Source organism: Sporolactobacillus shoreicorticis (assembly GCF_024125445.1).
In the GTDB taxonomy this organism is placed as follows: Bacteria; Bacillota; Bacilli; order Bacillales; family Sporolactobacillaceae; genus Sporolactobacillus; species Sporolactobacillus shoreicorticis.
In genome coordinates, this window is the sequence record NZ_JAMXWM010000002.1 from 171,575 (window position 1) to 229,245 (window position 57,671).

Consider the following 57,671-nt stretch of genomic DNA (forward strand, 5'->3'; position numbering starts at 1 on the left):
GATCAATCCACAGGCCAAAAGGAGAACAATGAGCATCAAATACTTTTGTTTTATTGCGGGAAATGTAAACTTCAGACCACGCGTTATGATCCATGTACATAAACACACGTTTGGAACTAGGGTCCAAACGAAGAAAACGGTGGCGAGTTTTTCAGCATGATTAAAAAAAGGAATCTGAAGGGTCTTAAGAAGGGACATCAGCGGCCAAATCGTATTTTCCAGTGCACCTTTTGTAGCGAATGCGGTTCCGACAATCGTTAAATTAAGGTATAGAATCAAAGTAGTTAAAATACCAATGAACGCCCATTTTTTTGCTTTTTCAGGTTGACTCAGGAAAGGATAGTAATAGATGATCAGCTCAAATCCAAGATATAAATTGGCTCCGGAGTAGGAAGATCTGATCACCGAGATTAGTGAATGATCGAATAAGGGCAACATATTTGAAAAACGAAGATAAGGAACTGTAAAGTTAAGTATTTGAAAAAATGGAATCATATAGATAAAACTAAGCAGCGCAAGCCCTCCAATATTACGAATACCACCCATGACGACATAGCCTATGATGAAACAGATGATTATTGAGAATTCAAGTACCGGCAGATTGGGGAAGAGCCACACTTGGAAAATTTCGGAATAGATACGGATTAAACGAACCAAATAGACCATTACTTGCCCCACCATAATAAAATTAAGTAGCGTTCCCGCCCATTTTCCAAATAATCGCTGATGAAGCGAAAAAATATCCGCTCTTCCGTAAATACATTCATTCTCAAGCAAACGAAAGATAAGCCACAGAATCACTAAAGTTGACAAACCACTAATCATGATGCCGATCCAGGCATCTTGCCCACTTTGTTCGGTAAGGGGATTGGGCAGGATCAAGAAATCCGCTCCGAGCTGCAGTGAAAGGGGGATGAAGAAAGCACTTAATGGACTCAACTGAAATGCTTTGTTTATTTTACTATTCATCGTTTATCTCCGTTCTTAATCATCCAATTCAGAGTGTTTCGGTCCAACTTTCTCATGAGCACGCTGGTTATTGAATCGTTTCGAATCACTAGGACGAAGAAAAAGTGGGCGCATGTTTTGAAAGTTGAGTGGAAGACGAATAAATGCATCTTTTAAGTCACTGATCCGTGTCGGATAAATCGGTTCTATATAAGGGCGACCCAAGGAAGTTAATCGTGTTAAGTGGTTAACAAAAATCAGAAAGCATAGTGAGATCCCCAATAAACCGAGAATCTGCGCGGATAGAATAAACGGAAAACGAATAAAGCGGATGGTTGCCGCCATTCGGTAGTTAGGCGTTATGAATGCGGAAAGAGCGGATAACGCAATAATAATCAGTAGAAAATTGCTGACAATACCGGCCTGAACGGAAGCTGTGCCGACAACTATACCGCCAACAATGCCAATGGTCTGCCCTACTTTTGTCGGAAGCCGCGCCACCGCTTCACGCAGCAGCTCGATCATGATTTCCAGAACTAATACTTCAGATAAAGGCGCATAGGGAATAGTAGTCCGTGAAGTAAATAAACTTGGGATTAAGTTATCGGGAATCAGTTGGTAATGATAGGTTAAAATGGCTACATAGACTGATGAAGAGATCACAGAAAAAGCGACCGCAAAAAGTCTTAATAAACGATAAGCGGTCGCGATCGGCCATACCAAGAAGTAATCATCAAATGCGACAAAAAACTCGATAATGGATGCTGGAAGAATGAGGGCGTTTGGTGAGCCATCGACGATCACTGCAATTTTTCCTTCGTATAAAGCTCCCGCAACACGATCCGGTCTTTCCGTATCAATAAACTGAGGAAAAATTGAATTATTATTATCGCTAATCATTAAGGCAAGCATTGTTGAATCAATCATACTTGTGATTTCTAAGTCATGGATTCTCTGTTTCACTGTTTGAATATTATCTTTGTTTGCGATCCCATCGATATATATAACGCAAATCCTTGTTTTTGATATTTTTCCGATACGCATGTCTTCAAACATAAATTGGGGAATTGGAATGCGCTTTCGAATTAAATTAATATTCAGATCGGCAGATTCCACAAATGCTTCACGCGGACCTAAGACACTTGTCTCATTCTCTGATTTTTCAATTTCTCTTCCCTTAATTTTCACTGAAGGAATAATTAAGCAATCCGGCTTTTTTTCGGATTCTTGAATAATGGTGTATCCATCCAGGAGCCTTGATTGAATTAAGGATAAATCTTTCGTTCGGATCACTTTTTCGGTAGGGATTTGATCCTGAACTTCCGTTAAATTATGGGTTTGATCGCTATACAGATAGGGGAAAACATCTCGATGAAGGTACTCTACATCAACGAGTGTCTGAATGAAGGAGATCCAGCATGTAAAGTCTTTGCCTTTATGTTCAAAATGAATAAAATCCGGAACCTTCTCTAATTTTTTAAAAAGATCTGTGACTGAATCTATCTGTATGGCATGATCTGTTCTTTTTTTTCTAAAAAACAAAATGAGCACATCCTCTTTATGAATCATCATTTGTTTTTTCGGTCAATTTAGCCTTTTTTTGCTCATCTTTTCGTTGATCAACGGCAATAATGATCAATGGAATAACGCCTGGAAAAATTATTAACGCATGTGTCAGAATAACGGAGACGGTTTCCAGCCTAAAATGCACCGAAAAAAGAAAAAAGAACAAGATAAGGAAATAGCAACCGTATAAAATGATGCCGATCATATAGGATGCCCCCTCATTTAATCATTTTGTCCCAAAAAAGACTGCGTTAACCTTGTAAAAATCAAATTTTTATTTGGATTGTCATTAAAGTAATTGAATGGAAAGATGAATGCATGCCGAGGATTTGGGTAAGAGGAGTTGATCTGAAAAAAAGAAAAGCCAACGATCCAAGAAAAATAGACCGTGGCTTATGAGGGCTTTCAATGATAAAAAATAGTTTGGTTAAAAGGGGGGGAATCATTCATTTGTCAAAATGTGAAAAGGTCATTTACACTGGATATCATTTGCATCATCAAAATGATAAACGGTGTCCGCCTGATACTTTTTGCCGGGTCTAAGAATGATGTTGCCAAATCCTTGATGGTGGATCGCATCCGGCATCATCTGCGCTTCAAGCGTTACGCCTTGGTGCGGTTGCATCGGTTTGCCGACCATTGTCATATCACTTGAAAATCCGTTTCCGGTATAAACAACAACAGCATTATTTGTTGTCGTCATAGTCACCCGTCTTCCGCTGGTCGGGTCTTCAAGTACGGCTGATGGTTTTTCATTCATGTCCAGTAAAAACGGATGATCATAACCGTCTACCAGTTTATTTTGCGGATAGTCCGAATAGATCCCCTTTTTAATCGGCGCACCGTGAGTAAAATCAAAAGGAGTACCATGAACGTCAATGAGCTCCCCGGTTGGAAGACCATCTTGTCTAATTTCACCAAATTGATGGCTGTTAATGGTCAGAATATGATCCTCGATTTTTTTTGTGAAATCTCCGCTTAAATTAAAATAGACATGGTTCGTTGGATTAAAAAGTGTCGGTTTATCCGTCGTTGCTTCGTAGTGAAGCCGCCATTGGTTCTCGTTGTTCAGGCTGTATGTGACAGTCGCCTTAAGATTGCCGGGGAAACCATTGGTACCATCCGGACTAAGTAGATCGAATTTGACACCGATGTGATCATCGTTAATGAATACCCAACTGTTCCAAATCTGACTCTCAAAGCTTTGAGGACCGCCATGATTGGTATTCTCCCCATTATTCAATGGGAGTTGATAGTCATGTCCGTCAATTGAAAAGCTACCCTTTGCAATTCGCCCCGCGACACGCCCGACGGTCGCGCCAAAATAGGCATCCTGATTTAAATAGTGATCAAACTGATCATAGCCCAGAACAATGCTGGCTCGTTCTCCATGTCTGTCGGGTACTTCAATGCGATTAAGGGTTGCCCCGTAATTCATCACGCTTAGCCTCATACCATGATCATTGATCAAGTTATATTGCAGCACTGTCTGTCCTTGATAGACACCAAATTCATTTTTTGAGATCTCCATAGCAAGCAGCAAGCCTCCTTATATGGATTCAACGAAACGTTTAAAAGCCGTTTGCCCTTCTTTGGAACGTTTATAGACGCCTGCGTCCTCAAGTACACGTTCAAATACCTTTCCGACTTCCCGATGAATCAGAGCGTCGATCGTTTCTGTATTTAACATGGGATGCCGGCCTTTTATGTGATCCGCCCACGGTTTATGATAAGTTTTCATCTCATTTTTTTCACCCAACAAATAGCGAGCAACTTCTTTTAGCTCCGCTTTTAATCGTGGCGGCAGAATGGCAAGCCCCATAACTTCAATCAGACCAATATTCTCTTTTTTTATGTGATGCAGGTCTTTGTGCGGATGGAAAATACCCTCCGGAAATTCAGTGGATGTTTGATTGTCACGCAAGACCAGATCAAGTTCATATAAAGCATCGCGTTTTCTTGCGATGGGTGTAATCGTATGATGCGGTTTACCGTTACTTTCAGCAAGAAGGTTGACAGAAGCATCGGAATAGTGACGCCAGCGATCTAAGATTTTTGTCGCCAGCCGGATCAGCTGATCTTTATTCGCACTAGTCAAACGGATCACCGACATCGGCCATTTAACAATTCCGCCTCTGACTTCATCAAAATGATCAAATGCAAACGAGAATTCGATCGGCGCTTTAGCCATTGGAAAGTCATGGCTTCCCCCCTGATAATGCTCGTGTGCCAAAATGGATCCTCCGACAATCGGAAGGTCAGCATTACTTCCGACAAAATAATGAGGAAATTTATCTATAATGGAAAGCAGACGATAAAAAGTATTCCGGTTGATCGTCATCGGTTCATGCTTCGCCGACAGAAAGATGCAATGTTCGTTAAAATAGGCATAGGGCGAATATTGAAAGCCCCAGTCCTCGTGATTACTTAATTGAAGGCGGATAATTCGGTGATTGCTTCGAGCCGGATAATTTACTCGGCCGAGGTATCCTTCATTTTCCATACATAGTTGACATAGCGGATAGCCCGAGTTCGGCGCCGACTTCTCCAAAGCGATTTGTTTCGGATCCTTTTCCGGCTTGGATAAATTAATGGTAATCTCCAGGTCACCGTAGTCGGTGGCCGACGTAAAATAGATGTTTCTTTGAATGGACTTTGTCTTAATATAGTCGTTCGCTTTGCTTAGTTGATAAAAATAATCGGTCGCTGCTTTCGGTCCGTCATGATCGTATCGTCTCCAGAATCGTCGATTGACGGTTGATGGAGCGGGGGTGATGAAGTTCATGAGTTGAGCGCCAAGCATATCACGGACGCCAAAATTCGACTCGATTTTATGATTTTGTACTCCATGTTCAACCAATTCATCCTTCAGCTTAAGCATGTCATCGGAGCCATTGGGTTGATATGCATGCTGGTCTTGATCTTCTCCCACAAGAGCCAGAACCTGATTGATTAAGTAGCGTCGATCCATTGATTCATAGTCGCTGTTTTCAATAATTTGGTTGACAAATTGATTCACTAAGCTGTTTTCTTTCATGGAGTTCTCCTTTATGCTTTCCGATCTTGATAGCCATATGGATGCTTCACATGCCAGTTCCAGGCGGTTTGGATGATGTCATGAATATCGTCATAGTTCGGCTGCCAGTGAAGCGTTTTTCGAGCTTTATCACTGGCGGCGATCAATGTTGTCGGGTCACCTGCTCTTCGCGGAGCAATCTGTGCCGGTATTTCTTTCTTTGTTGTTTGGCGGGCAGCCTCTAAGATTTGCTTAACGGAAAATCCGGTTGCTGATCCGAGATTGAAGGCGTCGCTCTTGCCACCGTTCTTTAAGTATTCAACGGCCAGAATGTGTGCGTCTGCCAAGTCGATCACGTGCACGTAATCACGAACGTTTGTGCCGTCCGGCGTGTCATAGTCATCACCAAAGATTTTCAATTCCGGGCGCTGACCGAGTGCGACTTGCAGAACGACCGGAATCAGATGGGTTTCCGGATTATGATCTTCGCCGATGCTTCCGTCCGGTTTCGCGCCGGCAACGTTAAAATAGCGGAGGGCAACAAAGTGAATGCTGTGCGCCTGATCGGCCCAGCGCATCATTTTTTCCATTGCCAGTTTACTTTCGCCGTACGGATTTGTCGGCACCTGAGCATCGGTTTCATAGATCGGGATCTGCTCCGGTTCCCCGTAAGTAGCGGCTGTGGAAGAGAAGACAATGCGCGTGACATGAAAGTCATTCATCGCTTTAAGCAGGCTGATCATGCCGCCGATGTTGTTATCAAAATATTTTAATGGTTTTTCCATTGATTCACCGACAAGGGAATTTGCGGCAAAATGAATTACACCGTCAATTTTTTCATTATCGAATACGTTGTTAAGGAAATCCTGATCGCGAATGTCTCCTTCATAGAAAACCGCCTTTTCATGAACAGCCGCGCGATGCCCGGTTGACAAATTATCAATAACCACAACTGAATAGCCTTTTTCGATCAGACGATCAACGGTATGTGAGCCGATATAACCTGCCCCGCCAACTACGAGAATAGACATAGATTTAAACCTCCGAAACTGTTAGATTTTTTGCACCGTCCGCAATTTCCGCAATATAAAAAGAAGGTGCGTAGCCAATCGTTTGTTCATAAATCCGGCCGACATTTTTCTGAAACTGATCTGTCTGCTTTTTTTGCACGATCGCAATGGCGCATCCGCCGAATCCGGCGCCGGTCATTCTGGCACCGAGCACGCCGGGCTGCCGCCATGCGGCTTCAACTAAGGTATCCAGCTCCCTGCCGGTGACTTCATAATCATATTTCAGTGACACATGCGATGCGTTGACCAGCCTTCCGAATGTATCCAGATCACCGTTGGTCAGAGCCTCCCGTGCTTTCAGTGTGCGCTGGTTTTCGGAAACCGCGTGGCGTGCGCGTTTCAGCAGGTTTTCTTTGCTTATTAAATAGGCGTATTCATCAAAATGGTTGTTGTCAAGGTCGCCTAATGAATGGATGTCGAGCTTGACTTGCAATTCTTTCAACGCTTCTTCGCACTCGCCACGACGTTCATTATACTTCGAATCTGCCAATTCACGTCGTTTATTGGTGTTCATAATAATAATCACATGATCACTGAGCTCGACTGGAACCAAATTATACGTTAACGTATTTGTATCAAGAAGAATTGCACGGTCAGCTTTGCCCATTCCTACAGCAAATTGATCCATAATGCCTGAATTCACACCAATAAATTTGTTCTCAACCTCTTTTCCGATTTTAACGAGATCAAGCCGATCAATATCAAGATTAAATAAATCTTCCAGGATCACGCCAGTTAACAATTCGATGGATGCTGAAGAAGAAAGCCCGGCGCCGTTCGGAATATTGCCAAAGAAATAGATGTTCATTCCATGATCAATCCGGTATCCTCGTTCTTTTAGAAAATGAATGACGCCTTTCGGATAATTCGTCCACTGGTCCTTTGATGCATAGGACAGATCATTGACATCAAAGGAAATCGTTCCTAATTCACTAAAATTCTCTGAATATAGTTTTACCTTCGTATCATTGCGTTTACTTGCCAGCCCATATGTCCCGAGAGTAATCGCACAAGGAAAGACATGACCGCCATTATAATCGGTGTGTTCGCCGATCAAGTTAATACGTCCGGGTGCAAAATAGCTCGTGGGCGCAGAGGATTCATTGCCAAATACTTTCTTATACCCCTCAATTAATTTAGTTAAATTCATACAAAAACCACCTTTTAATTTACTAAAATATCTACTTAAATAGTAATGTAACTTTTTAATATATGCAATCCCTTTCATCATGTTTTCAAAAGAAATTTGCTGAAAATAGAAGATGATTGGCTAGTGGTAATATGTCAAATCCCTAAAGGCGAGAAATTGGAAGCTTTTCATGATTTTTATCCCAAAGTGTTTAAAAAAGTGTATATAAAACCTGCCTCACCTCAAATAACAACAATTCCCATTTACTTGAACATGGAAAAGAGTTTGAAAGGATATGACAAACTGACTCTGCCTCGCGATTTTCTTTTGGATGGTTCGGGTGGTGTATACAATTGGTTGATGCTGAGCAGCGAATACACTAACCGTACCAATTTTCTTGCGGTTAAGACGAGCGCGCGTTTATATTGATGTCAAGTAATTTCTTTGTACTTTTGCTGGTAAAATGTCGATAGTCCGAGCCGTATTCTCCGGACCGAAATATTGGCTACAAACGAGCCTGACGTATTTAGCCAAGGCATGATGACTGTTAAACCGCTCGACATCACCAATTTCAGCGAGTAGACCGACTGCGAACCCACTAGCCAATTTCTTTGACGCACGTGAGCACAAGCCTTTGAGGGATGCCCTGTATCAGGCGACTGGTTTCTTTGTCATTAAGAAACATTATTTTAGATAACCCTGAGTTCTGAGTTAGTAGATTGTTAATTATTTTTTAGTGAAGAAAGCATCGAGCCTATTGATTTCAAAGACAAGTTTAGTAATAACTTCTTTTACAATATCCTACATTATAGGTGATCTAATGATTAAATAGAAATATAAGGAAAAATAGTTTGAAAGCAAAATTAATTTATAGAAAGCATTTAAATTAATTTTTGGGAAATAAGGAACTAGTTGATATGCCCAAATATTTCATGTCAGATCACAAAATAGTTTCCCTGAATTTTCATATCACAACCTATTGCTTGATAGTTAATATAGTTTTATGGATTATTTGGTACTTAATAGTTCTTCTAAACGGTTGAATCACATTCCTTGTACTTCTCTTTGAGCTCCTGTTCAATTTAAAAAAACTGATGAGACAATAAGCGGGTCCTTTTTTAGCGATAACTGCAGATTCCTTGGCCGATTTGGATGAAGCGCTTAATGTCTCGCTGAATTTCCTTCGGGCACAGCGACTAACATCCGGCAAGAGTCACACTTTTGAGTTACTAATATTCCGGATGGCCCCGCCATCTGCGAATAAACATTTAAATATTACAAAAATTTAATCAGATGCTTAGCAGCGCATGTTGTTTGGAATTATAAAGAATGATTACCGGTCTTTCACGCCTTGTCCAATAGAGCCAAAGATAAGACCTCGGTGAAGCAGGATCGTCCCGGTTCTTTCAATTTCATCTGTGTACAAAAGGTCAGGGGCAACCAGGGGAATTTACACCCAATCGTAGAGGTGGAACCAATGTTCAGTTTTATGAAGCATTCAATTGGTCGGTGTTTCTCAGGTAAATCATAATCAATCACTTTAACGGGGATATTTCCCAGCTTCTCCTGCTATTGCCCCTTAGCTTTTCTTGTGTTTATAGGTAATCAACGGTCGGTTCAAAAAGGTTAAGATCTGATTCACTTTCATTGAATAATTAAAGTATTAACTGTTGCGGATGCGTCTTTTCGCTCGAAGCATCGAATTGGCGTTTTTGCTGAGACAGAATTGTTCTTGGAACCCTTTCAGTTTGAGTGCAGTTTGGCATTTTGTTTCTTCAGCACATCACTTTCTCACGCAATACTTCAATTGTGAGTGTGTTTGAATCCGTTCGGTTTTCCATTTTTTATTATAATCGAAGACGCGCACCCCTGTCTCTCATTTCTTTAAAAATTTGAGAGGGGTGCGCGCAATGATTTCTTTGTGTGTTTGACGCTGCTGAATAGACAGACCATCCGAGGACCAGCTGAGTCGATGTTGTTTGATGAATAGAAAAGGACTTAAGCTATTGGCCTTCGGTCATTGAAAGTTCCTTTTTCTAAACGTTTGTAGCTAGCTCTACTCGTGTCATGGATCATCCTCCTGATCAATTGATAGAGATAGCATCGTATGATTGAGTTATCATGAAAAGGTGTCCATTATTTGACCTTACACTAGGAATTCTATTCTGAATGTCTTTGATACAAACTACTTAGTTGTATTCGTTGAGATACCGTATGATAAGCCTTGATTGCTCCTTAATGTTTCAATAGGGTAAATTGGGCATAATCTAGCTCGGCATAATTGGTATCTTTAGATAAAGTGAGCGTGTTCTCGCCTTGTTTCAGAGTTACCGTACCGTATTGAACGATTTGACGCGTACCCGTATTGTTGCTTGGAACGACGGTGTTGGTCCAACCAATCGTTGGTGGAAATACGATGTCGCTTAGTAGTTCGCCGTTAAGCGTAACCTTATCAGTTGCTGTTGTGCTCTGTTTATTTAACGGACCATTTGCATAACCGACCTCAACTGTATATTGACCAGCTGTTGGGGCGTTTACAGTGAACGTAACGCCACTTTCGGAAGTATCAATTGTTCCAACAAACTGGTTAGCAGATGCATAACTAGCGGTGTTGACAACGGCCTTGCCACTCAACGTACTATTTTCAGCTTCCACTCGAATAGGATCGGAAGGGGATTTTGGTGTATATTGCAGTGTATTGGTAGCGGCATTGCTTGACGGCGTGACCACTAGTCGGTATGCACTCGACTTCTTTAAGTTATTAATTGAAACTGAAATGGAATCGTTTTCAATGCTAAAAACACCGTTTGCCGCAATATTGGGCTCACTAACAGGAGTATCAACTCCATACCATGGGGTCTCTTCGAGTGTCACATGAGCAGAACGGTCATATACGTTTGCAGCTAAACCGGTAATTTTGACCGTGATTGCCCCATTTGTCCCACCAAAAATGACACTGGTTTTCGATTTATCAGTTGTTGTATTTGCAAGGCTGCTAAAATCACCGTTACTTTGGTAGGTACTTGTTTCATCAAGCTGTCCTGACATGTCAGCATACCACTTATATAACCAATAACCGCCATTTGGCTTTTGTTGATCCGTTAGCAAGTTGTCCATGCGTCCATAATTGAACCAAAAGGCAAGGTCAGCGCTGTCTAATTCAGGTGCATTTTCAAAGTTTTGAATATAGTGGATCATCTGTCCGGGAACGGCTAACTCTTGTGGAGCAGCATACTCGTTGATACTAATTTTACGTCTCGTAATACCAAGACTATCTTCAAGACTGTCAAGCGCGGCCACAGAATTCTTGAATCCCGCCGCACTCCATTGGTGCCAACTGATAATATCCGGCAGCGTTCCAGCTGCTTTAGCATGGGCTAAAAATGCTTTTAGCCAGTTGTCATTATAGTAACTTAGACTAGGTCCCACAATCTTGGCATCAGGGGCATGTTCCTTCACGATATGATAAGTATCGTCCCATATCTTGTAGAAGTCGCCCCATGTTCCGTTAGGATTACTTCCGTGGGCGCCCTGCCAATTCCCATTGGGTTCATTCCAAAGTTCATAGCCATAGATATCATTTGCGTAATCTGAATTCTGAGCACTCTGAACCATCTTTTTTACTTTGGCCAACCAGTCTTGTTCATTGCTGAAGTTGTATGGCCATTGATCGTAGATATCAGCTAAACGAACAATTTGCTTTGCGCCAATTTGATGAACTAATGGAGCGACGTTATTAAACTGGCCGGCGCCCTTTCCGACTTGCATTCCATCAGGCGGTGCTTGAGTGAACGTGGTCGGCTTTAGTGGGGAAAGCAAGCTTGCTGTTGGTGTGTTTTCATCTGAAATTCCGTATAGTCCGCCTGAAGCTACATGATCATCAGCAGAATTCGAAACATTTGGCCGAATGTTTTGTTTCGTGTTGACAGTTACTGAAGGTGAATCTGCCTTCGCAGTTCCCAATCCAATTCCAAAAGAGGAGGATAGTCCAATTGCAATTGCTGTAATAAGTGATAGCCCTCTGCTTTTCATCGTAATTTCGCTCCTTGTAGTAATATTTTTGATAAGCCAAATCAAAGGATTTAAAATGTACGTTGATTTAACCAGACAGTCATTTGTTTTTCGTACCGATTTGCCCAGGCATAGTAAGGAATGAAGGTTAGTGAACTCTTGTCAGCACCCCTTGGTTGATCGAAGGTATAGAGGGAGTCTTCTTCCGAATCGATTTTCAACCGGAAAACATCATCGGTCGTTAAAATTTCAACGCCATCTAAAAGCTTAGGTTGATAATCATACGTAAATGATGGCTTCTGATCCAGAACGTATAGCCAAAGCGGTTCCTCATTATCAACGCCTTCAACACAATAAACGATTGGGCCACGCTGAACAGCTACTTTTAAAGCATCTACGCTGACTCGAGTATTTGCGTGAACCAGATGGGGCTGCATGTTGAGATTAAGCGAGATGTCCGTATTGCCGTTCTCAATCGTAAGGTAGAGAATATCATTATTTAGCGTTGTGTTTACCTTACTGCCATCTACTTCAACGCTGTAATGATCAAGGCTCCAAGCAGGAATTCGGATACCAAACGTTAATTCACGTTCACTCGGGTTGGTAATCTGGTAACTAATATGACCATCCCATGGGAAATTACCAGATTGCTTAATTTCAATACCGTTATTAAACTTTGCGTCATTTGCAATAAATTGATGAGATAAAATCGTATTATCGCGAACTTCGTAAAGATACTGATCAAGCGATGCAATCAATCGGGTGATATTCGCCGGACAGCAGGCACAGGCGAACCACGATGACCTGCGCGTTGCAATGTGTTTCTTGCCCGGATTGAGTTCACTTGCGGTTGGATCAGCTTCTAAAGGATTGGCATAAAAATAGTGCTTCCCGTCGAGTGCCATACCACTTAAGGCACCATTAAAAATTTCTTTTTCGATTACATCACCAAATTTCCCCTGGAAATCATTTGCAAGCAGCTGCTTTGTAAAGAAGGCCATTGAAACGGAAGCGCATGTTTCACTGTAATCCGTATCGTTCGGCAGATCATAATCGTAAGTAAATGCTTCACCAGTAACGGTTTGACCAACATTTCCCGTAACATACATCTGTTTCTTGACGATATCATTCCATAAGCGGTTAGCGGCATCAAGCAATTTTTGATCCTTTTCAACCCGGGCAACGTGAGCCAATCCTGTACAAAAGTAGAGAACCCGAACGGCATGTCCGTGAGCATCTTCCTGTTCGGTAATGGGTTTGTCAGCGAAATAATAACGTTCTCCAATGGTGCGCAGCTCTGGGAAGAAATCATTATCCAAACCGTCTGCTTCATTCTGTCGGTCAAAGAAGTCAAGATCTCGGCCTCTTTCAGTCACAAAGTATTTCGCTAGCTTTAAATAATCAGCATTCTGAGTTGTTTCATACAATTGAGCTAGTGCCAATTCGATCTCCGGGTGACCATCATAGCCGTGAATCTTGCCGGCTTCTGATCCAAAGTGGCTGTTAATGCAAGCGGCCATCTTTTCAGCAACATGTAGGGCAGTTTTATTGCCGGTTGCTTTATGATAGGCAACACCGGCTTCGATGTAGTGACCCATTGAATATAATTCGTGGGACTGTTGAAGTCGTTTAAATTTTCTTTCCGGAGCTTCTATTTGGAAGTAGGTGGACAGATAGCCATCATCATCCTGTGCATCAGCAATTAAATCGACAGTCCAGTCAGCTTCTGTTTTTAGCTTGTCATCTGGATGATACTTTAAAACATAAGCGACGGTTTCTAGCCATTTGTAGACATCAGTGTCTTGGAATGGATAGCCAAAATGATGGCCGTTCATTCGACCGGCAGCGATTTTCAAATTTGCAATCGCACCACTACGGTCGGCAGCACCTCCCGCCGCGGCAGCATTAGTAATATCCATCTTTCCTTTGTCATTGATCATATCCCATTGGAAAGGGACGGCATCCTGCGCGATTAAGTCACGATAGCGCTTCCAAAAATTTGAAGTGATTTGTACGTATGCTAATTGAAGCTTAGTTAATTCTTTCATGTTAAATCCATCCTTTAATATAGTTTTGTTATAAGCTTATTTCACATTCTTAATTGCCAAGATGAAGAAGATACCGATCACAGTGGCAGCAATTGATACGATAAATGCTAACGTATAATCGTTTGTTGCTGTCACAATAAATGAGGTTGCCATTGGAGCGGCGGTTAGTCCAAGGGTGTTTGTCAGGTTACTAAATCCAATATATTTACCCGTGTTTTTATCAATTTTTGCTTGTTCGGGAATAACGTCCATATTCAGGGCACCATCAACTGCTAAGTAAACACCGTATCCAAGTCCTGCCAGGATTGCATATGCAATGATACCGTTGGTTGACTTAACAAAGAGTGGGACAAGGGTGCCGATGATCATTAAAATTCCACCGGAAATGATCGGCATCTTTCGACGTTTAATGTAATCTGACATTGGGCCGGAAATTACTAAACCAACCAGTGAAACCACAAGTGTAAACATCGATAGACGGTTCATTGATTGAGCCGCGGCTAACGTTGACTGTCCAAGGTAGTTTTCTAGAATATAGAGCAGATATTGCATCACCATCGTATAACTAGTCATAATTAGGAAACGCCCGGCACACGATTTGTAAAAGTCGTGGGCGCCTTCAAACTTTGGCGGTAACAAAGTAATTAAGACGTCTCTAATACCTTTTCCTTGTTGGAAGTCAGCAGTCTTTGATGATGGCTCACGTGGAATAATGGCAAGGGCAAGCAATCCAGACAAAGCAATTAAGACCCCACCGACAATAAAACCGACATTTTGGTATGATTGTCCCAGGAAGTAGGAACTGATAAACTGGCCAATAGGTAAGCCAACTGATGTGGCACCAAGACCGGCTGATAGAGTACCACGAACATTCTTAGGTACCCTGTCTGCTAGGAAAGCATACATTGGCGTTTGAATCGCATTTTGACCTAACGTATTAAAGCAGTATGCCAAGGTCAAATTTAACGTTGTTTGGAATGATCCTAATAAGTAAAGACCGATACCGGCAACGATTGATCCCCAGAAAATCCATGGGGTCCGCTTACCAAATCGAGATTTGGTTCTGTCGGATAAAGTTCCCCAGATATAACCGGCAAAGAGTGAAACGAGCGATGTTACGGAAGTGATAATTCCGTATGCAGCCGTTGGATTTACCATTCCAACATCCTTTAAGTGTTGCGGCAGCAAGTTACCGCCGTTAATCGTAAAAGCGGCATTGTTTAACACGGCATAAATGACGAACGCTGCGAGAAAACGAAATACAGTGAGCCTTGAAAATGGTTTGCCGGTTTCAGGCGACAATGTGTCAGGATTAACATGAGCAGCAGGAATTGCGCCCGCCATATTATCTGCTGAAAAGAATAGCTTATGTTTTTTAAGCAATTGAACAACTCCCCTTCGTATCATAAAACTTGAGTAGATAGCTGTTAACTAAATTTCCAACCGGCTTATTTCGTGATCACACCTATATGATAACGATTACATAAAAACATAAAAACTTAAAAATATATACATATGGTGTCAAAAATAAACTTTTTTTAAAACGCTTTCATAAAAGATGTTAGAATGTTTATATAGTCATATAGTTCTTAATAAGATCATTTTTTCAGTGAACATAATGGTTACAAATAGATAAGATGTTAAACCAACTATTATCAGTGAATAAACCAAGATGTTTGGTGTATTTTTTTGATGTTTTTATAGTTCAACAATTTAAATGAGAAGGAGCTATTATCGTGAATGAAATAACATTTGCCAAAAATGAAGTTGTCATGTTTATGATTGGTGGTAACTTTTCAGCGGATGCGGGCTGGAAGCATAAGGCTCGCTATCATCGGGGGGATTATGAATTGATTATTTGCGTTAAAGGCCCCATTAATTTATTGATCGGAAATGAAAGTGCCACACTAAATGAGCATGATCTTTTAATTGTGCCTCCCTATACACCTATGAAAGGAACGGTCCCATCTTCCAACCCAATTGAATTTTATTGGCTGCACTTCCTATTACCCGAAAATCATCATTTACACCAGAAGGTAAAACTCGAACAGGATCGTAATGAATTAACACATAATGCTGATGACAGGCCCAAGAATTTAGTCATTCAAACCAGCTACCATTTTCAAGATACGCGTGATCTATTGATCTTAACCCATCAACTTCTCGCAGTTGATTCGTCGGGCATGTACAGTCAGGAGCAACAAAATCTTTTGATGACTTTAATTTTGATACAGATGGCAAACTTAGCAAATAAAACCAATTTCGAGGACAAAAACAAAACGGTTGTGAACCAGTTAAAGGAATGGATCAGAACAAATATTTATCGATCACCAACTCTCGCTGATATCGCAAAGGAAACTAAGTTAAATCAACAGTATGTCTCTAGACTGTTTAAAAAATATGTTGGAATGTCACCTAAGCATTACATGATTCATCTAAAGGTTCAAACCGCTCAAGCTTTATTGATTCGAACAAATTTATCGATTAAAGAAATTGGTCATTATTCATATTTCTCCGATGATAAATTATTCATGAAGCAATTTAAGCGGATAAGCGGGGTAACCCCCAGTTCATTCAGAAGTTTATATCAGAAGGTTTATCATAATAATCAGGTGATTGATCCAGTGCTACCCATTCCAGAAGAGGTTACGCAAAAGTTGGATATCGATCGGGATCCTGGAGCTCCAAAAAATTTAAAATACCTTAATGAAAATTAAAAAAATGTGGCAAATTCGGAAGAACCGCTCTTTTGATAAATCGTAGTTTTACCATCATTATCATTTCGTGCTATCAGGCAGTGTATTTTTCGATGTGATGTTGTCAACGAATTGAAGTCGGATACTCAAATAATTGGAAATAAACGTTCTTATTCTTTACGACGCTTAACAGTTTTCTCGTGACTATTATTTTTGCGTTTCCTTGTATTGAAAATAGTCAAAATCTGCATAGCTGTTCTTTGTATCAAAATCAATAGCCGTCAGGCCAACAACAGCTCCCGTATAGGCCCAGCCGGATACATGCTGATCGGAAAGCTTCTGTCCGTCAAACCACTCGCCCAGAGGGGTAAATGAGCGACCGTCGGTGCCGTACAGGCAGCGTATTTTCGCATTTTGTACATTCATTTGAAGAAAAACTGGTTCGGAATCATTCAGGTAGCCGTAAAGGCCTCTAAGTGGTTCTGTGATCGTTCCATTGTCATTGGTTGTGATTGATACGACTCGCCGACCACTGTGCTCATCACGTGACACACCTAAAAATATCCAGCACTTGGTATTATAATAACACACGAGTCCGGCAAGCTGCTGATAGGTCTCGGGATTGAAGTCTAAAGAGGTTTCAGCAAGGAAATTGACAGATTGCCAGCGTCTGGCGACTAATGACTGGTTAAACACTGATGTCAGGCTGTCTCCACCGTGTATTCTTAATTTTCCCGGATTTTCGATCAATGAAATTTTTTCTTCAAACGGTGTGCGCAGAGTTATCCATTCAGCCCCCAATGTTGGCTTTTCAAAAGTTTCATACGTATTGTTTGTCGTACCCCCGCCGTTCGTTTCTGTCTCCGAAGATTCTGGAACTTGAACGGTTACCTGAGGCTCATTACTCCCGTGTCTCAAACGTGGCCAGCCATATTCCCAGACGATCTCCTGCAAAGCAGTTTCTCTTCCAAGAGGTGAAAACTGTCCGGAACCGTAATATCTTGAACACAGATGGACAAGATACCAGTCACCAGTCGGGGATTGAACTAAATTGCCGTGACCCGATTTTTGAAGTGGATTATCAGGATAGTGGTAAGCAGTTATCAGTGGTGAAAATGGCGACAGTTCATAAGGGCCGAACAGATTTTTTGAACGACTGACGCTGATTGAATGATGCCGTCCAGTTCCGCCTTCCGCAGCCAGAATATAATACCAGCCATCCTTTTTCATCAGATGCGGTCCTTCTGTTCCGCCCACTGCACTGCCTTTATGGATCAGTACAGGTTCACTGATCAGTTTTCGGTCCATCAGATCATATTCCTGAAGTACTAGTCCGCTGAACTTTGTTTTACTTGGAAGCGGACGGTAATCCCAGCGCGGATTAATAATATATTTCTTACCATCATCATCATGAAAAAGCGATGGATCAAAGCCGGATGCGTTCAAAAAGATCGGGTCAGACCATTCACCGTTGATCGTGCTGCTTGTTGTTAGATAATTTTTAACGTCTTTGTAATTGCCATCGATTTGATAAGCGATGGTATAGACAAGCCAAAATTTCCCATCCGAATAGGACAGGGCGGGTGCCCAAATTCCTGCACTGTCCGGAATACCGCGCAGATTCAAATGTTTCTTGTCAATCAAAGGCCGCGAGACAATTGTCCAGTGAGCCAAATCGTGTGAGCTGAGAATCTCTACTCCTGGATACCATTCGAATGTTGATGTTGCCAAATAATAGGTATCCTCGACGCGACAAATACATGGATCAGGATGGAAACCACTGATAATCGGATTTTGTATCTTCATCATAACCTCCGGAACAAAAAATTTTTAAATGACCAATAGAGCAACCTGGTTATAAATCGCTTACAAAAACAGTTAATAAATCTAAAAGGATCAATAGTTGTGTGACTCAAATGTCGATAATCAAGACGAGTTAAAAAATCAAGGATCTATATAGGATACATAGTTTATCATAATACAACAATTAATCATTTTGTACCCTATTTTATAGTTTTTCACAAATTTGCTAATTTTGTATTGGTTACGACACAGTATTTTGCATAAACAAAAAGTTGTAATGGAAGACATCACTCATAGAGTCTGTATCTTTGTTTGCAAGCTTTTTCTAAACGTAGTTTATAATTGCTTGAAAGCGCTAGCTAAAAGACGTATCATAGGATTGTAACCAAAATGTTTCTTTTTTAAATATACGATTTATTATAAAGAAACAAACGAGGTTCATTAGAAAAAAATGTGAGGAGGAAATATACTATGGCAACACAAAACCTGGAAACACGGTACACCCACAGCCCGGTAGATATACGCCATTATTCAACGGAGGATCTGCGCAGAGAATTTCTCGTTGAAAAGATCTTCGAACCTGGAAAAGTTGTGTTAACGTATACACATAATGACCGGCAGATCTTTGGCGGAGTGACCCCAATCAGTGAGCCTTTGAGTGTTCACCTGACAAAAGAGTTAGGTGTGGACTACTTCCTTGAAAGACGAGAATTAGGCGTAATTAATATTGGTGGCCCGGGTACGATCTCGATCGATGGTGAAACGGACAGCATGAAAAAGCAGGATGGCTACTATATCGGTAAAGGGACAAAAAATGTGGAATTCCGCTCCGATGATGCAGAGAATCCTGCTAAATTTTATATTGTCTCGACACCGGCGCATCACAAATATCCCAATGTCAAAATTAGCATTGATGATATTAAACCGAGAGAAACCGGCGAATCACTTTCATTGAATGAGCGCAAAATCTATCAATATATTCATCCGAACATCTGCGAAAGCTGTCAGCTGCAGATGGGGTATACGGTCCTGTCACCAGGAAGCTCATGGAACACCATGCCATGCCATACACATGAACGTCGGATGGAAACCTATCTATATTTTGACATGGATGAAGATACACGTGTTTTCCATTTCATGGGGACTCCCGAAGAAACCAAGCATTTGGTTGTTTCGAATGAACAAGCAGTGATTTCACCAAGCTGGTCCATTCACTGTGGTGTAGCCACAAAGAACTACACGTTTATCTGGGCTATGTGCGGTGAAAACATTACTTATGATGATATGGATTTTGTTTCAATGGACAGATTGAAATAAATAATTGCTGCGTGCACCGTGACCGCAACAAGAGAGTCTGAAAAAGTGTCGGGAGAGCCTTTCCATCTTCCGACACTTTTTTACTGCAGACAAAAATAGCGAGAGGTTACGCGGAGTATCCTCTCGCTATCACTAAGTTAGCGATGCGTGTTGCAATCCGTGGTGGATATCCAATTATCTTTTGGGAGCAGCCGTAGAGTTAGGGATGCCGACAAAAGGGGGCAACAGTGCGAAACCAATAGAAACCACAGCTAGCAATCCGCCTCCGATCCCAAGTGTCAGAGAAATACCAAGTTGGTCGGCAATAAAGCCACAGACAAGAATAGAGACCAGCTGAACGATAGAAGCAGCCGTTGTTATGGTTCCCACAACCTCCTCAAACTCATCATTATTGGTGATCATATGGATGAAGTTAAAGATCAGCATGTTACTCCATGTCAGCAAGAAGCTGTAAGCGAAAACCATGACTGTCGCAAAGATCCATTGATTCCCCCAGTTCAGAAAGATAAGCGTCACACCAACGGATGCTGAAAATAGAAACGTGAAAACAGCTTGATGTCCTAGCCGTCGGAGCATGCTGGACGCAGACATTGCCCAGAATGAACCGATTCCGAGAATGACAAACAATCCGCTGAAGCCTGCGGGAGAATGATTTAACCGGAACGAGATTGCTGGGAAGAGTACAGTTAAAGGTCCGACAGCCGCAAAATTAATGAGCATGGTGACAATCATGATATGCCTTAAATGAGTGCTGCTGAATACTGTTTTTAACCCAAGATAAAATTGCTGATAAATTTGACCGAAAATTTCTCCAAAGGAAACAGATGGCTTAATCTGCGTTTTTTTTGGACGTATTGAAGATGGGTGAAGCGTGAACGTACCAATAATATTAAAGATCTGGATGAAGACGATGACAATAAATAATAAATCAAGACCACGCCAATAAATGAGCGCACCGGCAATTGCCGGACCAATGATTGGCGCAATCTGTCTGATGACTTGCTGCAGTCCGCTTGCGGCGATTTGATTATCTTCATCTGTCGCTTCAATCAATAGTGCCTGTGATAGTGGGGGAAACAATGCATCAAGAACAGCGATCCCAAGGATCAGAGCAATCAGTAATGGATAGGAAATTGCTGATTTGAAGAACAGAAATGTAAAAGCGATTAACACAATTAATTGAATGAAATGAACCGTTAGTAAAACAGGTCGTTTTCGAATCACCAGTGATAAGTGAACGTTAAAAAATGAGATTAGAAATTGGACTGCCGGTGTAATAAACAGAAGTACGCCCATTGCTATAAAGGAATGGCTATTCTGTAAGACCCACCAAATACTGCCGAATATAAAAATCTGTTCCGCAATGATCTGGAATAGTGAACTTGTCACGTATGTTTTAATGCTGGTCTTTTTTTTCAATACGTTCGTCATAAGAGATCCCTTCTTCAATAAAGGTATGTGATCCAGGCAGCCGTAACAGTTTTCCGCCAAGGTATTGAATGAGCCTCGAAATGCGTAATAGAATATATATAAAAACGCTTTCTATAAATGGAAAGCGATTTCATTAATAAGCATACATGATTATTCTTTTTTTCACAATCTAAAAAACAGGATAGTGCTTATGAAGCTTTAAGTAGGTGGACTAGATCGCTTGACAAGAGAATCAATCTGTTTCTATACTAAGTTCGAGTTATTAGAAGGGACAAGCAAATTCTAATTCATCGATGAGAAATGTATTACTTGTCTCTTTGAATATTTTTGAAAACGGATACAATGGTGCTGATTTACGATTTAATAATACATCTGATCCTGTTTTGATCTTGGTTGAATGGGCATAACTGGATCGTATGATAAGGTGGTGAATGATATTATGAAAGATCAGATACTTGCGTTGCTAACGAAGGAGACCGAAGATTGCAAGCAACTGGGTCCCAATCCGAACCTGACTACTGAAGAGATCTGTAAACGGTTGCCCATTAAACGTAATACAGTCAGTCAATATTTGAATGAACTGGTTGCCGAGCGGAAATGTATTAAAATCAAAACAAGGCCTGCTTACTTTTATAGTACCGATGCGATGAAACGTCATTTTTTTATGCCACTTAAGGACATGTACAATTCATTTGAAGAATTGCTAAATGATAACCCTGAGGAAAAGGGTGGAAAATCCTTTTTTTCGAATATTATTGGACACGATCTCAGCTTGAAAGGTGTCATTGACCAAATTAAGACCTCTGTTTTTTATCCGGGATCGGGATTGCCGATGATTTTCATCGGTGAAACCGGTGTTGGAAAAAGCATGTTCGCGCGATTGACTTATAAATATTGTATTGAAAGAAAGCTTTTGGATCAATCGGCACCATTCATTGAATTGAATTGTTCACAATATTTTCACAATCCGGAACTGTTGACGAGCAATCTATTTGGCTATGTGAAAGGCGCTTTTACAGGAGCAGATCACGACAAAGTAGGGATGTTGGAGGCGGCAGACGGAGGAGTTCTATTTCTTGATGAATGTCATCGACTCGATGCCGAAAGTCAGGAAAAGTTCTTTACATTTATGGATAAAGGTTATTTCCAACGGATGGGTGAAAGTAAAACGAGGCACAAGAGCCGGGTGCGTATTATTTTTGCAACAACTGAGAGTCTCCAGGCCAATTTTCTGCGCACTTTTTTACGCCGTATTCCGATGACGGTGGAGATTCCTCCACTTAGCCAACGTTCACTAAAGGAAGTTCAGTATTTTATTTATCATTTTTTTATTGAAGAAGCAAAAAAAATGAATCGGCCGCTTCATATCAGTACATGGGTCATTAACCGGCTCAGTAACCTGCAATACAGTGATAATGTGGGGGAATTGGAAAACAATGTTCGGTTGATTTGTGCGAATGCACTGAGCAAGAATCCAGATAATGAGCTGATTTCGATCAATGGTCAGGACATTCCTGAGAGTCTGTATCAGCAATTTTTGACCGTTCGTGATTTAGAGAAGGAAAACACGCAGAAAACGGTCATAACTCCGACAAGTCATGTTTCTGATTTTCTCAAGGCTGATTTTCCTCAAAAAAATATACTTAACGAGTTGATGAAAATTCTGATTAATCTCTTCCAAAAGTACGCAGAGGGCGAGGTCAAAGAGGAATTTTTTCTCCATCAGTCATCTATGGAAGTTGGGACGACGATGGAAATGCTCATTCATCGAGATGGCGTGAACAGGCAGGAAACGATCCTTAAGTATATTTCAGGTGTCATTCAGGAAATTGCCAAATTTCTTGAACATAATTACTTAATTAAATTGAATGGAAATACTTTGATTGTTTTGACTCATTATATCTATAGCAGGAATGATTTTACCATTCAAATTGATGAATGCTATGAGAAAATTCGGGATGAATTAATTGATTTTTTGAAGAGAAAGCTGGTCAACGAATCGAAACTTTTGAAATCGATCAGTGATTTACTTGAAGCACGAATGGATTTTTTACTTGATGCTAACGATTGGATTATTTTACTTTATTTTCTAACCAACCTTGATATAACCCATTCTCGACAAAGAATGCACAGTGTGGTACTTGCACATGGTTTTTCGACTGCTAGCAGTATAGCAGATGTGGTGAACCGTTTTTTAAATGAAAAAATCTTTGATTCATTTGATATGCCGTTCAATGTACCTCTGGAAAAGGTTGAGGAATATATGGATTATTACATCAAGGAGCTTGATTGTTCAAATGGTCTGGTTGTACTGGTTGACATGGGTTCTTTAATGATTATTTTTGACAAACTGAAAGATAAAATCAACGGTCCTCTATTGGTTGCCAATAACGTATCAACACAGTCCGTGCTCCTTACAGGTGAGATGATCAAAAAAAATCGGCCGATTGAGGAAATTGACAGCCGTCTGAAAAATGATATTCCAATTCAGCATAAGCTTGGTTTTCCTAAAAAAAACAAAGAACCAATGATTATCACCTCCTGTTCATCAGGAGTTGGCGCTGCGAGAAAGTTAAGAGAATTTTTACTCGGCAGTCTGCCTTCTGAAATCAGTTATCGAATTGAGGCGGTTGACTTGCACACATTGTCAACCTATAAGACCAATTTTCCACTTTTAAAACAATACCAAATCACGGGAATTATTGGTACATCTGATCCAAAAATTGACGGTATTCCTTACATTGCATTAGAGGAACTGGTCTCAAGTCGCGGAATGGAACGGATTAAGGCCTTATTTCCAACAGTCAGTGATCCGAGACTTTTAAAGATCATTAACGATAATTTTGTTCGCAATCTGTCTGTCGAGCGCCTTTTGCCGGCGATCACAATCCTGGATGTCAAAAAGATGATTGGTTATGTTGACGAAATGATAAACTCACTTGAGCGGAATGGTAATTTTCAAATGAGCAATAGCCGAAAATCAATTCTATATATTCATACGAGCAGCTTGGTTGAGCGGCTTATCCGACACATACCGCAGCCTGAAGCTTTACCTTTTAAGAAAAAAGGAAAAAAGTATGAAGAACAGATAAAATTGATTCAAACTGCACTGCTCCCTCTTGAGAACGCCTACAATGTAACGGTCGGTGAACGTGAACTGGATTATCTTCAGAATATTATCTTTGACCAGTAAAAAAGACTTGCTTATTTTAGCAAGTCTTTTTTATGCTGTGCTCCCAAGCGTTAAATTGATGTATGGTTATCTCCGTATACTTCTAATTCTGTTAAGGCCGGAAATGGAGAATCGTCATCATTTTTGATCAGATTTTTCAATTTCAGCCATTCAATGTCACGTGGTGCAATTGAGAAAACTTGTGCTTCATGAACTTTCACAAGCTTTAATACTTCTTCTGTACCATCGGAGAACTCGGCAGTCACCTGAGTCCAATAGCTGTCATGCGGATAGTCGCCTCTTAAAATGAGTGCCATCCGATCAACGTGCACCCTTCTTCCAAACTCGAGCTGGAGGAACGCATCGGCCTTTTTATTGATTCCCCATGACTGGTAGGGATAGGATCCGTGACTTTCGTTGGCAATGATACCATCAATCGCATTACGTGCAAAAAAAGTTGAATCGTTTCTTGTTTCTACATTAGCCCATGCATGAGGATACCCGCCTGAATCCTGTTTTTGATCATGAGGATTTAAGGCGAGATTTCTGTATCTGTTGATCTCGTCTTCTTCAGCAAAACGAGCATGCATGTACTTTTTTTCACCGATGAACGCATTTTTAGGGAAGGCGCGCAGTTCTTCCTCACTCAGCGGATAGTGGTATGTCCACTCCTGTTCTTTTAGATAGATAAGTGAAGGATTCAAAGCTTCATCAGCCTGAACCATGAGATACTGCCCCGGCTCATCTACCGATATTTTAAGCAGATCTCCTTTCTCAAATGATCCGATGAAATCAAGGTACGTGTGTTGTTCTCCGCTCCTGCTTTTCTTAATTTCCCCGTCTGTGTTAACTAATTTCAGAGTTATGCTTGGCATCCGTCAACCTTCTTTCAGTGTTATTAATTGTATTCGCTTACAATGGTGGTGAGTGATGAAAGTAATGAGACAATCATTCGCTCCTATTTTAAGGTGGGCGCTAAGGAGAAACAAGAAAAAAGTATAAGTGTTGATCAGTTGCGTAAAAATGAACAGCAGGTTTCTGTCGATATAAAACGATCATTAACCTTTTTCTGTCGACAACGTCCGGAATGTAATCCCTTTCAAGGGAGAGATCATCGACACAAAAATGGCATGGAAATTGCTTGCTAGAAGATGTAAGGCAAGAATACTAGGGAAGGTGCTAAGATGGGCAGAAAAATTATTGTAATTTCTCACAATCTTTTTGCAGAAGGACTGAAAAGGTCCGTAGAGATGATTACAGGCAAGCATGAAAATCTTTATGCATATGGGTTACTGCCGGGCAACAATCCCGCAGATCTGCTGCCGGAAATTGAAAAACAGGTTGAAACAGCTTCCGAAGTAATCATTCTGGCAGATTTAGTTGGTGGAAGCATGTGCAACGCAGCGACACAATTGCTGACTCATAAGCATGTAAAATTGGTCGGAGGTGTTAATCTTTCGCTCTTACTTGAATTGGTACTTATTCCTGAAGATCAAGAAGTTGATTTGGTTGCATTAATCGGTCATGCACGTGAAGCGATAAAGGAGGTGATTCTTGAACAAAGAGCACAGAATGATGAACAATTTTTTTAATTAATAAAGGGGTGAATGATAAGTGATTGTAATGGCACGAATTGATGACCGACTGATTCACGGACAGGTTGCGGTCATGTGGTCGAAACAACTCAATGTCAGCAGAATTATTGTTGTCAGTGATGAAGTTGCGAAAAATGAACTTCAGGTAAGCGCATTAAAAATGGCGGCACCGGCGTCAATTCAAGCATTCGTATTTCCGGTTGATAAAGCGGCGACTTTAATCAACGATCCACGCTCAGAAAAAATGAGAATATTGGTGGTTACGAATACACCGGATGACTTATATCGCTTGTTAACTAAAATTCATGAAAAGCCTGATCTTAATATTGCAAATTATGGTCGTGTCGCTGGTAATCTCGAAAGTAAGGAAAAAATTACGGACACTGTGTACGTGGGTCAAAATGACAAGGAAATCTTTAATAAACTATTTGAACTTGGTTTTGATTTTAGTTATCAGCCGCTTCCTTCCGATTCCAAAAAATCTCTGAAAAAGTTGATGGGAGGTAATTGATATGCTGCTTTACCAAGCATTTGCAGTAGGCTTAAGCTTGATGTTTACAAAATTCACGGATTGGTACGGAACATTGTATTTAAGTCGTCCATTGTTCTGTGTGACGGTACTTGGTTTTCTGTTAGGCAAACCCGTTGAAGGAATAACGATGGGTGCCGCACTGGAACTCGTTTATCTTGGAACCGTTAGTCTTGGCGGTGTGATGCCTCAGGATTATGGGTTCGGTGCCATTTTTGGTGCCGGATTTGCTCTGATTCTGGATCAGAAAATATCGGTTGGTATCGCACTGTCAATTCCGCTTAGTTTGCTTGGCTCTCTCTTATACGCGGTGTTTAAAGTCTGGATTACATCCATGGTAACGAAGTTTGAAAAGTACGCCCGAGAAAAAAACCTTGCTGCCTTTAAACGGCTTTGGTGGGTTCAGTTTTGTACCTATAATCTTATGTATTTTGCCTTTGGCTTTATCGCAATATTAGCCGGTTCGAATGCAGTAAAAGCACTCGTTGATGCCATCCCTACATGGGCGCAGAATTCACTGACCGTAGCCGCAGGTATGCTCCCGGCATTAGGAATGGCATTACTGCTCAAAACATTATGGACCAGAGATCTGGCTGCTTACTTCTTTATTGGCTTTGCTTTGGTTATCTTCTTTAAAGGAAACCTGATCAGTGTTGCCTTCCTGTCCCTATGCTTTGCGGCAATTGTTGGTTTTAATGAATTGAAGCATATTAATAAACCGGCACCGGCTACGAACATGGGCAGTGCGGATGAAAGTGAGGGATTCTTCGATGAGTAAAAGTAATCTGCTTAAGCTGGAGGGAAATGAACGAAAATTGATCTGGCAACTGTTCTGGCGTGCCAATCCATTAATGTTCTGCACGAGCTATACAAAGCAGCAAGGTGTGACCTTCGCATGGGCACTTATCCCATTTCTGCAGCGTATTTACGGTAAAGACAGTGATGAATTTTACAAGAGTCTGGGAAGACACCAGTCATTCTTTAATACAACGCCGGGCATGGCACCGTTTATTATGGGACTTGTGATCTCCATGGAAGAAGAAAGAAAACGGGCGATCGATACCTTTGATAACAAATCCATTGAAGCTTTGAAGGCTTCACTGATGGGGCCATTGGCAGGAATTGGTGATTCAATTTACGTCGGAACACTGCGAATTGTGGCAACCGGTGTTGCAATCGGTTTGTGTCAGCAAGGAAGTATTCTTGGCCCCATTATCTTTGCACTTGTTTATAATATTCCTAACTTCCTCATTCGTTACTATGGATCAATCGTCGGATACAAGGCTGGCAGCAAGTTCATCGGAGAAACGATGGCTAATGGCACATTTAAAGTGCTGACAAAAGCATTCTCCGTTATGGGCCTAATGATGGTTGGGGCAATGAGCGCACAGTATGTGAAATTTGATACCGTTTTCGCAACGAAACTGGCAGGTCAGTCATTTAAACTGCAAACCATTTTAGACTCGATTCTTCCCGGGTTGCTCCCGCTTTCGCTGGTTGTGGGCTCCTTCTTCTACTTACGCAAGAAAAACAAACCGGTAAGAGTGATGGTATTTATTTTTGTGCTGGCGGTTGTTTTAACTGTTCTTGGAATTACGGGAGTTGCTCCAACAAAATAAAACATCAAAGCAATAATTTTTTCCGATCTCCCCAAAGAGTTCGGAAAAGTTTTTCTGTGACATGTGGGAGGTTTAAATGATGAGCGTTATTTTGAACGCACGGACAGATCTGATTCAATGGATGACATCGATGCTGCCGGATATCGATCAAGAAGATGGTCAGACCGGTGCAGCCTATGGTAAGCCGATTCGTGCCTTCGAATTATTTGCTCGCCCGTTATGGGGAATCTTTTCTTTGATTGCATCTGGTGACCGTTCACCTGAAACGGATGCATATATCAAAAGAATAAAATCAGGCATTTGTCCGAAGTACGATCAGTATTGGCCCAAGGCAACGACGAAAACACGTCAGATTGTTGTGGAATCGGCAGTGTTTGGATTTGGTCTTGCCTACTGCAAGGAACGATTATTGCGTTATTTCAATGACATTGAGCGTAAGCAATTGCAAGAATGGCTGAATTCGGTCAATCAATGTGAATTGCCGAGGGGAAATTGGCTGTTCTTTGCCGTGTTGATCAATTATGGTTTAAAAGTCAATCAGATGCGTTACAGCCAAGAAGCTATGGATCGTGCTTTAAAAAGCATTGAATCGATGTACGTTGGTGACGGATGGTATTTTGACGGTTTTGCGGGGCAGAGGGATTATTATGTTCCCTTTGCTTTTCATTATTACGGACTGCTGTATTCGACCTTGCTTCCAGAAGGTCCGGAAAAAGAATTATATGGGAAACGTGCCGAACGCTTCGCCAAAGATTTTATCTACTGGTTCGATTCGGAGGGTCGATCCGTGCCCTTTGGACGCAGTCTTACCTATCGGTTTGCCCATGTTGCGTTCTGGTCAGCAATGGTCGTCTCTGGCAGGCGCCCGTTTCCGCTTTCCGTGATGAAAGGGATTATTTTTCGAAATTTACGCTGGTGGTCCGAGCAGCCGATCTTCTCGGCAACGGGACAACTGTCAATTGGCTATGGCTACCCAAACTTAATTATGTCAGAAGATTATAATGCTTCCGGTTCTCCAGCGTGGGCCTTTAAGACGTTTATCTTACTGCTGTTACCCGAACATCATCCGTTTTGGACCATTGAGGAGGCGTCTTATCCGGCAAAAATGGGTATTCGAAATTTAAAGCACGGAGGTTTTCTGGCTGTCCATGATCATCTTTCAGCGGCGAATTATTTACTATCGACGACACAATGCAGCCGGCTCCCGATTCTCCATACAAGTGAGAAATACGGAAAATTTTGTTATTCCACTTACTATGGATTTAATATTTCTAGGGATGTCTCGGGGATCGAACACTCTGCCTGTGATTCGACATTGGCATTGGCAGTTGCCGGTAGCCGACAATTTTTTTCACGAACGCAGATTTTGCACGGTTGGCAGACATCAGAGTACGGGTACAGTGAGTGGCAGGAGCAACCCTATGTTTTTATCCGAACTTGGCTGATTCCGCTAAACAGCCTCTGGCATATACGTATTCATTGTGTGGATGCAAAGTTCAGTTTGGATTCCTATGAAGGAGGATTTCCACAGTTCGAGTGGAATGAGAAATTTAACCAACCGATTGCCGATGAACACTCGATCCGACTCAGCAGTCATTCAGGTACGAGTGCAGTAATCGATGCATTTGGAAATCGAAAGCCGATGGTTGTACCTCAGGATCCGAACAGTAATTTGTATAACTGTGAAAAAAATGCCATTCCCGTTCTTTATAAACGACTGACGGTTGGAAAGTCATGGATTGGCTGTTTTGTTTATGGTTCACCAAAAGAACTATGGAATCCATCGGATGTGCCTGTTGCCGTTATGGATAATGGACGGCTGGAAATCACTCAGAATGAACGGCATATTGTTGTTGATCTGAACAAAAGTCGGCAACAATGAAAGGTTATATGGAAAGGACGAGGTGAAATGATTAATCAGACAACAAAAACATGGAGTGCGGAAGTTCAAGCCAAAATTGAACGGAAAATCGAAGCAGAATGCGAACGTCTTGAATCAGGAATTCCTTATATACCTGAAAATGGAAAATATGAGGATATGGGTCAAAAGGATATTATTTGGTGGACGAATGGATTCTGGGGCGGCATACTTTGGCAATTATATCATGCCACCAAAAAAACGATATTCCGGGAAACCGCTGAGAAGGTTGAGGAGCGGCTGGATAAAGCATTTGACATCTACAAAGGACTGCACCATGATGTGGGATTTATGTGGCAGCCAACGGCGATTGCCGACTATCAATTGACAGGAAATGAACGTTCTTTGCAGCGTGGCCTTCATGCGGCAGCCCTGCTTGCCGGTCGTTATAATCCGCGTGGTAAATTTATTCGCTCATGGAATCGTGATCGTGCAGGATGGGTCATTATTGACAGTATGATTAATATTCAAACGTTATTTTGGGCAAAGAAAGCGCTCGGCGATCCTCGCTTTGGCTATGTAGCGGAAGATCACGCGGATACCGTGCAAAAATACATTGTTCGTGAAGACGGTTCTGTGAACCATATTGGCGTATTTGACCCTACAAACGGTGAATTACTTGAGACACCCGGCGGACAAGGCTATGCTTCAGGCTCGTCATGGTCACGCGGTCAATCCTGGGCCATTTACGGATTCGCGCTTGCATATCTTCATACCGGAAAGAAAACCTATCTTGAGACTGCAAAAAAAGTTGCTCATTATTTTATTGCCAACGTCTCAAATACCGGTTTTATTCCGCTTGTTGATTTTAGGGCACCTAAAGAACCAGTCATGTGGGACACAACCGCAGGAACATGTGCAGCATGCGGAATGCTGGAAATTGCTAAACATGTACCGGATTTTGAAAAAGATTTGTATGGAGATGCGGCCATTCGAATCTTAAAGGCGATTGAGGAAAAGTATGCGAACTGGGATGATGATGAAGACGGAATTATCGATTATGGCACAGGTTCATACCATGATGAAAAATGGACCCATGTACCAATCATCTATGGAGATTATTATTTTGTTGAAGCCATTTTGAGATTGCAAAATCACGATTTTCTGCTCTGGTAATTGAAAAGATTAATTCCGAAAGAAAGGGCTTGCATAATTGAACATCGTAAACTATAATATGTATATAGTTTCCTAATAGGATATATATTTTATTATAAAGAAACTCGACGCTTGCTTAATCTGGTCACTTGATCAGTGTCCTGCACTGATTGTGTGTCGGTCAGCATGTGCTGGCTGATGAATAAAAACTAATTTATACAAGGAGTGCGATTGAGATGGGTTCAGAAAATAAATTGGATGAATTTAAGTTGAACTGGTTTGACCTGACTGGAAAAGTAGCGATTATCACCGGTGCCAATACTGGACTTGGACAAGGCTATGCAGTTGCTTTGGCAGAAGCCGGTGCGGATATTTTTATTCCTACGTTTGGAACTGTCGATTGGGATAAAACGCGTGCCCTTATCGAAGAAAAAGGACGTAAAGTTGAATTTATCGATATTGATTTAACAAAGAAAGAATCACCGAAGCAAGTCGTTGATGCTGCGCTTAAAGCATTCGGGCATATTGATATTCTGATTAACAATGCTGGTACGATCCGTCGTGCACCTTTACTCGAATATAAGGACTCTGATTGGGAATTTGTAATGAATATTAACTTGAATGCAGTTTATTACTTGTCTCATGAAGTGGCAAAAGTATTTGCAGAACAGAAACATGGTAAAATCATTAACATTGGTTCTATGCTTTCATTCCAAGGCGGTAAATTTATTCCTCCATATACCGCCAGCAAGCATGGTGTCGCTGGTATTACAAAGGCATTCGCAAATGAGCTGGGTGTTTATAACATTCAGGTGAATGCCATTGCACCGGGCTATATCAAGACGGCGAACACTGCCCCAATTCGTGCCGACGAAGCACGAAATAAAGAAATCTTGGATCGTATTCCAGCCGGACACTGGGCTGAACCGTACGAACTGATGGGAACAGCTGTGTTCTTGGCAAGCCGCGCTTCCGATTATGTAAACGGTCATATTCTTGCCGTTGATGGCGGTTGGTTGGTAAGATAATTGTTTTTAATCCTTCTAATAATAAGGAAGGAAAAAAATGTAAACCCCCGGTAAACAAGCCAAAGCTTGGTCTGCTGGGGGTTTTTATATGCTGGAGGCGTACGATGAATTTATCTTTTTCAACATTGGCCTGTCCTGACTCAGACATTGATGGCTTAATAGCCAAAGCAAAGGCTTATGGCTATAATGCCCTTGACCTTAGTAGATATCGTGGAGAAAGCCAATTCTATAAATTCCCTGAATTTTCAACTGAAATCAATCTAACGAACGAAAAAATAAAAAAAGCTGGTTTAGGTGTTTCCTGTCTGTGCAGTCCGATTCGACTAATGACGGATTCTTCGGATCAGCGCGCTGAAGATCAAATCGAATTAAGAAAATATTGCTGGATGTGTAAACGATTGCACACTAACTATGTTCGGATATTTGGGGGGAGAATAAAAGATAGATCCAGAGAAGCAGCAACCCATATCGCGCTAAGTCATTTAAGCAAATTACTTAGCATTGCAGAAGAATATCAGGTTGTCCTTTTGTTGGAAACGCATGGTGACTGGTCAGGCGGCACGCAGATCAGGAGCGTTATGGAGCAAATGGATTCTCCCTACTTTAAATTGATATGGGATGTGCATCATACGTATCGGATCGCCGGGGAAAGTCCTGAACAGACATGGGCACTTCTAGGTGAGTGGATTGTTCATACTCATTGGAAAGATTCAACATTGGATGACAGCGAAATCGGTTATCGATTTTGTCTGCCGGGAGAAGGAGATATTCCTTTGAAATCAATTTATCGACTGCTCAAACAGAACCGATACAGCGGGTATTATACGATTGAATGGGAAAAATTCTGGCATCCGGAAATTGATGAGGGGGATGTTGCACTACGGCAGTATGCTGATTATATTCATCATCTAGAACGAATTTGTTAACGATTATAAGCATAGTGAAATTCACAAAAATAATGGGGAAAATTTTAAAAAAAACAATAAAACGTTTACAGATAAATGTATATGCGATAAAATAAATACATGGTTTATTATATATAAAATTAGTTTCTTAATAATACACCGAATAAGGCGTAATCATGCCGCCTGATGAATCAATTAACTATTTGGAGGGATAAAGATGAGTGAATTAATTACTGCTGGTGAACCGATGGTGTTGTTTATTGCGGATGAAAAGGGTGCGTTGAGCGATGTCGCGCATTTTACTCGTTATATGGCCGGCGCGGATGTCAACGTTTCGGTTGGTGTTGCACGACTTGGTCATTCGGTAACTTTTCTGACACAGGTCGGGGAAGATCCATTTGGTAAAACGGTGATCAATTTTCTTAAAAAAGAAAAAATTGATACAGAAAGTGTATTGAAAACATCAAAGCAGCAAACAGGATTCATGTTGAAAGCGTTGTCGGATGATGGAAGTCCGGAAACTTTTTACTTTCGAAAAGGAAGCGCTTCATCAACGATTACCCCAGAATCGGTAGAAAATATCAATTTCAACGGCGCAAAAATTTTGCATCTAGGGGGCATCCTTGCTGGTTTAAGCGTTTCAGCTTATCAGACAACGTTGGCACTGATTAAGGCGGCCAGACAGCATGGGCTAACGATTACTTTTGATCCGAATCTGAGACCGGTCATTTGGGATTCAGAAGAAGAAATGATTCGACGGACAAATGAAATTGCATTCCTCTCTGATATTGTTATGCCGAACATCAAGGAAGCAAGAGCGCTGAGTGGGGAAACCGAAAAAGAAAAAATGGCGGATTTCTTTCTGAAAAAGGGTGTGAAGCAGGTCATTATCAATCTTGTAGATATAGGTTCTTACACGAAAAAGGTGCGACCTGATGGAGGATTTGAAGAACTACTCGTACCGAACTATATTACCAAGCATATTGTGGATCGTATTGGTGCCGGAGACGGATTTGTTTCAGGTGTGGTTTCAGCGAAGCTTGAAGGATTGAGTGATCGAGAGACTTTGTTACGTGGCAATGCGATCGGTTCCATTCAATTGCAGAGTCTCGGTGATAATGATGGGCTTCCGTCAACCGGACAGCTTCAGGCATTTATGGAAAAAACAGAATTAGCCAAATCGTATTAAAAGGGGTAAGAAATGTGGCTGTTCAAGGCGATGCTCGAAACGTGGCAACAATGAATGAGCAGACGGCACGGGCAGATTATTGATGAAATGAGACAAATGACCGGCAGCAGCCATGCAACAGATCTATCGGATGGCCAACTTGTTGAGCTTATGCTCCGGTGGCTGGACAGGAAGCATCAATGGTTGCAAACGAATTTGCATTGGAGAAAGAAGACTGGATTGTTCCGACATTCCGTGACATACCTTCGCTTGTATTTCATGGATTACCGCTTTATAAAGCCGTTTTATTTTCAAAAGGGCACTTTCTCGGCAATCAAATTGCGAAAGATGTTCGGGGGGTTGTCTCAACAAATTATCATTGCCGCTCAGGTGACGTAAACGACAGGCATTGCCGTGGGGCTGAAAAAGAGAGGTAAGTCCAACGTTGCGGTTGCTTATTTAGGTGATGGAGCAACATCGCAGGGCGACTTTTATGAAGGAATGAATTTTGCGGGTGTCTTTAAGGCTCCAGCGATTTTTATCTGCCAAAACAAACGATTTGCAATTTCTGTTCCTGTCGAGCAGCAGACAGCTGCAAAAATACTGGCACAAAAAGCGATAGCTGCCGGAATTTCCGCGATCCGAGTAGACGGTATGGATCCCACTTGCTGTTTATCAGGCAGTAAAAGAGGCAAGAACGGCGGCACTGAATGGAGAACCAACATTAATTGAAATGCTGACCTACCGCTATGGTTCGCATACGATGTCCGGCGATGATCCGACGCGTTACCGTTCAGAAAATTTGACGGACGAATGGGAAAAGAAGGATCCACTGATCCGGTTCCGAAATTATTTGCAAGATAAAAAGCTGTGGAACAAAGGTTTGGAGGATGAGGTCGTGGAAGAGGCAAAAAAAGATGTGTCCGAGGCACTGGCTGCTGCAAACCAGGTTCCAAACCAAAAGGTTACGGATTTACTGAAAAATATGTATGAAAAACCGCCCCACACCTTGGAGGAACAAATCGCCGACTACACACTAAGATGGGGAAAATGACAATGATAAAGGCAATTACAGATGCAATGCGTCAATCGCTAGAAGATGATCCGAATGTACTTGTGTTCGGCGAGGATGTCGGCAAAAACGACGGTGTATTTCGGGCAATCGAAGGTCTTCGGAAGGAGTTTGGCGAGGATCGTGTGTTTGACACACCACTTGCCGAATCAGGAATTGGCGGTCTGGCGATGAGGCTGACACTGCATTAGCGGCGCTGACGGATCGAGACATTCAGTTTAAAGCACCTTACAATTGTGCAGAAGCAGTTTTAATTGCGGATAACGAAAGACATCACGGTTTTTGGAGAGATGAGGCATGTCGTACAAAGGGACAACGTGAAAATATTGCCTTCATATCGATTGCTGATGTGACAAATCAGAACTATTGTATTTATCTTGACTGTGAACGTCAATAAGGAACGCGGTATATGAAGACTTTTTGCACATAGAATTCTTATTGAAGCCTTCTGAACTCAAATGACATGTTATTGATGATCAAGACGCTTTGATGCGGTTTTAGGCATGTCGTTGCGGTTACAGCTAAGGCACTTTCAACACCAGAATTGAAAAATTCAGTAAGTAATTGAGGTGAGAGGCATTTGGCTGGCGGAAAATATAAATTAATGTGCATTGATGTTGATGGAACCCTCATGGATTCAAATAAAGACCTACCTGAAATAAACAGAAAAGCAATACGGGAAGCCCACAGCCATGGAATAAAAATCGCTGTCGCGTCCGGAAGATCCCCTTCTTCCGTTCAGGAATTGATTGACACCATGGGGATTCAAGGTTATGCAATCTGTCTGAATGGTGCTTATACTTATATAGATGATCACAAACAAAAGCAAGTGATTTCGCGATATGCATTGAATAAGAATCAAGTGAATAAAGTTGCAAGTGTTATCGATAAATATAATGCTCGCGTATTTTTCTCAACGTCCACATCTAATATCACGAATAAATCAGTTACAGATACTCAGGTTACTAAAATTCAAAAGTCGGTAGCGGGACATCGGCGATTGATTGTTTGTAATCAGCGTGAAAAATTGGCTGAGGAACTGGCAACACATTCGGGTTCAATTTTAAAGGCAAGTATTATGGAACCGGATGAGAAGAAGTATTATAAAATAAGACTTGAGCTAGAGGCGGCACAACTTTTTAATGTTGCGCAGTCCGATCTCAACTACATTGATGTCAACCGAAGGGGCGTTAATAAGGCAATTGGTGTAAGCGATCTGGCCAATCATCTGAATATCGATTTATCATGTGTTATTTGTGTAGGCGACAACGAAAATGACATACAGATGATTAAAAGTGCGGGAATGGGTGTCGCAATGGCTAATGCTTGCCATGAACTGTTAAAGGTCTCCGATGCAGTCACTTTATCAAATGACGAATGCGGTGTCGCTAAAGTCATCTATGATTATGTGCTTGCATAGGAAATTCTGCTGCATCATTTGATTCTTCATTAGGTATCGTCTATAATTACATAGTTGGACTAACCTTAGAAATATGATTTGAATGGTTGCAAATTGGAGTGGGCCAATTGTAGCCATTGGCGGATGGTGAAAATATGACAGAAAATAAACCATATGGAACGGTTATCCTGCGTGCAAAGCAGATTCTTGATTTTCTTGAACATGAGGATCAGCCGGTTAACCTGCAAAAGATCTATACATCATTGAATACAAGCAAATCTACGGTGTTGAAAATTTTAAATACACTATGCATGATTGACTTTGTCAAACGTGAAGAAGGAACCAAACGCTATACACTGGGGACGAAGCTGATCAGCTATGGCGAAGCAGCGAAAAAGTCATTCAGTGTCATTTCCATTGCTGAACCCTATTTAATCGAACTAAATGAAAAGATTGGCGAAACGGTTCACTTAGGAGTTTATGATCGCGATCAGATTATTTACATAAAAAAGCTCAATGCAAAAAGTCGAATTATTCTGCGCTCACAAGTCGGTCATTCGGTTGATCTGTATTGTTCAGCAATGGGAAAAGCCTATCTCGCTGAACAAGATGAAGCTGAGATCCTTTCTTATCTGGATCGCGTTAAAATAGTAAAAAAAGCCAGAAATACAATCTGTGATAAAGAACACTTGCTTCAGGAATTGCAGATGACTCGACAGAGGGGCTATGCATCAGACGATCAGGAAAATGAAGACGATATATTTTGTGTCGCCGTCGCATTAAAAAGCAGTCAGGCATTAGAAGGATTGATCAGTGTCAGTTCACCGCTCTTTCGTTTATCAGATGAAAAAAAAGAACAGATTATTGAACGATTAAAGGAAACGAAGCAGCAAATAGAGCAAAAGCTGAACAGATGATTATTGTTCTATTATGATCAACTCTATTTGAGCCTGGTTGAGTTGTTAATGCCAAATCAATTAAATACTTTTGCATATCGGTTGATGAGCTGATGGAAGAAAAGAGAAGTGAGGAAAAACGCGAATTTTTTTCACTTCTCTTTTCTATCGAGCTTAATACGAGCATATTCGTTTTCTATCCAATAATGCAAGTCATAGCAGTTAAAACTTTGATAAGATGCCCCTTTTATTATTCAGTACCCGTGCATGATTCCTCTTATACGCAGTCAACGTTGTCTCCAATTATTACTTTTTTTGTTAAAGAACAAACAAACAGCGGTTTTTCTTACTAGTAAAGAAAGTATATAATTTTGCCCCGTATTTAAACGAATAAACCAGTGTCTTGGCCGAGAATCAAAGCGGAGGTGCGAGACCCCGCAGATTTTTGCTTGTCTGAGGAGACTCGCGGTCCACCCGCGGCAAGCGAGCAACTGAAGTGTCGCTCAGGAATAAGATTGAGGATCCAAGCCGCATCCCGAGCGGTCGCTTTTTGCCCGGTTTTTCTCAACAAGAAAAGAGAGTTTAGCGTTGTGCTTTGCTGGTACGACGATAAGATCATAAGATTTGGTTGGACGATCAGGTAAGCGCTCAATCTGATAAATAGACGGAAAAATTACCCTTATTTGCCCGCGAAACAAGCTCAAGGTGCAAATAACCGGAATATCTCCGCTTATTTTTTACTTGTTATTTAATGAAGAACCAGCATGCTTCATGCAACGCAAAAGCTACCGTATCCTGTAGAAGTACGGATCGGGCGCTTCTTGCCTGGTTTTTCTTTTTTTTAGTTTTTGCTATTTAAATTCTAAAAAAGGTGTTCTTATTTGGAACAATCGGATGAAAAGAAAGGGTTTACACGAATGCAAAAATGACGTACAATAGAATAAAGTTTATTAATGATAAATCAATTTTACAAATAAGAAATTAAGGTGGCGGTTTTATGCTTCGAAAGGTAGCGGTTTTATCACAGCTTGAAAATAATGGAATCGTTGCAGTGTTACGTGCGGAATCAACAGATAAAGCATTGAAAATAGCGGATGCGCTGATTAGTGGTGATGTAAAAAGTATTGAACTGACTTTTACGGTTCCGGATGCAGATACGGTCATTAAAAAATTAGTTACTGATTATGCTGATAACTCGGAAGTTGTGATTGGAGCAGGAACAGTTCTTGACGCACATTCGGCCCATGATGCCATTGCAGCAGGTGCAAAATTCGTAGTATCACCAACTTTCGACTCGGCAACGGCCGCTTTATGCAACCTGTATCAGGTTCCGTATATCCCCGGTTGCATGTCGGTTAATGAGATGAAAAGTGCAATGCAAGCAGGGTCGGATATTGTTAAATTGTTCCCAAGCAATGTCGTCGGACCGGCATTTGTCAAGGATGTCATTGCACCACTTCCGCAACTTGAAATTATGCCTTCCGGTGGAATTAGTCTTGACAATCTGGGGGATTGGTACAAAGCAGGGTGTAGGGTGATCGGTGTTGGTGGAAGCCTTCTTAAACCAGCGGCAACTAATGACTTTGCTAAAATTACTGAAGTTGCACGTGCTTTTATCAATAAGTACCATCAGTTGCGTGAACAATATGTCTGAAATATTGTGTCTTGGTGAACTACTGTTGCGTCTATCAACGGAGCGGGGCAACTTGCTTAACAGTAGCCATCGGTTAAATGTTCATTATGGAGGGGCAGAGGCAAATGTAGCTTCCATTTTGGCAAACCTCGGGCATTGTGTTCATTTTGCCACTAAGCTGCCCGATTCGCCCTTGGGTGATGCTGCCGTTCGCACATTACATGCCAATGATGTAGATACCTCACAAGTGCTTCGAGGAGGCAGTCGAATCGGGGTTTATTATTTGGAAAGTGGTGACAGCCTTCGTTATTCAAAAATCATATATGATCGGCTAAATTCGGCGATTGCAGAAATGGATATCGGTGAATGGGATTTTGACAAACTCTTTGATGGAGTCACGCTTTTCCATATTACTGGAATCACGTTTGCTTTGTCAGAAAAATGGCGACAATATGGACAGAAATTGATTCAGGAAGCATTTAACCGGAACATTCAAATTAGCCTTGATATCAATTTTCGTCCATCGATGTGGACGATAGGCCAGGCAAAGTCGGCCATCAGCCATGTATTGCCCAAGATCAGTTATTGCTGTGCCAATTACTTAGACGCTCGTAATTTTTTTGATATTGATCCTTCCATTGCCAGACCTGGCAACATGGAGATATGCTACCAGAAAATCAATCAGCGTTTCCCAAATATCAAGGCATTGTATGCAACGAATCGTCATGTGATCTCAACTTCAGATAACAGTCTACAGGGAATTTTTTGGAAAGATGGTCAATTTATTGCCTCCAAAAGTTACCAGCTTATTCCGATTGTCGATCGAATTGGTGGTGGAGATGCGTTCGCTGCAGGGATTTTGCATGGTATTCTTCAGAATATGAATTTAGAAAAAACGGTTGACTTTGCAATTGCAATCGCGCTGCTTAAGCATACCGTCAAGGGAGATTGGATTCCGATTTCGGAGCGCTATGTACTTGACTGGTTGAAAACGCCAAATGGTGATGTTAAAAGATGATTCAATTCTTATAAATTCAGACGTCGATGGACATCTATGTATGATTGAATGTCCATGGGCGTTTGTCTGTATACAATGCATTATTTGGCGGACCTATTCAACCATTAAAAAAATAAATCGATTGTCAGGACAAACGCCAGCGCAATAAAAAAATTCAGCAGATTGTGTCGACGACATTAACCGTTTCTCTTTTTTGCGGCGACGTATAGAGATTTCATAAATTTATAACACAAAAAATCTTAATTCCATGGTATTAATCGGATCAGACTAGTTTGACAATTATGTGGTTTAATCAATTCCATTTCGGTGAGTCACTTAGGTTCCATAGACCTATTGTTTGCTCACGTGGAACAAGAGTCTTATTGTCACGACAGAATGCTGGCACGTAATTTGCATAATGAAGAGCGAACAGATTGCAAAAGACAAAAAGTGAGGAGAGGATTACAAATAAATGTAAACGCTTTATTTACTGGCTTGAAGAGTTTTTTCAAGCAAAAAAGTCGTTTTTAATCATGTGAAGAAGAGGGGAAGAGAATGAAAAAAACAGTGCATGCGATTCTGGTTTTATTACTGGACACTTTCCTGATTTTATCAGCATTAACCAGTGTTCAGCCCGTTCAGGCACAAAAAAAATTAAAAGATAAACAATCGGCAAAAATTGAGCAAAGGAAAAAGCAGTCAGTGTACAGTCAAAGATATGAGGCGGAAAAATTTTATAAAAAGACCGGAAATATATATATTAGAAAAAATGGTGATGCCGTTCCTGTAGCAAGCGGCATTAGCGTTTCAAATCAGGAAACATATGCAGACGGGCTGAAAGATGTGGATTTAAAAGATTCCATTGTCCTGAATCACGCTTCAAATGGCCAATTCGTTGACTTCAGCAATCCAGTCGCGGATGCAAGCAGTTATTTGAATACAATTCCCGAGGGGCAGGACACAGTCACATGGAAAGTTCAGGTACCAAAATCGGGTTATTATCGAATTCGTTTCAGATATAATAATCCTGCTACAGAATCGGAAATAAAGGTGAATGGCAAATCACTAAATGCCAATCGCAACATTCGTGATGAACGAAATCTCCGCATTACGATTAATAATGAACGTGATCCGTTAAGTGACGAAGGATGGACCGGCTGGATGATTTTCAATATTTCCGGGTACAATGACGACAACTTCACGCAGGCTGATTCACAGACGGACAACAACTATGAAAAGGTAAGAAACAATGTGAAATGGAACAATAATTACATGAATGTGTATTTTAAATCGGGCGTAAATGATCTGACATTGGGGATTCAGGCTCCACCGGGGCAAGGCGTTTATGACGGGCCAAATCTTGATTATTTTGATGTGACCTATATAGGCAAAAAGTATCGTGCCGAATCACAGGTTCCCTATGCTGCTGACGACTTTAAATTTCAGCATCCGGGAATCTACTATACCATTGATGATCTTAAAAATATGAAGATCAATAAAGACAATTTGGGTACCGTCTATGGGAAAGGATATAAAGAAATTAAGGATTCTGGACTGTCTGATTCCGATTACCAACCCAATCCGCAATCGCTTATTGATGTGGGGCCATATAATAATCCTAATATAGGAGGAACACAATTCACAAAGGATGGAACAGCTGCTCACTATAATGCACTCAGATGGTATATGGATGGCAGTATTGCCAATGCCAAAAAGGCCATCGAAATTTTAAATGAATGGTCATACAGTTTAAAAGAGGTTGGTCATGGGAATGATGCAAAATTAAGATTTGCGCTTGTCGGTCCAGATTTCTTAAATGCAGCGGAAATCTTAAAAAATGTCTATAACAATGATCCTAAGATTCCGCAAGAAGATAAATGGCAAGATAAGGACATTCAGGCATTTGAACACTTTATCAGAACCATGATGATTGCAAAGACCGGTGAATACTACCCGCAGGCAAACGGAAACTGGGATGCATTAATAGGCGGATTTAATATGGCCGCCGGCGTGTACCTGAATGACACGCAGCTGTTCAACACAGCGATGAAACAATTTTATTTGGGAGATGTGAGAGGCAAAGCATATCCTTCAATGGGGGCACTGTCCAACTATATCTATCCATCCGGCGAATCTCAGGAAAGTAGCCGCGATCAGGTTCATGCCCAGATGGGACTGACTGGTCTTGCTTATCAATGTGACATTGCTTGGAATCAGGGAATTGATTTATTTAGTGCATACCAAAACCGCCTTCTTAGCGGCACTAGCTACAATGCCAAATATAACATGGGCGGGAATGTACCTTCTAAAACGTTCATCTCTGACCGTTCAAGAGGCACCGGAGCCAGTGTTTTTGAAATCGTCGCAAATCACTATCTAAATCAAGTATCTGTCGACACCGACGTTTCCGCAGTTGAAGAAGCTGCGGAGGTGCTGTCCAGAAAACAGGGGACTCTGAATGAGGCTAAGGTACCTGCTGCTTATTATGGGGCAATGATTTTCAGAGATAAGAAGTATTCCGTATCTCTTGATCTCAAATCAAACACTAAATCTTTGTCGAAAATTGGTGATCGTTTCATTGTTTCCGCACAGGTTAAGACCGATTCGGAATTAAAAGATGTCCGCTGGCATTTATCAAGTAAATTGAAGCCCTATTTGCGAACCTCGGTTAACAAACAAGGGGCATTTGTGGCTGAGTTAATAAAACAGCCTAAATCAAAAATTCATGCATCACTATCTGCCGGTGCCGTAAAAAATGCATCAGTGCATCAATCGATAAGGCTGACGATTAGAAATAAAAGATCGCATTGAAAGACGTGACTTATTTGTGCATGATGACAGCAAACAAAGAACGAGAGGTGAGCACTATGAAAAAAAGGCACGTTGTGCTGCACTGCTTTGCAGTGTTGCTCTTACTTGCAGGGATCGGAATACCCTTTGGTTCCCAGGTATCCGCTGAGCCTGCGTCAAATGTACTGCAGGTTAACAATCGAGTGAAGCTGTTGATCACAAAAAAGAATGGTTTTGTTCACCCGGGGATCAGCGTCGACCCCTATCGTTTACAGGAAACACGTCGACAGCTGGTTAAGCAAAAGCAACCGTGGACTGCTTATTATCAAGCGATGGCTTCCAGTGACTACGCATCAACGACTTTCAAAGCTTCGAATTTGAAGGCAGGCACTTTTGATACACCCAAGGATTCAACCTTCAAAAAAAGCAGTCAGGAAATGACCTTAAGTGCCGATGGTTTTCGAGCCTATACTCAGGCAATCATGTACTATCTGACTGGTAACAAACAATATCGGTATAATGCGATTCGCTTGGTTCGCATCTGGGAACATATGGATTCTAGCCAATTTTCCTATTATGCAGATGCACATATTCATGTCCCGGTTCCGTTTTATTACATGGTCAGTGCTGCGGAACTTTTAAAATATACGACGGTGAATGATCCGTTGTATACAGATCCGGACAAGAGCGATGGCAACACGGAGCCGGTTAATTTGAATTGGACCAATGACGACAATCAGAAACTAATCCAAAATCTGATTGATCCGGTTATGAAGACGTTTCTGCCATCCAATAATAAGTATTTCAATCAACATCTCTATTCAATAACGGGTGTTTTTGCTGGTTCTATTTTTAAGAATGATAAAAAAGTTTATGATCAAGCGGTCGAGTGGGCAATGGTCAATGCCAACACGGATAAACCGGATATTAATGGTTCACTAGCTAATCTTTTTCATCAGGTTGACGGCAAAGATCCGCGTAATCCTATTGGTCGTTCCTATGTGCAGCATCTGGAAATGGGCCGGGATCAAAATCATGCCAAAGACGATGTGCTGGACCTTATTGGTATTGCCAGAATCCTTTCACAGCAGGGAACAAGGATAGACCCGCAAAAGGGAACGGTATCAACCGCACCTAAATCACAAACACCGTATGAATTTCTAAATAATCGGCTGCTGGCCGGAATTGAGCAATTCTATCGCTACAATGCCGGTTATACGATTCCTTGGACACAATTTGCGGAAGACGGCGGAAAAGATTATCCGGCGGTTGTCGCAAACGGTACAGATAAAATTATCGATTACGGTGGCACGATTTCAACGGATAGCCGTGGCAGAATGGGTAAATATTTCAGTCTGAGCGAATTATACGATGTTTATCGCTATCAGGAGCATATGTCAAAGACCAAGCTCACCAAGATCGCACCAAGTGTTGTTCATGCAGCGGAGAATCTCAGTGCTCCGATTTTCTACGATGGCACGACGCTCACCAATTTCTGGGGCAGCTACAGTGATAATAAAATGACGGAGATTGGCTGTGAATATTGGTTGTCCATTCCGACTGCGATTCGTAAGGATTCATCAGTTACCCTCCCCGTTGCCCAGCCAAGCAACTCCAATGTCAGCTTTTCCAAACGGGGAACCATTCTGGATCGCGTAAGGGCTAAGTTTGTTAACAAAAAAAACACAAGCTTTGTCCGAGTTCAGGCGGTGAAAAACCAGAAAGAGATTAAGGAAACTGACTATGACCGTCTTTACCCCAAAGATAAGACAACGGTGCGCGGAGGCAATCAAATTGCCTTGTCTTCGTTGGTTAAGGGAGACGGAGATGCCGGTTATGTCACACTACGCATACGGTCTAATGGTAAAGCTAAACTGTTGATCAGCGGCGGAAACAGCAATACGGAACCTTATCAACAGGTTGAGATACCGGATACAAAGGGTCAATGGATCAACTTGGTTTATTCAACACGTGACGATGAGCTATCATCAAGAACAGCCAAACAGCTGGGTTATATGGACTTTTATGCAGTAATTGCTGGTCACAGCAGCACGCATGTTGACTTTGATCAATTAGTCTATATAAATCGGCCGGGTGGTATTCAGACCTCTGTTCCCGCAATTAATGAACCTGACGACGCTACCAATTATCTTATTAAAAATAGTTCATTTGAAAAAAAGCTAGATACAACGAACACCGCGGGTGCTGTATTCTCATTAGAAGACGCTCCTGATGGTATGAAGATTGATCAGAGAGGAGTAATCACATGGACACCGAATGAACGAACTGCTAAACCCATTTCCGTACTTGTTCGTGTAGTGAATAACGGAATTGTGTGCACCAAACAGCTGAACTTTGCCGTTGAGGATACGAGAGCGCAGGCATTGCAGGCGGTACTTGATGCTTATGATGCAACCCAGACATATACATCTGAATCAGTTAATGCGGTAAAGCAGCAACAGGAAAAGGTTGAAGAACTCCTCAAACAAGACAATGACGCTGTGTTCCTTGAAACATTGCAGACCTTGGCTGATAAAATCGACAAATTGGAATTGTTGAATCCAAAGCTTTCTGATGGCAGCCTCAACTATAATGCCTACGATTCAATTGTGGCGACAGTAACGGGAATGGCAAAGAGCAGCCTCGGAAATCTAATTGATGATGACCCGGTTACTTATGATGGCAATCTGTTAACTCCGATCATCTTTGACTTTGGTGAGCATGATGCCATTTCGGCAAGTTCCTTTGCCTTTGAGGCACGAACCGGTTTTCCGAATCGCCTTCAAGGGGCAAATGTATATGGATCAAGTGACGGTTTGACCTGGACGCTTATGACGACACGGCCAACTTCTCAGACAAATTCAATCGAAAAAATTGCGGTTAAAGATGGAGTGACGGACAAGTTATTCCGATATATTAAACTACAGGTAGATGAACCTGGTCCGGATACCGATCCAGCTTATCCGGGCATCTCTTCAAGGGGCGAATTCCATATTTTTGGCATTCGTTACGAGACTCAATAAGAGGACCGATATCAGCTTAGGAATCATGAAGGACCTAAAAAGCTCAAATCATTAACTTAAAAATCCACGAATGAAAAGCGTGGATTTTTTCACTTTGCTCCAAATTTAACCTGAATCAAAACTTATTTTAGGCTCCACAGTGTAAAACATACATTAACACTATTGGACGTTCATCCTGAAATCGGTATAATAGAAAATAATGAAAACGCTTTACTTATCGGAGGCATTTTCAATGAAAACAAAAACGGAAAACAGAGTCCTGTCCATTTTGCACGACCTGCAATCGGTGGCGACAACGCAGCAGATTGCGGCAAAGCTAGGTTTAAGTCGCACGGTAACAAGCAGCCATTTAAATCAAATGCACCAAAAAGGTATGGTCAGGAAGATTGGGAAAAAACCGGTGTACTGGAAGATCCATCAAATTGGGCATGAAATTGGGGCTGACAGCCAAACAACCGATAAAGCATCAAAAACAGGTCAGGATGTGTTTCTGTCATTTATTGGTGCCGAAGGCAGTCAAAGAGAAGTAATTAAGCAATGTCGAGCAGCGATCACCTATCCGCCCAACGGATTGCCAATTCTGATAACCGGAGAAAGCGGCGTGGGGAAGAGTTTTCTCGCTTCACTAATCTATAAGTACGCAAAACAAAAGCACCTGATCGCATCGGATGCTCCATTTAAGATATTAAATTGTGCGGACTATGCAAATAACCCCGAACTCTTATCTGGTATGCTTTTCGGATATAGAAAAGGGAGTTTTACCGGAGCAGAAAATGACCGTCTTGGCTTACTAAATTACGCAGATGGCGGTTATCTTTTCCTTGATGAAATTCATCGTCTTTCCTTTGAAAATCAGGAAAAATTATTTTTGTTTATGGACAAAGGGCGATTTACAAAACTTGGGGAAAATGAGAAGTGGCAGCACGCTAATGTGCATCTAATCTTTGCGACAACCGAAAATAGCAATCATGTTCTTCTAGAGACATTCAGGAGAAGGATCAGCGTTAAGGTGAACCTTCTCCCATTAAGCAAACGCTATTCCTTCGAGCGAATCAGTCTCATTCAGACGTTTTACCGACAAGAAGGGGAACGGCTGAAAAAAAGAATAAAAATTAATGGAAATGTCATTCAACTACTCGCCTCTGGTTCGGTAGAAGGAAATATCGGTGGTATTCGAAATATGATTCAACTGAGCTGTGCCAATGCCTACATTACGAATAATCAAGGCGAAATGCTTGAAATTACTTTGAATGAAATGCCAGCACATTTGATTCGTTTGGCTGATGAGAACTTAACGATCAATTATGAACATATGACGGATCTTATTGTCGGTGCGGCTGATGAGAACGAACCAGCGATCGAACATACTGCAGGGTTTCAAACACTAAAAGATTTGTTTGACGAGTTTGATATAAAACGTAAGGAAATGGAGGAAAGCGGAAACTGGACTGAATTTTATATTGCCTGCCAAAGTCTAGTAAAAACAATAAGGTCTGAACGAAATAAAAGCTGGGTTGTGAGTTCGTTATGGAACGATTTTTTACTCCGGAAGACAGGACGGGCTATGGCAACTTTTTTTGAAAAGTATGGGATTACAAAAAGTCAGGATCTGATTAATGAACTATTGGAGCTCCTCTCTTATTTCTACAGTTCAAGCAGTCGTCATTCTCATCGAAATGATTATGCTCGGCTTATGGAAATTCTTAGAGTCAGATATCCGAAAGCAACGTACCTGTTACACTTGCTAAGCAGCTCTGAACCGCTGCTTCTGGAAGTTAAAGATGAAATGTTCGAAATTCTATCAATTATTTTGATACACAATTATGTGGATGAGAAGATTAATCTAATGGGTTTGCTGATTGCTCATGGCAACAGTACGGCATCGAGCATACAGGAAGTTGTCAATCGAATGTACGGAACCTTCGTGTTTGAGGCATTTGATATGCCGATTACAAGCTCAGTTACCGAGATCATTGCGAAAGTACGTGATTTCCTACGCTGCTTCGATCAGTCGGACGGATTGATCCTGATCGTCGATATGGGATCACTTGGAAGACTGTATGCCTCAATCAAGAACAATGTCAAAGGAGAATTGCTGATCATTAATTATTTAACGACTCCGGTTGCTCTTGATGTAGGCGTTAAGATGATCAATAATGTACCTTTTAAAGAGATTACCGATTCGGCTGCGAAAACGTACAAAATTGAGGCTCAGTATTTTGAGTCGGTAGAAAAAAATATTCTGATCTCTTGTATGTCCGGATTAGGGATCGCCGAGCGAATTAAGGAAATTCTTGCATCCTTTATCCGGCCGGGAACGCTGAGACTGATCACTTTAGAATACAAAAAGGTACGCGAGCTCTTTTCAGATGAGCAGGAGGCGAACATTTCAAACACATGCCTTCTCATCACGACCAATAATCTGGAACAGAAAAACAGTCATTTTCCAATCCTGAATATTTACGATGCGCTAAGAGAGAATGGGGAGCGGGTACTTTGGGAAGTGATCTCGCCATTTATGGATAGACAAAATTTCCAAAAAATGATGACCCAGCTAATAAAACTGTTTTCAATTGAAGGCGTTGCCGCTCGATTGAAAATATTGAATCCCGATGTTGTGATTAGTGAGTCCGAACAAATTATTGCCGGTTATGAATCCCATTTTGGAATTCAGTTAAAAGGATACAAGAAGTTCAATATATTTATGCACTTATCGATGATGTTCGAACGGCTGGTTCTGAACGGCAATGATGAGGAAGACCATTTTCCAGAGATTGTTGATGAGAAGGAGAAGGAATTTGTGAATTTATCTGATACTCTTCTGAAACGTCCTGAACAGCGATTCAATATAATTATTCATCGGAGTGAGATTCATTTGCTTTATGAACTTTTTAAGGAAATCATTTAGCATTTGTACAGGTAGTACAGTATATTCGTAACGTCAATGACACATGAAAGCCATGTGTCTGTTTTTTTTTATAAAGTGTCCGTTTTTGAAACCGTTTTAATAAAAGTGTTCGCTTTTTGTTCCGAAAGCGCTTCTATCAGTACTTTATTTATTTGACTGTTTTTCTGGCATGAAAATTGCTTTGTATAATTATGAAAAGACAAATTGTGTGGAGGGGGGAAAATATTGATTAGGAAATTTATATTAATTTCTCATAGCGAACTCGCAAATGGGATGCATCGATCCTTGGAGTACATTATGGGTAGGCAACCGAATGTATCCAGTTTTGGGCTTCTTGGGAATGAAACACCGGATAAGATAATAGAAAAAATCAAAAAAAAGATTGAACCTTCTGATTTTGTCGTTGTTTTAGGCGATATTTCCGGTGGAAGCATGTGCAATGCAGCTCGTGTACTGCTTGATCAGCCAAATGTGGTACTGGTCGGCGGTGTTAATCTGCCGCTCCTGATTGAATTAATTATGTCTCCGGCTCAAACCAAAGAGGAGGTCGTCAAAATTGTAGAAGATTTACGATCCTCAATGAAAGTGATTGATACTGATAAACAGGTGGCGGCTCAGAATCTGGAAGATTTTCTAGATAATTAAAGGAATGGTGAGTACAATGACTGTTGTCTCCGGCACTTATTTTTCAAAAATATTAAACAGGAAAAAACACTTCACCGCTGTTCTTCCCAATGAACCCAAAGATACCGATAGGGGCAGTCTTACACTGCTGCATGGTGTTCAAGGTGACGATACAGATTGGATTTGCCACGTGGATCTGGAGAGTTTATCTGATCAGTACGGAATAGCTTTCCTTTGTCCATCCGCCGAAAACAGCTTCTATACCGATCACGCAAACGGTGATCAATTCGGTGAGGCACTTGGTGTCGAATTTTATGACAAAGTACATGATCTCTTCTCACTCACACGAACAAGAGCTGTCAACGGCATTGCGGGTTTATCCATGGGCGGTTATGGAGCATTACGACTTGGTTTTAAATATCACAACCAGTTCTCGTATATTGGTGCTTTTTCACCTGCACTTATCTTCTATAAGCGCCATCGGAATGATCCAGTATTCAAAAAGGTCTTTTCACTTGGCCTTGAAGGAACAGAAAACGATGTGAATATGCTTTTTGACCGACTGACGGATGATGAACGGCCGGAAATTCGTCTTGCATGCGGAGATCGTGATCCGCTCAATCACTATACCCAAGAGCTTTATCATTTCTTAAAAGAGCGCCATGCAGATGTCCAGTACGTTCAGAATGATGGATTCCATGATTTTACACTTTGGAAGCAAGATTTAATCCGTTTCCTAAAGCAGCATTTCGAGAAAGAACAGGAGGAACTGTAATGATTAAAATGGTTCGAATTGATGAACGCTTGATTCACGGTCAGGTTGCCCTGATCTGGACAAAAGCGCTTGGTGTTGATCGAATTATCGTTGTTAATGAGGAAGCAGCAAAAAATCCGATGATGGTTTCAACATTGAAACTGGCTACCCCCGACAACGTCAAGTGTATTGTTCTAGGTCGAGAAGCTGGGGGCGAACTGCTCAACAATCCAAGAGCGGATGCCCTGAAGATTTTGGTTGTTGTCAATAACCCAGAGGATGCAAATTATTTATGCCAGCACGTCAAGACGATTCCATTTATAAATGTTGGAAATTATGGTAAGGCAGATGGAAAAACGTCTGAAAAAGAGAAGTGGACGGACAATCTTTTTGTCTCTGAAAAAGATAAAAATGAGTTCAGATCCATAATTAAAAAGGGAATTGATGTCATTTATCAACTGGTTCCTGATCAGTCGAAGAAAAATCTAAAAGATCTAATCAGCTAATTACAGGAGGGATAGTCATGATCACACAAGCACTTTTGCTCGCAATTGTCATGTTCATCACAAAATTCCTTGATTGGGGATGGGCTAATATCCAAATTCGGCCGATTGTCATTGGACCACTCGTCGGCCTTGTTCTCGGTGATATGACGACAGGCATCATTCTCGGTGCAACGCTTGAAGCAGTCTTTATGGGAACATTTTCGGTTGGCGGATCCGTACCTTCAGATATCGCGGCTGCTTCCGTTTTTGGAACCGGATTCGGTATTATTCTGCATCAAAGTGCGGCACAAGCGGTTGCGCTTGCTGTACCGATCGGTCTGCTGTCTGTATTGCTATTTAATATTGTTTGCTTAATTTTCAACTTTGTCGTTGCTTATGAAGACAAAAAAATCGAAGCGCATAATGACAAAGCATTCACACGGGCACGTTTCTTTGCCATGATTTTCTACCCACTTGTTTATGCGATCATGACTTTTGTCGTCATTCTTGTCGGATCAAATTCAATTTCAGCATTTATGGCAGCGCTTCCAGATTCCGTGAACAGAATGCTGACGGTTATGGCTCAGGTTCTACCGGCACTTGGGTTTGCTATATTGGTTAAATCCATGTGGGATCGAGAAATATTCCCATTTTTCTTTGTCGGTTTTATTTTGGCTGCGTATCTGAAGATGGACACAATGAGTATTGCGGTACTTGGTGGAGCCTTTGCGGTGTTCTACATTATGAATGACTTCAAAAAACGGAAAGAATTTGATGCGTTGAAAGCCGCGGGCTCAGCAAAACCTGTCAACGGAAAAAATGATGAAATGGAGGACTTTTTATCATGAGTGAAACGACAGCTTTGACAAGAGAAGAAAAAAAGGATATCAGCAAAATCTTCTGGCGAGGAATGTTCGTCATGAACGATATGACTTATGTGCGTATGCAAGGTCCCGGCTTTGGTTGGACCTTGATGCCATTATTAAAAAAATTGCATAAAAACGATGAAAATGCTTATTACGAAGCGTTGAAAAGAAATGTGATGTATTTTAATACCAACCCGGCTTTTCTTCCGTTTATTCAAGGAATCGTCTATTCGATGGAGAAGGAAAATGCAAAGAAACCAATCGAAAATATCGGAGAAAGCGTTAACGGTCTGAAGGTAGGTCTGATGGGTCCGCTTGCCGGTCTTGGTGATTCGTTCTTTACCGGAACGCTTCGTGTCATTGCTGCCGGAGTCGGAATGGGCATGGCCATGAAAGGCAACATTTTAGGACCGCTTTTGTTCTTACTGATTTTCCATATTCCATTCTACTTTGTACGTTACTATGGCGGTTATGTCGGATATAAGTTCGGATCAGGCTATATACAAAAAGCAACAGAGAGCGGTTTGCTGAAATCAATTACTAAAGGTTGTTCGATTCTTGGAATGATGATGATTGGTGCGATGACGTTTCTCAATGTGCCGTTTAAGTTGACAATTGGCGGGAAACTGGCGGGAGCAAAATTTGATTTACAGACCGTGATTGATCAAATTCTGAAGGGACTTTTGCCGCTGTCGCTTGTTATGTTACTTCTTTACCTGCTGCACAAAGGGAAATCCGCTAACTGGCTCCTAATTGGCTTGCTAATCTTTGCAGTGATTATTGGCGGAATTGGCTTTGCCGGATGATTCAAAGGATTATGATCTACGTATAAAAGCTGTATTTTTGTTGTTACAGGGAACTTAGTCATTGTCTGAATCTGATCATGACAGAGCTCCCGCTTTTTAAATTGGGTAAAAATAGGAGGGGAGAAAAAAATGAAGAAAAAAAGACACATGGCTCTGCATATCCTAATTATCATTCTATTGATTGCTGGAATGGGCCTACCCGTAAATAGTAAAGTGTCCTATGCCGAGTCATCTACAGCACCGGTCGTGACCCATAATGTCAAACTACTAATTACGAAGGAGAATGGTTTTGTTCATCCAGGTATCAGCATTTATCCGCAGCGCCTTATTGAAACGCGGACTCAACTAATTAAAGGCAGACAACCGTGGACTGCGTACTATCAGGCAATGGCGTCAGCGGATTATGCTTCAAAGGAATTTAAAGCAGCAAATTTGAAAGCGGGTACATTTGATACACCGAAAAATGCGACCTTTAAAAACAACTCTCAGGAAATCACATTAAGTGCCGATGGATTTCGAGCATATACGCAGGCCATCATGTACTATTTAACTGGGGATAAGAAGTATCGTTACAACGCAATCCGTCTTGTAAGAATTTGGGAAAATATGGATCCAAATCAGTATGCATATTATGCAGATTCGCATATTCATGTACCGGTTCCGTTTTATTATATGGTCAGTGCCGCCGAACTTTTGAAATATACTTCGGTGGATGACCCGATCTATAATGATCCAGACTCTTCCGACGGAGATACGCAAAAGGTTGATCTACGCTGGAAAAGTGAAGACAATCAGAAATTGATTAAAAATCTGATTGATCCGACAGTCAATACATTCTTAACTTCAAATAATAAATATCTTGCACAGCATCTGTATTCAATCACCGGGGTTTTCGCCGGTTCAATTTTTAAAAATGACAAAACAGCCTATGACCGGACGGTCGAATGGGCAACGGTAAATGCAACGACTGATAAACCACTCATCAACGGGTCGCTAGCTAATCTTTTTCACAAAATAGACGCGAAAGACCCACGCAATCCGGTCGGACAGTCGTATGTGCAGCATCTGGAAATGGGTCGCGACGAGAACCATGCGAAAGATGATGTTCTTTGTCTGATTGGTATTGCTCGTATACTCAGCCAGCAAGAAACAAAAGTGGATCCGAAAAAAGGAACGGTATCCACCAAAAGTAATGCACAGACACCCTATCGCTTTTTGACTAACCGGTTACTAGCTGGTGCCGAACAGTTCTATCGTTATAATCGCGGCTATACGGTGCCATGGGTTAAGCTTAAGCAGGATGGAGGAAAAACATATCCGGCCTGGGATGCCAACGGTACCGATAAAATTATTGATTTTGGAGATGCCATTTCTGAGGATTCACGCGGCCGGCTAGGCAAGTTGTTCAGTTCTAGTGAGCTGTACGATGCTTACCGATATGGCGAACATTATTCTAAAACGAAGCTGAATAAGATTGCTCCGAATATTGTGAACGCAGCGGAACATTTGAACGCACCGATTTTCTATGATGGGACGACGCTAACAAATTTTTGGGGAAGTTACAGCGATAATAAAATGACAGAGATTGGTGCCGAATATTGGTTGTCGATTCCGAAAGATAAAGGGTATCGTTTATCTGAGGCCGTGCCAACGACGCAGCCGAAAAACGCTAATGTCAGCTTTGCCAAACGTGCTGTCTTGCTGGACACCAAGAGAGCCAAACAGATTCATACGGGCAGTGAGAACTACATTCGCGTTCGGTCGGCTAAAAACCGGTCGGAAATCAAAGAAACCGAATATGATAAACTGTATCGAAAAGATAAGACAACCGCCCGCGGTGCCAATCAACTTGCGTTGTCATCTCTAGTTAAAGATAATGGCACTTCTGGGTATGTTGCGTTACGCATACGTTCTAATGCAGCTGCCAAGCTGTTGATCAGTGGCAGTAATGATGGTGCTGAGCCATACCAAACTGCTGAAATTCCGGACACACATGGCAAATGGATCAATCTAATTTATTCCACACGTACCGATCAGATACAGTCACGATCTGCGAAACAATCCGGCTATATGGATTTCTATGCAGTGATATCCGACAGTGAGGCGAAGGTAGATTTTGACCAACTGGCCTACCTGAATCGAACTGGCGGCATTCAGACGTCTGTCCCGTCTATTGATGAAACCGATGGCAACACTTATTATCTGGTTAAAAATGAATCTTTTAAAAAACAGCTAAAGACGGAAAACACAACCGGTGCAACCTTTTCACTGGATAACGCACCTGCTGGGATGTCCATTGATCAAAGCGGACAGATTGAATGGAAGCCGACGTCAGAAACGAAAAAATCCGTTTTAGTCCGTATAGATAATGGTACGGTTGTTCGCACAGTCCGCCTGACTTTTAATGTCGTCGCGGATAGAGAAGAAGCCTATCATGCGATTATCAAGAATTTTGATTCTGATCAGGAGTATACAACGACTTCATTGAAGAATGTTAATGACGAGCAGCAAAAAGTTCGTAACCTAATCAATAGTGGCGACTCAGATCGCTTTTTAAGTGAATTGCAAAGTTTGTCGGAAGCGATTCAAAACTTGGAATTACTCAATCCGAAGCTGTCCGACGGAACTCTCAACTATAACGCCTATGCTTCAATGACTGAGGGTACCGCCGGATCCGCAACAATTAACTTACAGAATCTCATTGATAATGATCCGGCCACGTACGATGGTAATTTATTAGTCCCTGTGATTATCGATTTTGGAAGTAGTTACCGAATTTCCGCACAATCCTTTGCTTTCGAGGCGAGAACCGGATTTCCGAATCGACTGCAGGGGGCCAATGTCTACGGATCCAATGATAAAACAAGCTGGACACTTCTGACAGAAAAAGAGACTAGCCAGACAAACAAAATGGAAACAGTTGCCGTAAAAGATACGCTGGTTGACTCCACCTTTAGATATTTAAAAATTCAGGTAGATAATCCCGGCCCGGACACCGACCCAATGTATCCTGGCATCTCAACCCGCAGTGAATTCCACATCTTTGGCACTCGGCATCAGGTCGATCTTGACCAATAAATCATTTGGACGGAATCGGATTTGTCGGTTGGTTCAGGCATCCATACAGGTGTTTTTTGATAAAAACGGCATGTTTACCCTTATGAGTGCACGAAGCATTGTCTGCTTTTCATTGAGTCTTTTCAGAAATTGTTAATTTGATTCCAGAGACTATTATCCTTGGGGGAGGGTAAATGATGAAAAAATTCACTAAAATCATTTTGTCCACAATTTTGGGATTCTCGTTGTCTTTCCCGGTGGCTAATGAATTTGCTCAGAATGTTGATGCAAAAGGAATCGATGGGTCCACTCCATTTCAACACGTACAGGGATGGAATCGTACAAATGGACACTATACGAAACGCTATGAAGCAGAGAATTTCGATACGCATACAGGAAATGTCGCCATTCGAAAGAATGGAGAGAAAATACCGGTAACGAGCGGAATCAGTGAAAATAATCGACAAGCCCACGCAGATGAACTGAAAAAAATTGATTTGAAAAATTTTATTGTTTTGCACAATGCGTCAAAAGGTAAATTCGTCGATTTCAGTAAACCGGTCGAAGATGCTGGTTCCTATGAAAATACGATACCCGAAGGGCAGGATACCGTAACTTGGAAAGTCAATGTACCCAAATCGGGCTTTTACCGTGTTCGTTTTAAATATAATAATCCGGCAACGGAAACGGCCATCGCGGTTAATGGAAAACAGTTAAATGCCAATCGGAACGCGCGTGATGAACGGAATTGCCGTGTGACGGTCAATAATTCAAGCGATTCACTGAGCAATAACGGTTGGACGGGGTGGATGATCTTCAACATTTCCGGTTATAACAGCAACGATGCCCAAACAGATTCGCAGAGTAATAATAACTATGCAGAGGTTAGAAACAACACGAAATGGAACAATAATTATATGAACGTCTATTTCAAGGCTGGCAAAAATGATCTGACGCTCGGCATTCAGGCGCCTCCTGGTCAAGGCGTTTACGATGGACCGAATCTCGACTATTTTGATGTCACTTATATTGGCAATGATTACGTGAATGCCAGTCAAGTACCTAATGTCAATCAAAATTTTAAGTTTCAGCATCCGGGGATTTACTATACAATCGACGATTTAAAAAATATGAAAGTGAATAAGGATGATCCGAATTCCATATATGGAAAAGGCTATCAACAATTGAAAGATTCACCATTCTCAAGTGCCGATTATCAGGATAATCCTCAGGCTTTGATCGATGTCGGTCCTTACAACAATCCGAATTTCGGTGGCAGTGAGTTTACCAGAGACGGCATTGCCGCGCACTTTAATGCGCTACGTTGGTATTTGGATGGTGACATTGCCAATGCAAAAAAAGCCATTGAAATAGTAAACGATTGGTCCTATACGCTGAAAGATGTCGGACATGGAAACGATGCAAAACTGCGATTTGCACTAATTGGTCCGGATTATCTTAGCGCGGCAGAAATCCTCAGGTATAGTTACAATGAGGATCCGACGATCGCACAGAAAGATAAGTGGCAAGAGAAGGATATCCAAGCTTTTGATCATTTTATAAAAGATATGCTGATTGCCAGAGGCGGTGCGTACACTTCTTCGGCTGATTTTTATCCGCAGGCGAATGGAGCGTGGGACGCACTGATCGGCGGTTTTAATATGGCGGCTGGTGTTTATCTGAACGATACGGATTTGTTTAACACAGCGCTTCGTCAATTCTACCGGGGCGATGCAGTTGATGAAACCTATCCATCAATGGGATCATTGCCGAATTATATCTATGCCTCCGGTGAATCTCAGGAAAGTAGTCGTGATGAAGCTCATGCGCAATTGGGATTGAATGGTCTGGCTTTTCAGAGTGATATTGCATGGAATCAGGGAATCAATATTTACGATGCTTATGACAGTCGTCTATTGAAAGGGGTACTCTATAACGCAACGTACAATTTAGGTGAACGTGTCCCTTCGGAAACATTTATTTCCGATCTCTCACGAGGAGTCTCCAATGACGGTTCACCTTTCTTGGAAATCGTTTATAATCACTATGTCAATCAGACTGCGACACACAAAGATATTTCCGCCATTCTACAAGCAACGGAAACAATAGCCAGACAACCGACGAGTAAGAATGAGGCGGGTGTGCCGGTCGGATATTTCGATGCCATGCTTCTCAGCGAAAGCAAAGCAACGGTCTCATTGAAGCTTCAAGCTTCTGCTCGGGCTTTCTCGAGGATCGGCGATAAAATTACAATTAATGCGAAGGTGAATACAAATTCGGAGATTAAAGGGGTACGG

Annotated in this window: 40 protein-coding genes and 2 pseudogenes (2 of these 42 running past the window's edge); 28 read left to right on the forward strand and 14 right to left on the reverse strand. The window is 41.5% G+C overall.

Annotation, left to right across the window (positions count from 1 at the left end):
* The 11 genes from NIE88_RS02475 to NIE88_RS02520 form a co-directional block, all read right to left on the reverse strand.
* On the reverse strand, positions 1–969 hold the 5' portion of the coding sequence (locus NIE88_RS02475; protein ID WP_253058352.1) for a GerAB/ArcD/ProY family transporter. It extends 141 nt beyond the left edge of the window; the window shows 969 of its 1,110 coding nt (coding positions 1–969); it begins with the start codon at positions 967–969; its stop codon lies beyond the left edge, outside the window.
* 15 nt (positions 970–984) lie between these two features.
* A complete protein-coding gene (locus NIE88_RS02480) occupies positions 985–2,490 on the reverse strand; it encodes a spore germination protein (RefSeq protein WP_253058354.1) in 1,506 nt (501 codons plus the stop codon).
* Positions 2,491–2,506: 16 nt separating this feature from the next.
* The gene (locus NIE88_RS02485) at positions 2,507–2,719 is read right to left on the reverse strand and encodes a hypothetical protein (protein WP_253058356.1); all 213 of its coding nucleotides are present in this window, start codon (positions 2,717–2,719) and stop codon (positions 2,507–2,509) included.
* A gap of 264 nt (positions 2,720–2,983) precedes the next feature.
* Positions 2,984–4,045 (reverse strand): aldose epimerase family protein, encoded by a 1,062-nt coding sequence (locus tag NIE88_RS02490; RefSeq protein WP_253058358.1) that lies wholly within the window; start codon positions 4,043–4,045, stop codon positions 2,984–2,986.
* A gap of 18 nt (positions 4,046–4,063) precedes the next feature.
* Positions 4,064–5,551 (reverse strand): UDP-glucose--hexose-1-phosphate uridylyltransferase, encoded by a 1,488-nt coding sequence (gene galT / locus NIE88_RS02495; RefSeq protein ID WP_253058360.1) that lies wholly within the window; start codon positions 5,549–5,551, stop codon positions 4,064–4,066.
* Positions 5,552–5,562: 11 nt separating this feature from the next.
* Positions 5,563–6,561: a UDP-glucose 4-epimerase GalE gene (gene galE, locus NIE88_RS02500; protein ID WP_253058362.1), complete on the reverse strand. Its 999-nt coding sequence runs from the start codon at positions 6,559–6,561 to the stop codon at positions 5,563–5,565.
* 4 nt (positions 6,562–6,565) lie between these two features.
* Positions 6,566–7,750: a galactokinase gene (locus tag NIE88_RS02505; RefSeq protein ID WP_253058364.1), complete on the reverse strand. Its 1,185-nt coding sequence runs from the start codon at positions 7,748–7,750 to the stop codon at positions 6,566–6,568.
* Between the two features lie 399 nt (positions 7,751–8,149).
* The gene (locus tag NIE88_RS22725) at positions 8,150–8,359 is read right to left on the reverse strand and encodes a transposase (RefSeq protein WP_373689396.1); all 210 of its coding nucleotides are present in this window, start codon (positions 8,357–8,359) and stop codon (positions 8,150–8,152) included.
* Between the two features lie 1,605 nt (positions 8,360–9,964).
* Positions 9,965–11,761 carry a CBM35 domain-containing protein gene (locus NIE88_RS02510; RefSeq protein WP_253058366.1) on the reverse strand — a complete coding sequence of 599 codons (1,797 nt, stop codon included), beginning with the start codon at positions 11,759–11,761 and terminating at the stop codon, positions 9,965–9,967.
* A 50-nt stretch (positions 11,762–11,811) separates the two neighbouring features.
* On the reverse strand, positions 11,812–13,788 hold the full coding sequence (locus NIE88_RS02515; protein WP_253058368.1) for a glycoside hydrolase family 127 protein: 1,977 nt from the start codon (positions 13,786–13,788) through the stop codon (positions 11,812–11,814).
* Between the two features lie 36 nt (positions 13,789–13,824).
* Entirely contained in the window at positions 13,825–15,171 is a 1,347-nt protein-coding gene (locus NIE88_RS02520; RefSeq protein ID WP_253058370.1) for an MFS transporter, read from the reverse strand.
* Positions 15,172–15,524: 353 nt separating this feature from the next.
* Here NIE88_RS02520 and NIE88_RS02525 point away from each other — a divergent pair, with 353 nt between their 5' ends.
* A complete protein-coding gene (locus tag NIE88_RS02525) occupies positions 15,525–16,505 on the forward strand; it encodes an AraC family transcriptional regulator (protein WP_253058372.1) in 981 nt (326 codons plus the stop codon).
* Between the two features lie 186 nt (positions 16,506–16,691).
* On the opposite strand, the gene NIE88_RS02530 is transcribed toward NIE88_RS02525, so the two are convergent.
* On the reverse strand, positions 16,692–18,290 hold the full coding sequence (locus NIE88_RS02530; RefSeq protein WP_253058374.1) for a glycoside hydrolase family 43 protein: 1,599 nt from the start codon (positions 18,288–18,290) through the stop codon (positions 16,692–16,694).
* 483 nt (positions 18,291–18,773) lie between these two features.
* Between NIE88_RS02530 and kduI the strand changes: the two genes are divergently transcribed.
* The gene (gene kduI, locus NIE88_RS02535) at positions 18,774–19,604 is read left to right on the forward strand and encodes a 5-dehydro-4-deoxy-D-glucuronate isomerase (RefSeq protein ID WP_253058585.1); all 831 of its coding nucleotides are present in this window, start codon (positions 18,774–18,776) and stop codon (positions 19,602–19,604) included.
* 174 nt (positions 19,605–19,778) lie between these two features.
* Here kduI and NIE88_RS02540 read toward each other — a convergent pair whose 3' ends face one another.
* Positions 19,779–21,035, reverse strand: a complete 1,257-nt coding sequence (locus NIE88_RS02540) for an MFS transporter (protein ID WP_253058376.1) — start codon at positions 21,033–21,035, stop codon at positions 19,779–19,781.
* Positions 21,036–21,474: 439 nt separating this feature from the next.
* On the opposite strand from NIE88_RS02540, the gene NIE88_RS02545 reads away from it, so the two are divergent.
* Complete coding sequence (locus NIE88_RS02545) at positions 21,475–24,228, forward strand: sigma 54-interacting transcriptional regulator (protein ID WP_253058382.1); 2,754 nt, start codon at positions 21,475–21,477, stop codon at positions 24,226–24,228.
* A 50-nt stretch (positions 24,229–24,278) separates the two neighbouring features.
* On the opposite strand, the gene NIE88_RS02550 is transcribed toward NIE88_RS02545, so the two are convergent.
* Positions 24,279–25,082 (reverse strand): hypothetical protein, encoded by an 804-nt coding sequence (locus tag NIE88_RS02550; RefSeq protein ID WP_253058384.1) that lies wholly within the window; start codon positions 25,080–25,082, stop codon positions 24,279–24,281.
* Positions 25,083–25,391: 309 nt separating this feature from the next.
* Here NIE88_RS02550 and NIE88_RS02555 point away from each other — a divergent pair, with 309 nt between their 5' ends.
* The 25 genes and pseudogenes from NIE88_RS02555 to NIE88_RS02675 form a co-directional block, all read left to right on the forward strand.
* Entirely contained in the window at positions 25,392–25,799 is a 408-nt protein-coding gene (locus NIE88_RS02555; RefSeq protein ID WP_253058385.1) for a PTS sugar transporter subunit IIA, read from the forward strand.
* Positions 25,800–25,830: 31 nt separating this feature from the next.
* The gene (locus NIE88_RS02560) at positions 25,831–26,313 is read left to right on the forward strand and encodes a PTS sugar transporter subunit IIB (RefSeq protein ID WP_253058587.1); all 483 of its coding nucleotides are present in this window, start codon (positions 25,831–25,833) and stop codon (positions 26,311–26,313) included.
* A gap of 1 nt (position 26,314) precedes the next feature.
* Complete coding sequence (locus tag NIE88_RS02565; RefSeq protein WP_253058389.1) at positions 26,315–27,109, forward strand: PTS mannose/fructose/sorbose/N-acetylgalactosamine transporter subunit IIC; 795 nt, start codon at positions 26,315–26,317, stop codon at positions 27,107–27,109.
* Complete coding sequence (locus tag NIE88_RS02570) at positions 27,102–27,950, forward strand: PTS system mannose/fructose/sorbose family transporter subunit IID (RefSeq protein ID WP_253058390.1); 849 nt, start codon at positions 27,102–27,104, stop codon at positions 27,948–27,950. Before NIE88_RS02565 ends, NIE88_RS02570 begins: the two co-directional genes overlap by 8 nt.
* Positions 27,951–28,029: 79 nt before the next feature.
* Positions 28,030–29,832 carry a DUF2264 domain-containing protein gene (locus NIE88_RS02575; protein WP_253058391.1) on the forward strand — a complete coding sequence of 601 codons (1,803 nt, stop codon included), beginning with the start codon at positions 28,030–28,032 and terminating at the stop codon, positions 29,830–29,832.
* 27 nt (positions 29,833–29,859) lie between these two features.
* Complete coding sequence (locus tag NIE88_RS02580) at positions 29,860–30,984, forward strand: glycoside hydrolase family 88 protein (protein ID WP_253058395.1); 1,125 nt, start codon at positions 29,860–29,862, stop codon at positions 30,982–30,984.
* A gap of 215 nt (positions 30,985–31,199) precedes the next feature.
* On the forward strand, positions 31,200–31,991 hold the full coding sequence (gene kduD / locus NIE88_RS02585) for a 2-dehydro-3-deoxy-D-gluconate 5-dehydrogenase KduD (protein ID WP_253058397.1): 792 nt from the start codon (positions 31,200–31,202) through the stop codon (positions 31,989–31,991).
* A 104-nt stretch (positions 31,992–32,095) separates the two neighbouring features.
* Complete coding sequence (locus NIE88_RS02590) at positions 32,096–32,917, forward strand: sugar phosphate isomerase/epimerase family protein (protein ID WP_253058399.1); 822 nt, start codon at positions 32,096–32,098, stop codon at positions 32,915–32,917.
* A 196-nt stretch (positions 32,918–33,113) separates the two neighbouring features.
* Positions 33,114–34,085 (forward strand): sugar kinase, encoded by a 972-nt coding sequence (locus NIE88_RS02595; RefSeq protein WP_253058401.1) that lies wholly within the window; start codon positions 33,114–33,116, stop codon positions 34,083–34,085.
* Positions 34,086–34,234: 149 nt separating this feature from the next.
* Positions 34,235–35,118, forward strand: a pseudogene (locus tag NIE88_RS02600) (thiamine pyrophosphate-dependent enzyme); the annotation flags it as partial.
* Positions 35,106–35,324, forward strand: a pseudogene (locus NIE88_RS02605) (alpha-ketoacid dehydrogenase subunit beta); the annotation flags it as partial. The pseudogenes NIE88_RS02600 and NIE88_RS02605, both read left to right, overlap by 13 nt.
* Positions 35,325–35,716: 392 nt before the next feature.
* On the forward strand, positions 35,717–36,556 hold the full coding sequence (locus NIE88_RS02610; protein ID WP_253058403.1) for a Cof-type HAD-IIB family hydrolase: 840 nt from the start codon (positions 35,717–35,719) through the stop codon (positions 36,554–36,556).
* 134 nt (positions 36,557–36,690) lie between these two features.
* Positions 36,691–37,452: an IclR family transcriptional regulator gene (locus NIE88_RS02615; protein ID WP_253058405.1), complete on the forward strand. Its 762-nt coding sequence runs from the start codon at positions 36,691–36,693 to the stop codon at positions 37,450–37,452.
* A gap of 976 nt (positions 37,453–38,428) precedes the next feature.
* Entirely contained in the window at positions 38,429–39,085 is a 657-nt protein-coding gene (locus NIE88_RS02620) for a bifunctional 2-keto-4-hydroxyglutarate aldolase/2-keto-3-deoxy-6-phosphogluconate aldolase (protein ID WP_253058407.1), read from the forward strand.
* A 52-nt stretch (positions 39,086–39,137) separates the two neighbouring features.
* Positions 39,138–40,082, forward strand: a complete 945-nt coding sequence (locus NIE88_RS02625) for a sugar kinase (RefSeq protein WP_253058409.1) — start codon at positions 39,138–39,140, stop codon at positions 40,080–40,082.
* 534 nt (positions 40,083–40,616) lie between these two features.
* Positions 40,617–42,872, forward strand: coding sequence for an alginate lyase family protein (locus NIE88_RS02630; RefSeq protein WP_253058411.1), 2,256 nt, complete (start codon positions 40,617–40,619; stop codon positions 42,870–42,872).
* 56 nt (positions 42,873–42,928) lie between these two features.
* A complete protein-coding gene (locus NIE88_RS02635) occupies positions 42,929–45,874 on the forward strand; it encodes a hypothetical protein (protein WP_253058413.1) in 2,946 nt (981 codons plus the stop codon).
* A 232-nt stretch (positions 45,875–46,106) separates the two neighbouring features.
* Positions 46,107–48,782: a sigma 54-interacting transcriptional regulator gene (locus tag NIE88_RS02640; protein WP_253058415.1), complete on the forward strand. Its 2,676-nt coding sequence runs from the start codon at positions 46,107–46,109 to the stop codon at positions 48,780–48,782.
* A 225-nt stretch (positions 48,783–49,007) separates the two neighbouring features.
* A complete protein-coding gene (locus NIE88_RS02645; RefSeq protein ID WP_253058417.1) occupies positions 49,008–49,427 on the forward strand; it encodes a PTS sugar transporter subunit IIA in 420 nt (139 codons plus the stop codon).
* 16 nt (positions 49,428–49,443) lie between these two features.
* A complete protein-coding gene (locus NIE88_RS02650) occupies positions 49,444–50,181 on the forward strand; it encodes an alpha/beta hydrolase (protein WP_253058420.1) in 738 nt (245 codons plus the stop codon).
* A complete protein-coding gene (locus NIE88_RS02655) occupies positions 50,181–50,666 on the forward strand; it encodes a PTS sugar transporter subunit IIB (protein ID WP_253058422.1) in 486 nt (161 codons plus the stop codon). Before NIE88_RS02650 ends, NIE88_RS02655 begins: the two co-directional genes overlap by 1 nt.
* 17 nt (positions 50,667–50,683) lie before the next feature.
* A complete protein-coding gene (locus NIE88_RS02660) occupies positions 50,684–51,493 on the forward strand; it encodes a PTS mannose/fructose/sorbose/N-acetylgalactosamine transporter subunit IIC (RefSeq protein ID WP_253058424.1) in 810 nt (269 codons plus the stop codon).
* Positions 51,490–52,317 (forward strand): PTS system mannose/fructose/sorbose family transporter subunit IID, encoded by an 828-nt coding sequence (locus NIE88_RS02665; protein ID WP_253058426.1) that lies wholly within the window; start codon positions 51,490–51,492, stop codon positions 52,315–52,317. The genes NIE88_RS02660 and NIE88_RS02665 overlap by 4 nt, the downstream gene beginning before the upstream one ends.
* A gap of 129 nt (positions 52,318–52,446) precedes the next feature.
* Complete coding sequence (locus NIE88_RS02670; protein WP_253058428.1) at positions 52,447–55,395, forward strand: discoidin domain-containing protein; 2,949 nt, start codon at positions 52,447–52,449, stop codon at positions 55,393–55,395.
* A 176-nt stretch (positions 55,396–55,571) separates the two neighbouring features.
* A protein-coding gene (locus NIE88_RS02675; RefSeq protein ID WP_253058430.1) for an alginate lyase family protein crosses the window boundary here: on the forward strand, positions 55,572–57,671 show its 5' portion. The gene runs 183 nt beyond the window's last position; 2,100 of the gene's 2,283 nt are visible here — the first part of the coding sequence; its start codon is at positions 55,572–55,574; its stop codon lies off the right edge, out of view.

Bases quoted from the DNA above. Each gene is read 5' to 3' on its own strand.
- NIE88_RS02490 (WP_253058358.1), bottom strand. From the start codon at position 4,045: ATGGAGATCTCAAAAAATGAATTTGGTGTCTATCAAGGACAGACAGTG.
- NIE88_RS02635 (WP_253058413.1), top strand. From the start codon at position 42,929: ATGAAAAAAAGGCACGTTGTGCTGCACTGCTTTGCAGTGTTGCTCTTA.
- NIE88_RS02550 (WP_253058384.1), bottom strand. From the start codon at position 25,082: ATGCCAAGCATAACTCTGAAATTAGTTAACACAGACGGGGAAATTAAG.
- NIE88_RS02595 (WP_253058401.1), top strand. From the start codon at position 33,114: ATGAGTGAATTAATTACTGCTGGTGAACCGATGGTGTTGTTTATTGCG.
- NIE88_RS02555 (WP_253058385.1), top strand. From the start codon at position 25,392: ATGGGCAGAAAAATTATTGTAATTTCTCACAATCTTTTTGCAGAAGGA.
- NIE88_RS02560 (WP_253058587.1), top strand. From the start codon at position 25,831: ATGGCACGAATTGATGACCGACTGATTCACGGACAGGTTGCGGTCATG.
- NIE88_RS02665 (WP_253058426.1), top strand. From the start codon at position 51,490: ATGAGTGAAACGACAGCTTTGACAAGAGAAGAAAAAAAGGATATCAGC.
- NIE88_RS02515 (WP_253058368.1), bottom strand. From the start codon at position 13,788: ATGAAAGAATTAACTAAGCTTCAATTAGCATACGTACAAATCACTTCA.
- NIE88_RS02660 (WP_253058424.1), top strand. From the start codon at position 50,684: ATGATCACACAAGCACTTTTGCTCGCAATTGTCATGTTCATCACAAAA.
- NIE88_RS02670 (WP_253058428.1), top strand. From the start codon at position 52,447: ATGAAGAAAAAAAGACACATGGCTCTGCATATCCTAATTATCATTCTA.
- NIE88_RS02630 (WP_253058411.1), top strand. From the start codon at position 40,617: ATGAAAAAAACAGTGCATGCGATTCTGGTTTTATTACTGGACACTTTC.
- NIE88_RS02650 (WP_253058420.1), top strand. From the start codon at position 49,444: ATGACTGTTGTCTCCGGCACTTATTTTTCAAAAATATTAAACAGGAAA.
- NIE88_RS02615 (WP_253058405.1), top strand. From the start codon at position 36,691: ATGACAGAAAATAAACCATATGGAACGGTTATCCTGCGTGCAAAGCAG.
- NIE88_RS02655 (WP_253058422.1), top strand. From the start codon at position 50,181: ATGATTAAAATGGTTCGAATTGATGAACGCTTGATTCACGGTCAGGTT.
- galE (WP_253058362.1), bottom strand. From the start codon at position 6,561: ATGTCTATTCTCGTAGTTGGCGGGGCAGGTTATATCGGCTCACATACC.
- NIE88_RS02590 (WP_253058399.1), top strand. From the start codon at position 32,096: ATGAATTTATCTTTTTCAACATTGGCCTGTCCTGACTCAGACATTGAT.
- NIE88_RS02485 (WP_253058356.1), bottom strand. From the start codon at position 2,719: ATGATCGGCATCATTTTATACGGTTGCTATTTCCTTATCTTGTTCTTT.
- NIE88_RS02540 (WP_253058376.1), bottom strand. From the start codon at position 21,035: ATGACGAACGTATTGAAAAAAAAGACCAGCATTAAAACATACGTGACA.
- NIE88_RS02565 (WP_253058389.1), top strand. From the start codon at position 26,315: ATGCTGCTTTACCAAGCATTTGCAGTAGGCTTAAGCTTGATGTTTACA.
- NIE88_RS02620 (WP_253058407.1), top strand. From the start codon at position 38,429: ATGCTTCGAAAGGTAGCGGTTTTATCACAGCTTGAAAATAATGGAATC.
- NIE88_RS02505 (WP_253058364.1), bottom strand. From the start codon at position 7,750: ATGAATTTAACTAAATTAATTGAGGGGTATAAGAAAGTATTTGGCAAT.
- galT (WP_253058360.1), bottom strand. From the start codon at position 5,551: ATGAAAGAAAACAGCTTAGTGAATCAATTTGTCAACCAAATTATTGAA.
- NIE88_RS02530 (WP_253058374.1), bottom strand. From the start codon at position 18,290: ATGAAGATACAAAATCCGATTATCAGTGGTTTCCATCCTGATCCATGT.
- NIE88_RS02575 (WP_253058391.1), top strand. From the start codon at position 28,030: ATGAGCGTTATTTTGAACGCACGGACAGATCTGATTCAATGGATGACA.
- NIE88_RS02580 (WP_253058395.1), top strand. From the start codon at position 29,860: ATGATTAATCAGACAACAAAAACATGGAGTGCGGAAGTTCAAGCCAAA.
- NIE88_RS02545 (WP_253058382.1), top strand. From the start codon at position 21,475: ATGAAAGATCAGATACTTGCGTTGCTAACGAAGGAGACCGAAGATTGC.
- NIE88_RS02570 (WP_253058390.1), top strand. From the start codon at position 27,102: ATGAGTAAAAGTAATCTGCTTAAGCTGGAGGGAAATGAACGAAAATTG.
- kduD (WP_253058397.1), top strand. From the start codon at position 31,200: ATGGGTTCAGAAAATAAATTGGATGAATTTAAGTTGAACTGGTTTGAC.
- NIE88_RS02640 (WP_253058415.1), top strand. From the start codon at position 46,107: ATGAAAACAAAAACGGAAAACAGAGTCCTGTCCATTTTGCACGACCTG.
- NIE88_RS02510 (WP_253058366.1), bottom strand. From the start codon at position 11,761: ATGAAAAGCAGAGGGCTATCACTTATTACAGCAATTGCAATTGGACTA.